Consider the following 57,671-nt stretch of genomic DNA (forward strand, 5'->3'; position numbering starts at 1 on the left):
GGGCGCCGACGGGACGGTGGGCGTAACCGTGACTGCCGATCTCGTGCCCCTGGGCCAGCGTCCGCCGCGCCAGTGCCGGAAAGCGCTCGGCCACCTCGCCCAGAAAGAAGAACGTGGCCCGCGCGCCGTGCGCCGCCAGCAGATCGAGCAGCAAATCCATGTTACGTTCGATGCGGCTCTCGCGTCCGACCGGCCCGCCTTCCGGGTAGTCGTGGTACCAGTCCTCGACGTCGACACTGAGCGCGTGCACCATGTCTGCCTGCCGGGCGATCCATGGCACTCAGCACGAATGGTCCTGGCCATGCAAGCGCCACCCGCTACCCGATACCCGCGGTTGACCCCGTGCGCACGGGCCAATATACACAAGCCGTTGTCGTTGAGGCCGCGGATATGAGCAGGTTCCAGTTGGACGAAGCGGCGGTGCACGCCGTGGTGGAAAGAGCCGCGGAGCAGGCCGGAAGAGAAGCCGGCGAAGATCTCGAAAGGCGCATGGAAACGGGCGTCGGCCTCGGACCGGCCGAGGTCGCCCCGTTGTGGTTCAGTCGTATCGAGACCCGGAGGCTTTATGAAGTCGCCCGGCGCCGGCACCGGGGACGGGCCGGCGTGCTCGAGACCTTCTCGCCGCTTTACATGACCAACACCTGCGATGCTGCCTGCCGCATGTGCGGTATGCGGCGGGACAACGCCGCCTTGCAACGCGAGACCGCCGAACCCGGGGAGATCGAGGCCCAGCTCGAGCTGCTCCTGCGTCGCGGTATGCGCGGCGTGGCTTTGCTCACCGGCGAGTACGCGTCCGCGCGGCGCGAATGGGCTATGGGATACGTGAATCGGGCGCTGCGGACGACGCAGGCGCTCGGATTCGATCACGTGCTGGTCAACATCGGTGCGGTCGACGACCAAGAGTTCGAGGTCCTGCTCGATGGACTGCCCAGGCTCGTCGACGGGAGCCTCGTCCAGCGGCTGACGATGTCGACTTTCCAGGAGACGTACGATCCCGCCGTATACGCGAAGTTCATGGGCAACGATTGCAGCAACCCGCGAGCGAACTTCGTCCGCCGGCTGGAAAACCTCGATCGCGCCGCCGAGGCCGGCCTGCGCGGCGCCAATCCCGGCGTGCTGCTCGGACTCAACCCGGACGTCGCGTACGAAGCGACGGCGCTCGCTTATCACGTCACGCACCTCGTCGGGCGTGGGATGGACGTGTACGTTTCCGTGCCCAGGCTACGTCGCGTTGCAGGCAGTGGCGGTCCACGCGCCATCGGCGACGCCGACTTCGTCCGCCTGGTTGCCATCCTGTCTCTTACCCTCTCGGCGGCAAAGATCGTCATCACCACGCGCGAGGACTCGAGCATGCAACAAACGCTGGCGCCGATCGTGTCGGTGATCTCCGCCGGATCGGCGGCGGTGGCTCCCTATACCGATACGGGAGCGCGCTTCCCGCTGGAGACGAGCCAGTTCGAAGTCATCGACCAGCGTCCGTTCGAAGCGGTGCTCGACGACCACCGGCGCCGGGGCTGGCGGATCCTCAACTTCGACCCGCCGCCGGCGGCGGCGTGACAACGGAGACGTGGCGCGCGGGAAGTCGAGGAAGTGGGCGTGTTCGATCCTTCGATCGCTCGGCTCCTCAACCCATCGATTCGTCAATTCTTCGCGTCGTCCTCCCGCCGATCCTCGCGCAACCAGCGGCGCCGGCGCAGCGCGTTGCGCACCTGGCGCCGCAGGATGTGAGCCAGCGTCGACAGATCGAAACGCGGCCATTCCAGCAGCGCTTCCATGATGGTGATCGTCTTACGGCCCTCGGCGCGCCAGTCGCCGATCTGGCCCGGCTTGTAGATCTTCGGGACCCGGAACAAGGCGCTGCGGTCCAGGACCTCGTTCTCCCCAAGATACTCGATCCATAACGGGACGCCGAGGCGCGCCCGGCAACGCTGTTCCGCCGCGCCGCCGCGCGCTCGCTCGGGATTCTCCACCTCGATCAGGACCCGGATGCCCCGGCGGAGCGCGAGCACGAAGAACGCTCGAGTGTCGAGCGCCTCCGCCAGTTCGTAACAGGCATCCAGTATTTCGTGATGGCTCAGCGATCGGCCGCGGAAGTCGAAGACGTCCTGATAACGGCCGAGAACGTCGGCCGTCTGTCCGGGACGACCGCAGGGACACGGTTCGGCGGAGACGCGAACCAGATCGTCCGTACAGTAACGCACCAGCGGCATGACCGTGTGTACGAGGCTGGTTACCGCGAGCAGGCCGGGCTCATTCGACGGCGCCGGCTGCCGTGAGTCCGGGTCCAGAACCTCGAACTCGAGCAGCTCGTGCGCGAGATGCAGGCGGCCCTGAAGGCAACCGACGCCCATGAGCAGCGTTTCGTTCGAACCGTATATTTCGACGATCCGGGCGCCCCAGTCGCTTTCGATGACACGGCGCATCGCCGGCGGCAGGACGGCCCCCCCGAGAAAGATGACTTGCAACGATCCCAGATCGCGCTGCGGGTCCAATCCCTCGACGCGCGCCAGCTCGCGCAGGAGAATCGGCTCGAACGGCAGACTGCTCAGGGCGGTGACCCGGAGGCGCTTGATGAAGTCGAGCGCGCGCGAGAACGGAACGTCCCAGCTCAGATTGCCGGCCGGTATGTGACAGGCGCCGGCATGGCGGATCGCTTCTTCGAAGACGAACGATACCGGGGCGAAGAGCGGAAAGCGGTTCAGCAGCACCGTCGGTGCCGCCAGCTCCGGGACCATCCCGGACACGAGCGCGCCCATGGCCTGCAACTCCGGCAGACCGCACCACGTTGCGATTGGCTCTCCCGTCGTGCCGCTGGTCTCGTGATAGTGCCACGCCTTGTGCGGCGGGACAATGAGCATACCGTACGGGCTGGCATCGCGCAGATGATCCTTGAAGGTAAGAGGCAGGCGGGCGAGGTCGGTGCGCCCGGTGCACTCGTAACCGTGGAGATGCTGCCGGTAGAACGCACTCTGCCGGGCCCGCGCCACGGCGGCCCGGATCCGTTCGTCGCGCTCGGTAAAGTCAGCTCGCTGTTCCATCGACGGTGTCCTCGTTCGCGGCGCCGACCGCCAGCGTGGCCGGCAGCAATGTGACCGCGGCCACAAGACAGCCCAGCAGGCTTGCGGCTGTCAATTCCCCCATCGCGGCGAGGGCGGGATACTCGGAGAGCGCGAGAAAGCCAAAGCCGGCGATCGTCGTCAGTGCGCTGACGGCGAGTGCCCGTCCCACGTGCCGCACGGCCCGTGCGGGCGAGTCCCCGCGCTGCACGCGCTCCGCGACGTACACGCAATGATCCACGCCGATTCCGAGAACGAGCGGTACGACGATGACGTTAACGGGGCCGATACCGATGTCCGCGGCTCGCATCAGCGCCAGCAGCGCCAGACTGACCAGCGCTTCGGGCAGGAGAATCGCCGCCGCGGCGGTCAGGCGCGGGAAGCGGACCAGAACGAGCAGGAAGTTGACTCCGAACGCGGCGACGAAGAACCAGAGCAACTCCCAACGCAGCAGCTTACCCAGTTCGGCTTCGAGCAGCGCTCTGGAGGCGACGACAAAAGGGGTGGCCGGCAGAACGGCGCGCAGCCGCCCCTCGATGACGGTCATGTCCACCCCCGGCGCGGGCTGGAGGTAAGTCGCCACGATCGCCTCCTCGGGCCGCAGGCGAACGTAGCGCTGCAGCAGCGGCTCGAACGCAGCCAGCGCCGGATCCCCCGGGCGGACAATCGCGTCGTGTGGGCCGACCAGGTCGGCGAGGAACGGGTCGAAGAGAGCGGGCCGGAAGCCGTGGCGGGGCAGCGCAGCGCGAAGCGCCGCCGCCGCTTCGTGGCGCGGCAGCGCCGCGAAGGCCTGCAGGCGCTCTCGCTGCGTGCGCTCCGACGGGAGCAGTGCGGTCACGCTGAGCGGCGCGCCGACCAGACCCTCCTCGCGCAGGCGCTCGCTGGCGGCGGCAACCGCTTCGCTGTGCTCCAGCGCCGAATCGACGTCGGGCCCCCGCACGAGCACCGCCGCGGTGTCGGGACGGGTTCCAAACCGCCGGGCGATCTCCTGCTCGATCCGCAAACCTGGGCTGTCCCGCGGCCGTAGGTGCATGAGATCGACGTCGAAACTCACGCCCGCGGCCAGCCACAACAATACTGGTACCGCCATGATGCCGGTGGCGAGAAGTGGCCGGCGGTGCCGCACGGATGCCAGGGCCACCCGGCCCAGCAGCGGTGCGTCGAGCGGGCGCGGCGCAGTCATTGCCGCCGGCCACCGGAAACTGAGGGCGGGGTAGAGGACGAAGAACTCGACCGCGTTCACCAGCATGCCGAACGCCGTCAAGGTCCCGAGCTGGCTTACGCCGCCAAGGTTCGAGAAGCCGATAACCGCAAATGCCGCGGCCGTGGTGGACGTTGCCAGCAGGGTCGCGCTGCCGAGCGCGCCCAGAGACCGGGTTACCGCGGTGCGTAGATCGAAGTGTTGTCGCTCCTGCATCAGACGGGTGTAGTAGTGGATCGCCGAGTCGATCGAGAGACCATAGAGCAACGCCGCAAAGCTCAGCGAGACGGCGTTCAACGTGCCGTACGCAATCAGCGCCGCAAGAAAAGTGAGCAGCGTAGCGAGAACGAGGCCGTACGCGACGCAGGGCAGGATGCGCAACTGCCTGTAACCCGCCGCGAACACCGCCAGCACGCCGGCGAGGGCCAGAACCGTGTATTGCGCGATGTCCCAGCGGATCGTGGCTTCGTCTTCGAGGGCGAACGCGTAGCCGCCCGTGTAGCCGACGCGCAGCGCCGCCGGAAAGTCGAGTGCGGCGCGCGCCTTCGCCTCCGCGGCGCGCACCTCCGCCATGAATGCTTTGGTGAAGGCGATGTCGAAGGGGCTCTGCACGGGCCGGACGACGAGCAGCAGCGCCAGGCCGTCCGCCGAACGCAGGTAACCCCCGGCGACGTCGATGCGGTTGTCTCCCAGTGCGGTCGCCAGCGACCGACCCGCCAGCGCGGCGATGCCCAGAGGATCGCGCTGCACCCACGCCGCCGCTTGCAGATCGAACGGGGCTTGCAAGATCGCCCGATTGGCGGCGACCGCGGCGTCCACTCCGGCCGGGCTCAGGCGGCGCCGCAACTCGTCGTGGACCGCGAGCGGTAGGTAGTTGTACACGTACCGACCGAGAATGCCCGTCGAGACCTCGTTGGCGTCGACCCTGCCCTGGACGGTCCGCACCGACCGCAGGCGGCGCAACTCCGGCACGAAGACGTCGGCGAAAGCGCTGGCTGTGTTTTCGTAGTTGGCGGTGACGAGCACGACGAGTTCGTCCAGTTGCCCGAACTCGCCAACGAACTGCTTGAAGTTGTCGAACGCCGGCGCTCCGGTCGGCAGCATGTCGAGTACATCGAGATCGAGCCGCAGGGCGCGCAGCGATAGCGCCGAAACGAGCGCCAGCACGAGCGATCCGGCGAGGATCGCACGATGATGCCGTTCGACGAACGCCACCCACCGCGCGTACCCGTGGCTCAAGCGCCACCTCCGGACGGGTCGAAGAGTGCGTCGTCGAGCTCCGGGTTCAGCTCGTAAGCGCGGACCCGGATATCCGTGCTCGCCCCCGAACGCGGATAGGCGAGGCGGAGCCGAAAGGGCAGGGGGACATTGTCGACGACGCCGTAGTCGCTCAACTCCATGACCACGGCGACGTCGCGGTCTGCGTAAGCCACCTCGCGAGTCACCGTGGCGGTGGTGGGATCGATGGTGGCGCTGCGGAGGAGGGAGCCGTCGCTGCCGACGCAGTCGACGACGATCGCTTCGCCGTCGTGTCGCGGGGTGCATCGCGCCGCGGGATCGTCGCCGAGACGCAACAGCAGCCGGCCGAAGTCGGCGGGCGCAGCGAGTCCGTCGCTCGCCCCGGCGCTGCCGTCGATAGTGCGCCCCTCCAGGGGCAGAAGAAGGCGCGAGCGGTCGCCGACCCGGGTGTAATCCAGGACGGTCAACCCGAACGGCGAGACAAGACGAAGGCGCACCCGGTCGGGCCGCTTCACCAGCATGACGCCGTCGGCTCGGCGGGTTTCCTCCTCGACCACCGCGGCGACGACGAACCGTGCCCGGATTGTTTGCACGGAGCGCTCGCGGGCCCGCACGGCGGCAAACACGCGGGCGGGGTCGTCGGACCGGACCACACGATCTGCGACCGGCCCCGGTGCCGGTCGGGCGCAACCTCCCGGGACGAGGGCGAGCAGAGCCAGGAGGAGCGCTGGCGGTCGGCCGGCGCGAATCGCACTCATGCCGGCTCCGAGACGGCAGCCGGCGACGTCGGGTTTCCGAGGCGAACCGCGATTTCCGCCGCCGCGCACCGGCGGCCGCCGACGGTGACGACGCCGCGTGCCAGGGCGGTGGGGCCGAACGTGCGAACGATGCGGACGGAAATCGTCAGCCGGTCGCCGGCGGTCAGGCGGCCGCGCGTGCGAAACCGATCGATGCGGGCGAGCACGCCGGGTTGCGGCTGCCCTTGCCCGCCGGCCGCCGCGAGCGCGAGGCCGGCAGCCTGCGTCAACGCCTCGACCAGGAAGATCGCCGGCAACACGCCGTTCGGTTGCAGCAGCGGGTCGGTCGAGGTCAGGTTCTTCGTGGCCACGATGGATCGTCCGGGCTCGAGGTCGACCACCCGATCGAGCATCAGGAACGGGTAGGCATGCGGCAGATCGGGAAGGTTCATGGCGGCGAATCCGTAAGGTCGAAGAGATGCGCGGGTACGGCGTCGTTGCGGCGCACGTCGAAGAACCGCACCTCCAGCCGATCGCCCAGCGGGTCTTCGAGTCGGAATGTCCCGATGGTGTAGTCGGGCGGCGTGAAGGCCAGATCGATGACCGTGGCGACCCGCTTCCACTCGGGTCGCCGGGGCACCAGACGAACGCGCAGTAGATCGCCGTCCGCGCGCGCCTCCACCGAGAAATCCTTCTGAACCTCCGCGAGCGAGCCGGAGAACAGGCCACCGATGCCGCGGAACAGGCCGCCTACGGGTGCAATGGCGTCGACGTCGGCCTTGCTGACGGCAGCGTTGAGCACTTGCAGTCCGGCTCGGTCGATGCGGACCGTCGTGCGCGGCTCGTCGACCTGCCAGACGACCGTATCGGGCCGCTTGAAGGCGAACTGCCCGCGGGTGTGCAGCGGTTGGGTCATGAGACTGATGTACTTGGTCTGTTCGAAGCGCGCCGCCAGGGCGTGGGTGTCGGCCTGCCGCGACTCGATCAAGCCCAGACAGGCCGCGGTATCGCCGCACATTACTGCCGCTGCGGACTGTGCAGCCAGTCCTACCAGAAGCGCGCCGAGGGCCAGTGTGCGAGTAGTCATTGGGATGGCCGCCTGAGGCGCAAGGCGCCGGCTCCGCCACCGCGGGCGAACGACAACATTACCACGTCGCGCAGGTCGCGGCGCAGCGCCGTGTTCGGGAAGTGCAGGGGAGCGCCGGCAGGCGCCCGCCGGAAGTGGCAGAGGGGCGGGATGGTGCTGGAATGGATCGCGAGACATGCCGCCGCGGCGGAAAGTGCTCCAGCCGCACCGAACTCTCCGCACGCGCCCTTGATCGACGTCAGCGGCAGGCCGGCCGCCGCATCGCCCAACGCGTCCACGAGGACTCCGATTTCGCAGGCGTCTAACCGGCGCGACGAGTTGCCGGCGCCGAACACGCAGTCCACGCCGGGACGGCCGCCGTCCGCGGCACGTTCGAGGAGTCCGCGCAACGGTTGGGCTGCCGCCGGCGCCATGGCGGGCCAGTCATACGCCGGTGCCGGCACGGCGAAGCGCACGTAACCGTCGATTTCCGCGTACACCCGGGCACCACGCGCGCGAGCACGGGTGGCAGGTTCGAGCACGAGCATCGCGGTGCCCTCGCCGAGCACCACCCCGTTTCGGTCGGCGTCGTAGGGGCTGCACCACTCCGGTCCGCCGCGCTGGGACGACAGGGCTCGAAAACGGCGATAGCCCAACACGACGGCACTGCCGGCTTCGTCCGCGCCGCCGGCCACGACGACGTCGGCGCGGCCGCTTTGCAGCAGTTCGCAGGCGGTTGTGATGGCTTGTTCCCCCGACAGCTCGCCGTGGCTGACGGTGAGATTGGGGCCGGTACAGCCCACCAGCATGGCGGCGTAGCTCGCGGCTGCGTTGAGTACGAGGTTGGGGAACGCGAGGGGACTGGCGAGCGACGGCCCCCTGGCGAAGAGGCGGGCCAGGTACGCCAGAGAGTCGGTAATGTTCCCTAGCGCGGAGCCGACCACCACGCCGACCCGTTCCGGCGCAGCCAACGGCAAGCCGAGGCCGGCATCGTCCAGCGCGCGACGGGCGCAGGTGGCGACGCCGAGCGACAGCCGGTCGGCGCGGCGGAGTTGCGGCCCGGGCCGGGCATCGTCCAGAGCCCCGGCCGGCAGACGGGCGCCGATGCGCGGCGGTTCGTTGCCCGCTTCCGGCAGCGGCGCAATGCCCGAACGGCCCGCGCAGAGCGCCTCCCAGAATGTTGCCGCACTGGCGCCGATCGGGCTCAGCACCGCGATGCCGGTCACGGCGATCGCGCCCCCGGCGTCACCCATCCGGCGCCCCCAGGATCAAGCTGCTGTTGTTGCCGCCGAAGCCGTACGAATTCGAGATGGCGATGCGCACCGGATGCGCGCGGCTGCGACGTGGAACGTAGTCGAGGTCGCACTGCGGATCGGCGACTTCCAGCGTCGCCGTTGCGGGCACGAAGCCGTGGCCGATCGCCAGCACCGTGGCAAGCGCTTCGATCGCCCCGGCGGCGGCCAGACAATGGCCGATCATCGACTTGGTCGAGCTTACCGGCACCATGTCGGCGCGGGCGTCGAGGACGGCCCGCAGAGCACGCGTCTCGAGAACGTCGTTGCTGGGCGTGCCGGTGCCGTGGGCGTTGACGTAGTCGACGGCGCCGGCGTCGATGCGTGCATCCGCCAGGGCCTGCCGCATCGCCTGCAGCATGCCGGCACTGTCCGGCCGACCGTGCGTGATGTGGTAAGCGTCGGCGCTGTTACCGTAACCGAGCACTTCGGCCTGGACGGTAGCGCCGCGCGCACGGGCGTGCTCGAGATCCTCGAGCACGAACATCGCAGCGCCTTCGCCGAGCGTAAGCCCGGCCCGATTGCGGTCGAAAGGACGGCACGGAACCGCGTCGAGGGCCTGCAGGGCGTTGAAGCCCGAGTAGGTCATGCGGCACAGGGAGTCGGCCCCGCCGCAGAGGACGGAGTGCGCCTGGCCCCGGCGGATCCAATCGGCCGCCACACCGATGGCGTTCGCTCCGGAAGAGCAGGCGGTCGATACCGTGAGGCGCGGGCCGGTACACCGAAATACGTGCGCCAGTTTGTCGGCGCCCACGGACACCGGCACCGCGAGAATCGCGCTGTGACGGCGCAGCGGCTCGCCGGCCAGCAGGCGGCGATAGTACTCCTCGCCGTCAAACATGCCCCCCGTCGTGGTTCCCAGTACGACCCCGATCCCGGGGTTATCCCGTTCGGTTGTCGGCAGCCCGGCGCCGGCAAGGGCCTCGTGCGCGGCAGTCAGCGCCAGCAAGTCGGTCCGTGACGCATGGCGTGCGGTGCCCGGAGCCATCCACGCCGGTGGCCCCGGGTCGTGCACCTCGGCGGCGATGGTGCTGCGATAGCCCGCGGTGCTGAAACAGGTCAGCGGACCGATCGCGCAACGTGCCGAGCGCAAGCCGGCAAGGAATGCCGGGACGCCGGCGCCGAGAGCGTTTATGCTGCCGGCGCCCGTGACCACCACCCGTCGCATGCTGTTCCTGCCTTCGAGAGCGGGATTGGACGGGTCTCCCCTCCGCATCCGACCCGCGGTCTATGGCGCCGGCGCTGGCTGCCCCGCCGGCGGCTGGTGCGCGAGGATGTAATTGGCGAGCGCGTCGATCGACGCAAACGCTTCCTTGCCGGCCTCTTCGTCCGGGATCACGACTCGGTAATGCTCTTCGACCAGGACCACCAGTTCGAGTGCGTCGATGGAATCCAGGCCGAGCCCCGCCACAAAGATGGGTTCGCGGTCCCCGATCTCATCCGGCCGGACATCTTCAAGCTTGAGCCCCTCTACGAGCAGGCATTTCAGCCGTTGCTTCAACTCGTTACGATTCACGGTTCCGCCCTTCGTGCGTCTCAATCGCAGATAACGACGCGATTTCACATCATCGTGAGGCCGCCATCCACAGTCAAGGTTGCGCCCGTGATGTAGCGGGCCCGGGGTGACGCCAAGAACGCCACCGCCTCGGCCACGTCCTCCGGTGTGCCGAAGGTTCCCAGCGGGATCTGCCCGAGGTGACGTTCGCGCACGGCGGCGGGCAACTCGCCGACCAGTGAGGTCTCGATGACGCCCGGGCACACCGCGTTCACGGTTATCTGGTACCGGGCTACCTCGCGTGCCAGTGACTTGCCGAGGCTGAGCAAGCCGCCTTTCGAGGCGGCGTAGTTGGCGGCGCCCTCGAGGCCGACCAGCCCGGCCGGCGAGACGATATTGACGATGCGGCCCCAGCGGCGCGCCACCATGGTGCGCAATGCCTGGCGGGTGCAGAGGAAGGCACCGCGAAGATTGGTCGCCAGCACCGTGTCCCAGGCGGCTTCGGAGAGGAGCATCAGGTAGCCGTCGCGCGAAACCGCGGCGTTGTTCACCAGGATGTCGACGCCTCCCCACCGTTCCTTGACCTGACTGAACATGTCGGCGACCGCGCCGTTGTCGGCGACGTCGGCCTGGACGACGTGCGCCTCCCCGCCGGCGGCCACGATCGCGGCCGCGGTCGCCTCGGCTTCCGCCGCCGAGCGGGCGTAGTTGACCGCGACCCGGGCCCCGTCGCGCGCCAACGCCAGCGCAACCGCCCGGCCGATACCGCGGCTCGCGCCCGTGACCAGCGCGCACTTGCCGGTCAAACCCTCCTCGGTCATCGCAGCAGTCGCCATAGCTGTCCCTTGACCCTCCGTTCGCGCAGTCGCCTGAGAACCTCGATGTTGGTGCGAATTCCCTTGCCCGGGACGATCCAGTTGCGTCGCGCCCGCGCGTGCGCGTCGATTCGGGCGACCAGGTCGTCGCCGAGTGCCGGCGCCACGTAGAACCGGGGGTAGAGCAGGGTGTCGTCGGGGTCAAGCTGGCCGTCGGCGAGGGCGCGTTCCACCATACCCGTTCCCGGCAGGATACGGATCCCGGTCATGGCGATCACTGCCGTCGGCTGCACTTCGTCCATCAGGCCGAGGGTCTGAGTCACCGTCTCCCACGTTTCGCCGGGGCCGCCGAAGATAAGGCTGTGACAGAACTTCAGTCCGTAACGGCGGCAGAGTTCCGAGGCCCGCCGTAGATCGTCGACGTCGAATTCCTTCTTCAACGTCGCGATCATCTGGGGCGCCCCGGAGTCGGTCCCGAACTCGATTGCCTTGCAACCCGAACGGGCCATCAGGTCGCACAGCTCGGCATCGACGAAGCGGGGAGTGAGGTAGCCGGACCATTCTATCGACAGGCCGCGGGCGACGATTTCCTCGCAGATCTCCTTGGCGTGCCGCAGCGGTGCGTTGAAGACGTTGTCGACGAAGAACCAGTTGCGGGCCCCGTGCTCTTCGAGCACCCCCTGCAACTCGTCGACGACGGCCCGCGCGCTGCGCAACCGTATCCGCGAGCCCTCGATCAGCGGGTAGCTGCAGAAGATGCACTCGAAGACGCACCCGCGTTTGGTCTGAATGTTCAGGGCGCCCCCGCGCTCGTAATACCCGTGTACATCGAATTGCGACCGCCACGGAACGACGCCGGTGTCGAGGTGCCCGAGGCGCACGGCCGGCGCGACGCAGACGCCGTTCCCAACGCGCCGGCAGGTGACCGCGGCGGTCGAAGTCAGCTCGGCGCCGCGCGCGATCCGCTCCAGCACCCAGGGGAAGCTCAGCTCGCCTTCGCCGATTACGCCCACCTCGGCAGCAAGGTGGGCGAGGATCGTTTCCGGCATGACCGTGAAACCGGCGCCGCCCAACACGATCGGCGCCGCCGTCGACTGCCGGATGCCGTCGACGAGAGCCGCGTAGTCGTCGATGTACGAGGTGTTCTCCGGATAGGCGGCCGAATCGAGGTTGCGCAGCGAAATGCCGACAACGTCCGGAACCGCGTCGCGCACGGCCGCGGCCACGGCGGCGAGCGGGTTATCGAGGAAACAAAGGTCGAGAGTATGGACCGCGTGCCCGTGCTGCGAGGCCGCGGCAGCCATGTACGCCGCTCCGAGCGGGAACACCGGGTCGGGTAGCTGTTCCCGGTTGGCGGAGATGAGCAGCACGCGCAACGACTGCCGGTCCATCGCCGATCACCCCGCGCTGTCGAGCACCACTGCCACGCTCGTTCCGGAATAGCACAGGCCGTGGATCATCGCCGATCGCGCGCGGGCGAGCCGATCGGCCACGCGGGTGGCCGGTCGCACCCCGGAGTCGGCCGCGATCTCGACGGCAAGCGCGTCGATCGACCGTGGCCGAGGCGGGTTCGTCATCAGCCCGGCGGCGAGAACGAACGCGAGCGCGCCGCTGGCGGCGAAGCCGTCGCCCAGTGCGCGCTTGGGCGCGAATACGAGTGGGGCCGCTGGTGCGGCGGCATACAGACGGCGCAAAGCGGCCGCTTCCACGGCGTCCAGCGGGGTTCCGTGAGCACTGCTCATGACGATGCCCACGTCGCCCGCCGGTCGCGCCGCCGCGGCCAGCGCCCGACGCAAGACGGCATCGATGCCGGTGGTTTGCCGTTGCCGCTCGGCGAGCGTGGGCTCGAAGCCCGAAGCGTAACCGGCGACCCGCGCCAGCGGACGGGCTTGTCTGGCGGCGGCGTGCTGCGGCGATTCGAGGACGACGACCACCGCCCCCTCCCCGGGAACGAGCCCGGGTGCCGCATCCTCGAAGGGCACCGGCACAGAACGTTTCAGCAAGCCCATGTCGTCGAGGGCCTGCAGCAGAGTGGGACCGAGCGCATCGCCGCCCCCGGCCAGCACCACGTCGGCGCGTCCCAGGTGGATGAGGTCGACGGCACGGCCGATCGCCTGCAAACCGGCGGCGAGTCCGGCGTGCATCGTGGCATTGACGCCGCGAATGCCGAGGGCGATCGAGACCTCGCCGGCGGCGGCGCTCGACACCGTGTAGGCGAACAACTGCGGACTGGCTCCAGCGGGTCCGGACTCGATGACCTTCTCGAAGTAGGCGGCGTTGGTCAGCAGGCAACCGAGGCCGGTTCCGAACACCAGTCCGACGCGTTCGCTGTTCTCGGCTTGCAGGTCCAGTCCGGAATCGACCACCGCCCGACTCGCGGCGGCCAGGAAGAGACGGGTGATTCTGTCCATCCGACCCACCCGCCGCAGGGTGCCGGCCGGGATCGCGTCCTGAGGGATGTCGGCGACCACCGCCGCCAGGGCGCCTTCGCGCCCGGTTCCGGTCACCGGCAGGATGGCGCTTTCGCCGAGTGCGAAGCGTCGGGTCAGTTCGGCGACGGAGTGTCCGAGCGGAGAGACGACGCCGGCGCCGGTCACGACGGCGGACATTCCGGACTTCGGTTCTGAGTGCCGCGGGAATTTCATGAGCAGCATCCGCGCGGGTTAGTCTCGAGCGGAAGACATCGGGTATCCGCCGAAAGACCTGGCCCGGGCGTCAGACGGCGTGGCGTTCATCTGTCGCGTCGTTGCGGTTCCCGATCGAGGCGGGAGTCAGATTGCGAAGCACGACGGCGGCGTTGTTGCCGGCGAAGGCGGAAGAGGTCGACAAGGCGCAGCGCACCGGATGCGGCCTCGGCGCACCCATGACGACGTCCAGGCTGCAGGCCGGATCGAGTTGTTCGCAGTTGAGGGTCGCGGGCACGAGTCCGCTGCGCATTGCCATGACGCACATGATGGCTTCGAAGCTGCCGGCCGCCGCCAGCGTGTGGCCGATGGCGCCCTTGATCGAGTTGACCGGCACGCTGCCCGCGCGATCGCCGAGAACCGCGGCGATCGCGGCGCACTCCATGGCGTCGTTGAAGACGGTGCCGGTGCCGTGGGCGCTGACGAAGTCGACGGCGGCGGAATCGGTCCCGGCGTCGCGCAATGCCATGCGCATGGCGCGGGCGGCGCCGCTGCCGTCTCGGGCCGGGGCGGTCATGTGGGTCGCGTCCCCCGCCATGCCGGTCCCCGCCACTTCGACGGCAACGGTCACCCCACGCTGGCGCGCATGTTCCAGCGCTTCGACGATAACGACGGCAGATCCCTCGCCGAGCAGTAACCCGGAACGGCGCGCATCGAAGGGCCGGACCACGTCCGCGGTCGTTGCGCGCAAGCAGTTGAAACCGTTGACGACGAACGGCGACAGCGCCTCCGCGCCGCCGACAATGAAGAGGTCGCCGCGGTCCAGACGCACGAAGTCGAGGGCTATCCCGATGGCCTCGGTGCCGGAGGCGCAGGCGATGGACGGACTGAGCACCGGGCCGCGCACGCCGAGGGTCCGCGCCAGCCGGTTGGCGACATCGTAATAGGGATGGTGCAGCAGGGCGCGAGCGTCGAAACCGCCGCGCGGCCCGGCGGTTTGCGCCAGATAGCGTTCGCCGATTTCCATGCCGCCAAGGGTGGTACCGAGCAGCACCCCGACGCGGGTCGGGTCGATCGCCGCGAGATCGAGAGCGGCGGCCGCAATCGCCTCGCGGGTTGCTGCCAGCGCGTACTGGTCTACCCGGCCGAGCCGTTCCCTTTCCGCCGCGGACAGCCGGTGTTCGGGAATCGGGTCGGCGATTTCGGCTGCCCACGTAACGCTCATCCCGGTAGTGTCGAAACGGCGAATCGGCGCGCAGCCGCGGCGCCCGTCGAGAAGCGCCTGCCAGAAGGCCGGTAGCGAATTGCCGACGGGTGAAACGACGCCGCAACCGGTAATTCCCGCCCGGCGTTTCCGGCTGGAAAAAAACATGCCCATGGGAACGGTGGAGAACCGTACAGAAACCGCGCCGCGGCAGCAACAACGCGCCGGTTGCCGGTGCGCACGGATCCGTGCGGCGCGAGCCTCGCCGATCAGAAAGATTGCCGTGTGCCGAAGAGCACCTGCAGCCCTCCGGTGCTGCCGGGGCCATGGGCCTCCGTGGCGAACTCGAGATAGGCAACATGGGGGAAGAACCCCATTACCTCGTACATCGCGGCGACGCCGATGCCCACGCCGACAGCGTATCCGGTGGGGTCGTATATCCGACCGGCGGAGTTACTCACCTGACCGGTGTCGACAAACAGCCGCAACTGCGAGCGCCGCAGAACGATCAGGTCGAAGAAGCTGAGATCGATTTCCGGGTAAATCGTCTGCCGTACCTCGGTGCGGAGCAGGAAGATATTGCGTGCGAGTTCCTCCTCCGCGCCGATGCCGCGGATCGATAGGGAACCCCCGAGACTGAAGAGCCCCTGCAACGGTACCGCGGTCGAACCCGTGGGCTCAATAAAGCCGTTCACGACCTCGGCGGCGACCACCGTGCGATGCGTCAGGACGGGATGGGTAAAGCCGGCCGCGGCGCCGAAGCGAACGTAGTCGAAGTTGCTGCCGATTGCGGTGTCGAACCAATCGAGAAACAGGCGGCCGCGCGCAGACTGAGTCGGGTTGTTGAGGGTCTGCACGGTGGTGTAGTCGTAGCGCGCGCCCAGGGTGTTGACGTGGCCGGCGGTGCGGAGCGACGGGTTTTGCCGGTCGCGGAATCCGGGGTCGAGAGACTCGATCCCGTAGAAGGCGTACAGGTTGTGCCTGTAGGTATTGGGATCGTTCTGCGGCCCCCAGTGCAGGCGGGGGCCAAGTGCCGCGCCGATACCGCGGTTCGTGTAGAACCCGGCCAGGGCCAGGTCCTTCGTGTAATCGTAGCGACCGCGCGCGACCACCAACCCGGCGATGGCAAACTCGGTCGAGGAGACGTCGACAGTGGCGGAATCGAGAACAACCTGTGCGATCGGCGGGCGCGCGTTGTCGGCCCGAGACGTCTCCAGCAGGCGCTGCCCGGGATCGATTACCGCCTGCCACGGCCGCGCGACCGATGCGATCCGGAGTCGGCCGGTGTCCCCGACGCCGTCCCAGGTGAGGCGCAGAGGCTCGCCACCGAGAGTCCGCACGGTAACCGGCACCGGCTCCCGGATGGGGCGCGATGACCGCCGCCGCAGCACCAGTTCGCCGGCATAGCCGCCGGCAGGGTCGTGCGCGGTGCGGAAGTCTGCAATCGAGTAGTTCAGCTTCGGATACGGCTGTACCCATTGCTCGTAGAACTCGTCTAGCCGCAATCCGCTCGCTGACGCGGTGCAGTGCCGGAAGGGATGCGGGGAGGCAAGACAACGGTCTATGGTTTGCTCGAAGTCCCGGTCGCCGAGTTCCAGATGCAGCTTCCCGAAGATCACGTGTCCGGGGGGCAGGGCGTTGTTGAACGTCGTGAAGCGGTCGCGCACCTGATCGACTTCCGGCACGCTGTCGAAGAGCGTTTCCGCAAACGGCATCTTCGGTGCGGTCTCGAAACGGTCGACGATGGCGAAGAAGTTGAACAGATCGATCCATTCGCGGGTGGTCCGAGTCGTCGGATAGATCTGCTTGCGGTAGCGTTCCGCGAGGAGGTGTGCCTCGCCCTCCCGCACCCAGACGAAATCCCGGGTGGGCTCGCGGGCCGCCAGCGTGGGCCGCAGGACCTCGGCGTACACGGCGCGCGCGAGTTCGCGGTCGTGAAACGGGTGCAACAGCGGAAACACGTGCAGGGTGCGGTCCGAGATCGCCACCATGCCGTCGCCTTGCGCGGTGAGTTCCCAGCGCAGCGGCACCTCGACGACCGCCAGCGAGCGCGGGAAAGGCGGTGTTCCCGGCGGCGGGTTGGCGACGATATTGCGCAGCGCGTCCAGCGTGACCGTGTGCGGGTCGGGGCCGACGCCGAGTCCGAGGCGATAGGTCAGGCTGGGGGAGCGGGAGAAAAGACTGAGCCGTGTGTTGCCCGCGATGACGTCGTCGCGTCGCAGGTCGGGTGCGGCCACGAGGGTCAACGCGTGAACAGCGGAGACGTGGGTGTGGATTTCGCCGCGCGGGGCAGGGAAGTAACGGCCGTTGACGAGGACGTCGTTATCGTCGGGGACGCGCAACGTAAGGTCGTAATCGGCGACCCGCGGCAGCATCTCCGTTGCCCAGGAGCCGTCGGGTTCGAGCGCGGCGACGGCGGGATACCAGCCGCCGAGGGCGGTGAGCATGCCGTCGGCGACGCCGAAGGTGCCGTAGCGTTGCGGAATGGTGGTGACGAAGTCGGCGGTCAACACGACTCTTCCTCCCGGCGGAACGGGGTGTGCCGGTAGCACCTCGAGGAAGCACCGCGCCGCTAGGTCGGAAGCCGCAAGTGGCCGCGTCTGCGCGGCTTGGCCCTCGATACGCACCGCCTCGACGTGCATGGCGCCGGGGCTGAACGCCTCGCGATACCAGATGTAGGGTCGGTTGACGTCGGTAACGGTCGGGTCGGGAGCCGCGAACCGATTCGGGAACAGGACGAGAACGATGCGATCGAGCGGCTGTGCGGTGGGATTGCTGAACTCCACCGTCGCCTTGCCGCCGATCCGCGGGGGGTCCAGCGAGAGCGTCGCCTCTATTCGGTAGAGCGGGAGAGCGGCGGTGCCGCCCGCGGCCGCGCCGCCCGCGGCGGTGCCGGGGGCCAGCAGGCCAAGCAGGCCGGCGCAAATTCCGAGGAAGCGATGTCCTTGCCCGCGCACGTCTCGTCCCGGTTGCGAATCCGCCGATCGCGCCGTCATGCGCAGCGAAGGAACGTGCAGTCAATGGCCCGGCGTCGTGTGCCGGTAGTCCGGCGTTACCAGTCCGCTCCGGCGAGAGCTGTCGACTCGCGGTGGCCGGGGCTCGTATCGCGGGCGTTGCGGCCGAGAGCGATCAGTCGCAGCCCGCCAGCGAGCGGTTCACTGCGGTCAGCAGTTCGGCGACGTCGACCTGGCCATCGGCGCCGATGTCGAGACTCATGCAGGCGGTCAGCGGTGCGTAGCCGAGAGCGACGTTTACCGCGTAGACGATCTCGTCGATGGTCACGTCGCCGCTGCCGTCGCAGTCGCCGTGGCAGGTGTCGGCCGCGAACGGGTCGCTGAAGCGCGGATCGGTCAGGAAGGTGTTGTCGGTAAGGCTTTCGAGAAACGCGATGAGGTCGGCTTTCTCCTGTGCGGTCAAGCTGAACCCGACCAGCAGATCGCTTTTCAGCGGGCTGGCGCTTCCGACTCCGGCGTAGGGTCCCTCGGCGATCGTGCGGCCGCCGGCGGCGTAGTGGTCGATGACCTCGTCGAGGGTTGCGATACTGCCGTCGTGCATGTACGGCGCGGTGACGGCGATGTTGCGCAGTGTCGGCGCCTTGAAGCGGCCCATGTCATCGGCCTTTCCGGTGACGGCCGCCGCGCCGGTATTGTCGGGTGGGTAGGCGCCGCGGCCGTCGAGATTGTAGAGGCCGGTGTTGTGAAAAGCGGCGCCGACAACGGGTTGGCCGCCGTGTCCGAGGGTGCCGGAAAAGTTGAACCCGCCATGGCAGTGGAAGCACTCCAGCCGTTCGGAGAAGAAGAGCCGGCCGCCGCGCACCGCCGCCGGTGAGAGGGCGTTGGGATCGATGCCGTTGACGAACCGGTCGTAGGGGGCGTTGCCGGAGAGCAGCGTGCGTTGGAAGGCGGCCAGCGCTCTGGTGACGTTGACCGGCGAGATGGGCTCGGCATCGGCGGGGAAGGCGGTCTGAAAGAGTTCCGGGTAGCGGCGGTCCTCGCGCAGGCGCCGCAGCAGTTCGTCCTCGTGCCCGCCCATGCCGAGAACGACGGGGTCGGAGCCGAAAAGAGCGACCGGCGCCTGTGCTTCGAGGCTGCGCAGGTCCGGATTCGCCCACTCGAAGGTCGAGAGGTAGGCGACGTTGGCAATGCTCAAGGAGCCGCGCGGGTGTCGGGTGCCGGTCGATCCGAGGGCGTGGGCGCGGCCGTCGGTGAAGGCGAGCGGCTGAAGGTGGCACGTGCCGCAGGATTGAGTCAGGTTCCACGACAGGCGGCGGTCGTAGAAGAGGCGCCGGCCGAGTTCGACCTTTTCGATGGTCATGGGGTTATCCGCCGGGACCCCGGGGGCGGGGAACCCGGGCGGCAGATTCCACACATAGGGGGTCGCCGCCGGAGCGGTCGGGGCGGCCATTGCGACGAGCAGGGCCGCGAGCGCCGCCACCCGGCTAGCCGTCGGTTTCCTCATGATCGCAGTGTTCCTCTCGCCTCGTAGCGTCGTAGCGCCGGGTCGGCCCTTTGCAAGCTGCCGCAAGACGCGGGTTAACGCCGCAACTCACCAGCCAGCCGGCGGCGGACCGAACCAGAACGCTGTCCGGCTGGTCGCCCGATCCCGTGGCGCCGGTGTGGTGGAGCGTCCTGTTCGGCATTTCCCTGGCAAGCAAGTTCCCCTCGGGGTCGGAATCGGAATCGGAATCGGGATCGTAATCGATCCGTTGCCCGGTGTGCCCGGCCGACGGACTCGATGGCTGCTCGGTAGACCGCAAATCGCTCGTGGCCGAAGCTCATGTCGTCCTCGATTCCGATTCCGATCCAGACCCGGACCCCGATTGGTTCTAGGCGAAAAAGGGCCGGAGATCGTTTGCCTGCGGGAGCCGTGTGGACATAGGTCGTCCGCATCGGTCGCTCGATCGTCGGCGACACTGACGGTGAGGCGACGGGACCTCGTTTACTGCCGGCGGCGGTCGGGCTAGCATGGGGTCTCGTGGCGGAGAGCTACGGCGATAGCGATGGGATGCGGCGGTTTCTGCCGGCGCGCTTGCGGCCGTTGTTCGCGGAGAACCGGCATGTTACCCCCCGCCGGTTCTTTAACTATCTGCTGCTGCATCTCGAGATGCGGCTGGGGCGTTCCCGGCTTCTGTCCAGACCCTACGAGATCTGCATCGACGTCAGCAACAAGTGCAACCTGGCGTGTCCTTTCTGTCCGACCGGCCGGCGGGAGAGCGGCCGTGGCAAGGGGAGCATTTCTTTCGACAACTTCGCTTCGATCGTGGACGAGCTGGCGCCTTACGCGTTTAGCCTCGAGCTTTTCAACTGGGGCGAGGCGTTCTTCAACCGCGAGTTGCCGCGCCTGATTGCGCATGCCCGCCGGCGCCGGCTGGTTACTGTCGTCTCCAGCAATCTGAGCTTCAAGTTGAGCGAGCAAACCGTTAGAGAGATCGTCGCCAGCGGTTTGACCCACCTGACCGCATCGGTGGACGGGGCCGACCAGGGGTCGTACGAGGTCTACCGGCGCGGCGGCCGGTTCGATCTCGTCATGGACAATTTGCGCGCGTTCGTGCGGCTCAAACGCGAAACCAACAGTCCCTTTCCGATTCTCAACTGGGTGTACCTGATATTCGCGCACAACGAGGATCGCGTCGAGGACGCGCGGCGGCTGGCGCAGGAGATCGGAGTGGACCGGTTTGCGGCGCGCGGCGGACTTTACGACGATCCGAGCTGGGCGCCGAGGCAGGCGCAGCCGGTGCCGTATCTGGCGCAGGAGCCCGATCGCTGCGTGCACTTGTGGAAGAAGGCGGTGTTTCACTGGGACGGGGGCGTGGCTTCCTGCTGTAACGGCTTTCACGAGAAGGACGATTTCGGCGCCTGGCGTCCGGGTGCCTTCGGGCGGATCTGGAACAACGAGAAATTCGTGGCGGCGCGCCGAATATGGACGCAACCGGAATCCCCTTTGCCGGAAGGCCATTTCTGCGTCGACTGCGAGTGGGTGCGTATGTATCGCCGCCTGCCGCCGCGCGGGGATCGCCTCGCCGGCGCGCCGAGATCCTCCGGGGGCGGCGAGGCGATTGGCGAATAGCTCCTTATGAACACCGGCTCCGTGTCTTCCCGACGCGGTACCGCCGCTGCTGCCGGGTCAACCGGGCCAGGGGTGACGGTCCGGGAGGAAAGACCGCACTGATTTGCGATTTCCGCGTTCGCGTGGACGGTGCGAAGAAATCGGATGGGGAGGGCGAGGCTCCAGCCGAGCCGTCCTCAGACCGTCACGGCTGGGCTGGAGCCTCGCCCTCCCGAAGGCATGGTTGATCAGGCCATTGGGTGGCGGGCGCCAGCCTGCTCTGAGCCTCGAAGAGTGTCAGAGCTTAGGTCCTCTTCGAGATGGCGGGGGCGGTCAGTCGACCGGGGGGTACTTTTGCAGCTTGCGTTGCAGCGAGCGCCGGTGGATGCCGAGGCGACGTGCGGCCTCGGAGATGTTGCCGCCGCAGTCTGCCAGCACGCGCTGGATGTGTTCCCACTCGGCGCGGGCCAGCGACGGCGTGGTGAACTCGGCCGGTGGGGTGTGCAGCGGAGGCGCGTCGCCGCGGGCGAAAGCGGCGAGCACGTCGTCGGCGTCGGCTGGCTTGCTCAGGTAGTACACCGCCCCGAGGCGCACCGCTTCGATGGCCGTAGCGATACTCCCGTAACCCGTCAGCACGACGATTCTGGTGGCCGGGTCGATACGGTGCAGTTCCCGGGTCAGTTCGAGGCCCGAGCGGCCCGGCATGCGCAGATCGACCACCGCGTACTCGGGGGAATCGGCGCGCGCCAGTTCGACGGCGTCGTCGTAACCGGCGGCGACCCGCACCTCGAAGCCGCGGTCACGCAGCGCGCGCGCCAGACGCTCACGGAAAGCCGCGTCGTCATCGACGACCAGGAAAGAAGGTCCGCCCGCGCCGCTTTCGCTCATGCACCCGCTCCCTGAACGATTGCGACGTCGCCGCAATCCGCCTTTGCCGCGGCGGTTGCAGGCAGGACCATGATTACCGTCGTGCCGGCTTCGGCCGCGGATGTAATGTCGAGGCGGCCGCCGACTTGCGAGATGGTCGTTCGCGCCAGGTAGAGCCCGAGGCCCATTCCATGTCCGGGCGGCTTGGTGGTGAAAAACGGCTCGCCGGCATGACGCAGAACTGCCGGCTCCATGCCCGGGCCGTCGTCCCGGACGACGAATTGCCACTCCGCCCCGCGGCGCGCAACGGTGAGCCGCACCGGGGACGACGGCGGCGAGGCCTGCACGGCATTCTGCAAGACGGCCCGCAGGGCCTGGGCGACCGCATGCACGGGCACGGAAATCGTCGCCCGCGCGGTTTCCGGCGGCAGCGAGACCTCGCAGCGGCTGGCTGGCGGCAAGCCGTCGATCGCCTCCGCCACCAGTCGATCGAGAGTCACCGGCGCGGGCGTCTCGCCGCCGTCCGCCGCCATGCGGGTCAGGATGTCGCGGCAGCGGTCGACCTGCTGGCGAATCAGGCGGACGTCGCCGAGGGTGACCGCATCCGCTCCGTCGCGCGCGAGCTGGCGGTCGAGCTCCTTGGCGACCACGGCGATCGTCGAAAGCGGTGTCGCCAACTCATGGGCCGCACCGGCGGCGAGCGCGGCCAGTGACGCGAATCGCTCGTTGCGGGCCGTCCGGGTCCGCGCCTCGGCTAGCTCGGCGTCACGCCGGGCGAGGGCGCTCGTGATCTGCTGCACGAAATAGACAATGAACCCGGCGGCCACCGCAAAAGCGACCCACATGCCCACCAGGTGAAGGCGCAGGTGGTCGGGTTGGTGGCCGGCATGGCCGTCCTCCGGGGGGTTGCCGGGGACGAGGAACAGCATGCCGTACGCGCCGAGCGCAACGGCCAGCACCAGCCATGAGGCGCGGCTACGCAACACCACCGCCGCAAGGGTTACGTGGACGAGATAGAGGAACGTGAACGGGTTGACGGCGCCGCCCGTGAGATAGAGCAGGGCGGTCAGTGCGGCGGTGTCGGCGACGATGAGGCCGGTGAGCGCCCGCGGCGGAACGTGCGTGCGGGCGCGGGCCCAGCGAGCGCACGCAACGTTCGAGGCGGCCTCCAGGCCGATCAGCGCGAAGATCGGGACCAGAGGCAGAGCCAGGCGCATCGTCGCCTCCACGGCGAGGATGAGGACGACCTGCCCGGCAATGGCTACCCAGCGCAGGCGCAGGAGCCAGCGCAGGTTGATCGTCTCGATATCCGCCGGCGGAGCAAGAGGCGTCGCGCCGGCGACGGGCGGAAGTTCCATCGACACCGAGTATTTTCCGCGCGCGGCCGGAAGGCCAGGGGCGAGGGCGGTCTTCCTGCGGCGTTTTGCCGCATCGTGCGCCCCCGGAGGGCTGGCTAGAACGGCCAGGCTATCCACCCTCTGGAAGAATAAATGAAACGCGGGGCAGGGGATACTGACCGGAGAGAACACGCGGCGGCCTCCATGATCGAGACAGTATTCCGCCTTTTCCGCTTCGCCGTGAGGCGTGTCATCGGTCCGCAGCCGGTCCTGCACTCATATGTCTTCCGCGCCCTCGGAGTCGGACTGCTCGCAGCCGGCATCTTGAACCCGCAGATGGCGCCCGCGTGCGACATGTGCGCCGTCTACACGGCGACCGGGGCACAGGTGACCCGGACCGGGTTGAGGATCGGGGTGGCGGAGCAGTACACCCGCTTCAGCACCCTGCAGGAAGGGGGCGGTGCCGTGCCCAACCCGGACGGGGAATTCATCGACAGCTCGATTACGCAGTTCGTCATCGGCTACGTCCCTTCGCCGCGCTTCGGCTTACAGATCAACGTACCGTACATTTACCGCGGATACCGCCGCGCCACCGACGACGGCGCGGTCAATGGACATGTGACCGGAGCGGGCGACCTGTCACTGGTGGGGCACGCCGTGCTCTACGAACACGTCGACGTTCGATTGCTCGGTCAAGTCCTGATGTACGGCGGCCTGAAGCTGCCCAGCGGCAGCACGGCAATGCTCGGAGAAGAGGTCGAGCCGGCTGTTGACCCGTGCGCCGGCATTCCTCCGGAATTCTGCACCGCGCGCCGGCCGACCCCGCGCCACGGCGGGGGCGGGGTACCGAGCGGCGTACACGGCCACGATCTCACCCTCGGCACCGGATCGGTCGACGTCATTCTCGGGGCCAGCACGTTCTGGGCTTACGATCGTTGGTACGCAACGCTCAACACGCAGTACATCCTGCGTACCGTCGGCGCCTACGACTACCAGTACGCCAACGAGCTGAGCGTCGCCGGCGGTCCGGGCGTGTTCCTGATCACCGATCATCGATTTACGCTTGGCGTTCAGGCCCTGATCGGCTGCGATACCAAGGGTAACGACAGCATGGCCGGTGTGACGCAGGGCGACACTGCCCTGACGGCACTCTACGTCGGACCTGGCCTGCGGGTCACGTCGGGGGTGGCCTTGAGCGGCGAGGTCGCCGTTGACGTGCCGGCGATCGAGAACAACGCCGGCCTGCAGCTCGTTCCGGATTACCGTGTTCGCGGTGCCACGATGCTGCGGTTCTGAGCGTCGGCAGGTCGCGTCGGACCGGGGACTCGGTTCGGCTCACCAGGAGCCTCGCCCTCCCCGTCTAATTTCTGCGCGTTGTGGGCGCAGACTCGGAAATCAATGGCCGCTCGGTACCAGTGCCAGCAGCAGGGCGACAAGCACGATGCCGAGCAGGAAAGGCACCACGCCCAGCAAGGAGCCGCGCCAGCGGGCGTGGTGCAGCTCCGGGATCAGGTCGGACCCGGCGATGTAAATGAACATGCCGCCGGTGGCCGCGAGCAGCCACCCGAGGTGCGCGGTCAACCAGGCCTCGAACAGGAAGCACGACGCGGCGCCGATGACGGCGGCGAGACTCGACAGGAAGTTGAGGGTCAGCGCCATGCTCTTGCTGAACCCGCCGCTCACGAGGACACCGTAGTCGGCGACCTCCTGGGGAATTTCGTGCGCCGCCACGGCCACCGTCGTCGCGACGCCCACGGCGGGGTCGACCGCAAAGCTGGCGGCGATGGCAATTCCGTCAATGAAGTTGTGCAGACCGTCGCCGACCAGAATCAGGTAGCGCGACGCCACGGTGTGCGTCTCCTCGTGCTCATGGAAGCCGTGGAGATAACGCTCGAGGAGGAAGAACGCGACCATGGCGACGAGACAGGCCGAGAACACCGACCCGTCGGGCCCCGCCCGGGCAGCTTCGGGTAGCACCTTCAGGAAGGTCGATGCCAGCAACACCCCGGCGGCAAAGCTGAGGGACAGGATCTCGAGCCGCGGCGTCCAACGCGTGAACGCAAATAGAATTCCGGCGAGGGAGATCGCGCTGACGACCAGCGTGGCGAGTAAGGAGTTGGCGAGCGCCGACATGCGAGGACAACCAGCCGCGTAGCAATACGTGTAAAACCATGTTGCATGCAACGCCGGGTCGGCTCAGGTCGTCCGGCAACCGCCAGTGCCGGTGGCGTAACCCGCCCGTTCCGCCAAATCGCCGTCGGGGACAGCCCGGGCCGCGGCCGAACGGAGACCGAACGCCCGTTCGCGCTGGCGTGGCATTGCACATGCTAATTGCCGTGGGGCTGCCTGTAGCGAATGGGCGAGCGGGTGGTTCCGAGGATGGAGGCATGTCGAGGGCCCTTGCGAAATTGCTGGCTTCCGTCGGGCTGTTTGTCGGGGCGGTGTCGATTTCCGCGACCGCCATGGCCGTGTGTGCCGGCGACATCGACGGCGACGGTCAGGTGTCCGTCGACGAGCTGATCGTGCTTGTCCGCAACGCCACTGAGGGCTGCGTGCCCGGGGTGCCCTGTGCCGGCGACATCGACGGCGACGGGGCGGTTACGGTGGACGAGCTGATGGCAGCGATTCGCAATGCGCTCGAAGGTTGCCCGCGTCATCCGACCGCGACCCCGACCGCGGCGCGATCGGCAACTCCGACGAGCACGCCGGGATGCGAGGACATCAACCTCTGCCACTTCATTCGCAGTCCGGGGTTCTGGAAGAACTACCGCAACCATATGTCGGACGCGCAGTTCCTGGCCATTCTGCAGGCGACTGGGGACTTCGGCGGTCTGAGCGTCGCCCAGGCCATGGCGATTCTCGAAGACACTTCGAACCAGTACATGAGGCACCTGCTGGCGGCGGAACTCAACGCCGCGTGGAATGGCGACGTTCACGACCCCGCTCCCGGTGGCCAACTCGGCGATGGGGTCTACAGCAACCCGGCGTACCCGGCCAGTACCTTGAACGGACTCACGGTTAACGAGATTAACCACATTGCCTTCGTCACACCGTCCGAGGATGCCGGTTCCGACCTCGTTGCTTATGTTCTGTACGTCGGCGCGGGCGGGGAAGGCGCCTCGAGGACCGCGTGTCTCGTCAAGCCGCCGCAGTGCATCACGCCGACCCCGACCCGATCGGCGACGAGGACCGGCACGCGCACGTCCTCGCCGAGCCGGACACCCACGGCCACGAGCACGAGCACCCCGAGTCCGACCGCGAGTCCAACCCTGGCGCCGACCGCTACGCCTTCGCCAGGCGCCACCGCGACGCCGATCTTCACTGCTACGACCAGCCCTACCGTCACCGGGACCCTAACTCCGACGCATACCCCGAGTCTCACCGCGACCCGGACGGCGACCCGGAGCAGAACGCCCACGCGCACCCGCACGCCAACGGCTACGGTCACTGCCACGGCCAGTGTGACCGCGACAACCACGTGGACCATGACGGCGACCGGCACACCTTCCAGAACGGCGACAGGTACGCCGACTTACAGCGCGACAGCGACTGCGACCGGGACCGCCTCGGTGACGCCGACCAGGACCGCGACGACGACACCGACGCGCACGGCGACCAGGACGGCGACGCTTACGGCGACGGCGACGGCGAGCGCGACGGCGACAGCGACGGTCACGGCCACGAGGACGGGGACGCGGACAGCGACGGCGAGCCGGACGGCAACCCGGACCGCAACTGTCACGTTGACCCCGACCGCGACGGCAACGGCGACGCGGACGGCAACCGTCACGGCGACATCGACGCCAACAGCGATCCCGAGCGCGACGCAGAGCGCGACCGCAACGGCGACAAATACGGCAACACCGACCGGAACCGCGACGTTGACGCCGACGCCATCGGCGAGCCGAACGGCGAGTCGGACGGCGACCTTCACCGCGACCCCGAGCGCGACCGCGACACCCAGCCTGACGCCAACTCGTACGGCGACGTCGACGTTAACCGCGACCTCGACCCCGACCTCGACAGGGACGTCGATGCCGACCCGTACGGCAACGCCGACCGAGACGCCGACCACGACCCCGATGCCGACGGCGACGATGACGTCGACCCGAACGGCGACGCATACGCCGACAGCGACCCCCACGGCAATCCCGACCGAGACCGCCACCTCGACACCGACGGAGGTGGCAACGCCGACCGCGACAGCCAGTGCGACGGCGAGCGGGACCGTCACCGCGACGGTCACGCCGACCGCATCGGCGACTCATACGGCGACGTCGACGTTGACCGCGACGCCGACGGTGACCCTCACTGTGACCCCGACTGGGACCGCAACGTTGATGCCGACCGAGACGCCGACCGAGACGGCAACCGCAACGCCGACGGCCACGGCAACGCCGACGCCCACCGCACCGGCGACGCCGTCCGCGACTCAGACAGCGTCGTTCACGGCGACCTCCATCGCAACGTTGACGCCGAGCGCGACGGCGACCCCCAGCGCAACGCAATCCCCGTCGTCCACGCCGAGCGGGACCCCAACCGCACCGCCGACTGCTACGGCGTCGCCCCCGCCCACGGGCACGAGTACTCCGACGTTCAGCCCCACCGCATCCCCGACCGATTCCCCGACGGCAACCCCGACGGCGGTACCCAGCTCCACCCCGACGACAAGCCCGACGGCCGTGCCGACGCCTTCCGTCACGCCGACCGCGAGCGCCACGGAGACCCTCTCCCCGACAGTTACTCCCACCGCCACGGCGACGGCCGCGCCGAGCTTGACCCCGACCGTAAGCGCAACGACGACACCGACGCTCACCGTGACGGCGACGACGGTGCCGAGCGCCACGCCGAGCGCGAGCGCGACCCAGAGTGCGACGGCTTCCCCAACTCCGTTGCCGTCGAGCACGCCGACGGAGAGCACGGCTCCCACGGACACGCCGACCGGAACGCCAACGACGACCCCGACGGCCGTCGATACGCCCACGGGCACGGCGACGCCGACGCCAAGTCAGACGCCCACGCTCAGCCAGACACCACCTCCCAGTCAGACACCGACCCCCAGTCCGAGTGTGCCGCCGACGTCAAGCCCGACCGCGAGTCCCTCTCCGTCGATCACGGCGACCCCGATCCCGAGCTCGACCCCGACCGTGACGGGGACGCCGACCGCAACGCCAACGCCGGGTGCGCCGGTCTTGCAGATCGTCAAGACCTCGGAGTCGGAAGTGTCCCCGGGTGCCGTGCTGGTGTACACGATCGCGTTCGCCAACATCGGCAGTGGAACCGCCACGGGTGTGGTGATTACCGAGACCGTGCCGGACCACACGAAGTTCGAGGCCGGCGCCGGCACGCCGGGATGGAGTTGCCCCGACGGCAGCTTGCCCGGCACCACCTGCACGCACGGCGTCTCGGACCTGCCGCCGGGCGCGGGCGGCTCGCTGCTTTTTGCCGTCCGGGTCAACAATCCCGCGGGCGCCGTGGCGATCCGCAACAACGTCGTCATCAGCGACGAGGAGGGCGGGGAGAGCAGCGGTGGCGACTCCACGATCGTTCGCGGTTCGGCGCCCGTGCCGCTCTTGAGTGCGCGGGGTATCCTGGCGGCAATCGCGGCCCTGGCAGTGGTCGCGATCGTGGGCCTGCGCCGCCAGCGGCGCTCGGCGGGTTGACGCCGGCAGTCCCTGGTGTTTCTCATTGGCGCCGGGCCGGAACGCGGCCACGTTGCGTGCGAGGAGAACCCGGATGCCGTTGCAGCTTGGGGCGGTCTGCGTGAACGGGCGGTGGTGCGACTCCGATCGGCCGGCTGCGGGGGAGCCGGCCGCATGGTGTCGCCGGGTGCCGCTCGGCCGGCGCGGTGCGGTCAATGCGTTCTGCATGGGCCGGGGGTACTGATGGGATCGACGAATCCAGACGGACCGCTGGTGTGGGTCGACCTGGAGATGAGTGGGCTCGACCCCGACCGGCATGCGATTCTGGAGATCGCGACGCTGATCACCGACGCCGAGTTGGCGGTACTTGCCGAGGGGCCGGTGATCGCCATTGCGCACCCGGCGCCGACGCTCGAGGCGATGGACCAGTGGAACCGCGAGCATCACGGCGCCTCGGGCCTGACGGCGCGGGTGCTGGCGTCGACGGTGTCGGTCCAGGCTGCCGAAGAAGAAACGCTGGCGTTCGTACGGCGCCACTGTTCCGAGCGGCAATCGCCCTTATGCGGCAACTCCATTCACCAGGACCGACGGTTTATCGCTCGCTACATGCCGCGCTTCGACAACTACCTCCACTACCGCAACGTCGACGTGAGCACCGTCAAGGAACTGGTCCGTCGCTGGTACCCGCAGGGTCCGGCGCTGCCGGAAAAGAAGCACGCGCACCTTGCCCTGGACGACATCCGCGAGTCGATCGCCGAGTTGCGCTTCTACCGCGAGAACTTCTTTCGGCGCTGAGAGGCCGGCAATGATCGCTTCGTCGGTTCTACCGTTCGTCGAGGAGACGTGGCATCGCAGCATAGTCCCCGCGCTCGAGGACTACATCCGCATCCCCAACGAATCGCCCGCCTTCGACCCCTTGTGGCGGGAGCACGGGCACATGGACCGTGCCGCGGAGCACGTCGCCGGATGGATGCGGACCCACGGGCCGCCGGCAATGCAGCTCGAAGTTGTGCGTTTGCCGGGGCGCACGCCGCTGGTCTTCGCCGAGATTCCCGGGTCCGGCGAGGAGACCGTGTTGTTGTACGGGCATCTCGACAAGCAGCCGCCGATGGCAGGATGGCTCGAAGGTCTGGGGCCGTGGACGCCGGTGATCAGGGAGGGGCGGCTCTACGGTCGCGGCGGCGCCGACGACGGCTACGCGGCGTTCGCGGCGGTCACGGCGATTGCCGCCCTCGAGCAGGCCGGAGTGCCGCACGCCCGCTGCGCGATCGTCATCGAGGCTTGCGAGGAGAGCGGCAGCATCGACCTGCCGTGCTACATCGATCGCTTGCAGGCTCGGATCGGCACGCCGAGCCTGGTTGTCTGTCTCGATTCGGGTTGTGGCAACTACGACCAGCTCTGGATCACCACCTCGCTGCGCGGCCTGCTCGCGGGGACGTTGCGTGTGTCGACGTTGACCGAGGGTGTGCACTCGGGAAAGGCGAGCGGCATCGTACCGTCGTCGTTTCGAATCGCGCGGGGACTGCTCGAGCGTCTCGAGGACGCGCGCACGGGCGAAATTCGGCCGCGGGGTTTGCACGTCGAAATCCCGGCCGAGCGGCGCGCTCAGGCGAGGGACGCCGCGGCGGTTCTGGGTGGCGGCCTCTTTGCGGAGTTCCCTTTTCAGCCCGGCGTGCGACCGGCGGCGAATGACGTCGAGGAGTCGATTCTCAATCAGACCTGGCGGCCGCAACTGGAGATCGTCGGGGCCGAGGGCCTGCCGGGCCTGCAGCGGGCGGGAAACGTGCTGCGACCGTTCACGTCGTTGAAGCTGTCTCTCAGGTTGCCGCCCACGCTGGACGCGCAGACGGCGGCGGCGGTGATGGCGGGTTTACTGACGGAGGAGCCGCCGGCGGGAGCCCGGGTCGAATTCGAACCCGAACAGGAAGCCGACGGCTGGAATGCGCCGCCGGTTGCGGCCTGGCTGGCAGCGGCGGCGCAGACGGCCTCTATCGAGGCGTTCGGTCGTGAGGCGTGTTGGCTCGGCGAAGGGGGCACGATCCCGTTCATGAGTATGCTCGGCAAGCGTTTTCCGATGGCGCAGTTCATGATCACCGGGGTCCTTGGACCCAGGTCGAATGCGCACGGTCCCAACGAGTTTCTGGACCTCAGCGCCGGAGTCAAGCTGACGGCTTGCGTGGCTGCGGCGATCGCGGCGCACGCCGCCGCGCACGGGGTTCCATGCTCGGAGACCGGCTGAGTGCTCTGGTTCATAAATTCGCCAACGTATTCTGAATCATGCGACCCGCTAACCCCTCGACCCGCTCACCCTTCGACCGGCTCACCCTTCGACCCGCTCACCCTTCGACCCGCTAACCCCTCGACCCGCTCACCCTTCGACCCGCTCACCCTGAGCCTGTCGAAGGGTGCGCCTGCCGAAGGGTGAGCTAACCGGCCGACATGGCCATAGCCCCGACGTCGGTGTAGAAGAAGCGCAAGATGTCGTTCTGGGTTTATCTCCTAAGATGTGCCGATGGTTCATTCTACGTTGGGCATACCGATAACCTCGAGCAACGAATGGAACAGCATCGGTCGGGCGAGTTGGGAGGCTACACCAGCACGCGCCGCCCTGTTGATCTCGTCTACTCAGAAGAGTTTTCGACTCGCGACGAAGCATTTGCTGCGGAACGGCAGATCAAAGGTTGGAGTCGCAAGAAGAAGGAGGCTCTCATCCGCGGCGACTGGGAAGAGATCAAGCGGCTTGCACGAGGGCGCTCCAGAGAACGTCACCCTTCGACGAGCTCAGGGTGAGCGGGTGCGGATAGGTCACCCTTCGACGAGCTCAGGGTGAGCGGGTGCGGATAGGTCACCCTTCGACGAGCTCAGGGTGAGCGGGTGCGGATAGGTCACCCTTCGACGAGCTCAGGGTGAGCGGGTGCGGATAGGTCACCCTTCGACGAGCTCAGGGTGAGCGGGCGCGGATACGTCACCCTTCGACGAGCTCAGGGTGAGCGGGCGCGGATACGTCACCCTTCGACGAGCTCAGGGTGAGCGGGCGCGGATACGTTGCCATACCTATGCCGACGAGTACTAAGTAGTTTACCGGAGCATGAGTTCGGCTGCGCCTCGACGCGAAACGGCCGGGCGCCGTTTGCCCGGCGGAGGTCCGGCTTTTCGCGGGTTGTCGCGGAGGGTTGGGCGACCGACTCCCGTGCCGGCGGCGAGGGCTTGCCGGTCGCAGAGACCCGAATACTTCGCCATACTTGTGGCGAACTCGATTCGAGGAGGTAGCAATGCAGCATGCTCCTGGTTTTCTGCGGTTGGTGAACGAGACGCGGGCTCGGGTCCGCGAGTGCGGTGTTGCCGACGTCAAGGCGATGCTCGACCGCGGCGAGAAGTTCCATCTGATCGACGTGCGTGAGGAAAGCGAGTGGGCGAATGGGCATCTGCCCCAGGCTCAGCACCTCGGCAAGGGAATCATCGAACGCGATGTCGAGGCCAGGTTCCCCGACCCCACGGAGTGTCTGGTTCTCTATTGCGGCGGCGGGTACCGTTCCGTGCTTGTTGCCGACGTCCTGCAGAAAATGGGTTACACGGACGTTACTTCGATGGACGGCGGGTGGCGCGACTGGGTTGGTGCCGGTTACCCGGTAGTGCGGGACTGACGCCGGTCCGTCTGCCTCGCCGTCACGCTGCCGGGTCCGGGGCCTCGCCCGAACCGTGCCTGCCGCTTCCGAGCACATCCGCTTACCGGTTGACATACAGCGTCCGCCCGGCCAGTGCTGTCGGGATATGCGATACGAAGGCGCGGCCGTAAGAAGACTGGCGCTGCTGTGTGCCCTGACGGTGCTCGGGGGCTGCGGCGACAACGACGGGGTAACGGTACCGAGCGGGCTCGCCGCGGCGCAGCCGGCCAACTACACCGCTCGCGGTAGTGTGGGGCAGGTGGCAGTCACCGACGCTGAGCCGGGAACCGCGCTGGAACTGCTCGACGCGGCCGAGCGTGTCGTTGCGACGGGGACGACCGACGGGGAGGGGACGCTCCTGTTTCGCGCCCTCCCGCCGGGTGCGGGGTACGTCGTCGTCAGCCGTGACGACACCGGGCTGCGGGCTTCGGACCGGGTCGCGGTAACCACGGCATCGGAGGTTCCCGATCCGAGCTTTTACGCGCAACAACGGCTCGGCGCCGGTTACGGGTACATACAGACGCGCGACGGCACGCTACTGGCCGTGAATGTCATTCTGCCGGGGCCGATCGAGGATGGGCCTTATCCGACCGTGGTCGAGTATTCGGGGTACGATCCCGCCAACCCCGATCAGCCGCAACCCAGCAGCCTCATTGCCAGTGCACTCGGTTTCGCCGCGGTGGGAGTGAACATGCGGGGCACGGGGTGCTCCGGCGGCGCCTTCTCGTACTTCGAGACGCTACAGTCGACCGACGGCTACGACGCCGTCGAGATCGTCGCCGCGCAGCCCTGGGTGAAGGGCGGCAAGGTGGGGATGGTCGGCATTTCGTACCCGGGAATATCGCAGCTCTTCGTGGCGCGTTTGCAGCCCCCGCACCTGGCTGCGATTGCGCCGCTGTCCGTCGTTGCCGATCCGGGACGCGGCACGCTCTATCCGGGCGGCATCCTCAATGACGGCTTCGCCATCGACTGGGCACGCGGGCGGATGAGCGACGCGGCTCCCGGCGGTCAGCCCTGGGCACGCAAGCGCATGAATGCCGGTGACCTGACGTGCATCGCGAATCAGCGGATGCGCGGCCAGAACGAAGACCTGATCGCGATGATCGGGCGTAACGTCCACTACGACCCGACGGTTGCAGATCCGTTGTCGCCGGTGACGTTTGTCGACCGCATTGCCGTTCCCGTCTTTCTTGCCGGCGCCTGGCAAGACGAGCAGACCGGCGGCCACTTTGCGACCATGCTCGATCGTTTCACCGGCACGGACAGGGCCTTTTTCACTCTGGTCAACGGTACGCATGCGGACCCGCTGGGACCGGCGATATTCTCGCGCTGGTTCGAGTTCCTGAGCTTTTACGTTGCCAGGCAGATCCCCCGCCAGCCGGCTGCCGGGAGTCTCGTCCTGCAGGTGTTGGCGCGGGAGGCGTTCGGCGTGAGTCGGCTGCATATAGAACGCGACCGGTTCACGAACGGCCTCACCTTCGAGGAAGCGCGCGCGCGGTTCGAGGCCGAGCCGCGGGTGCGCATTCTGTTCGAGAACGGCGCTCTGGAGCCGCTCGGGGGACCGGCACCTGGATTCGAGGAGGGCTTTGCTACCTGGCCGGTGAACGGGGTGGAGCCGGCGGCCTGGTACTTCGACGCCGCGGGGAAGCTCGCTACCGAGCCGCCGGTGACGAGTGCCGGCGCGGACCGGTACTACTACGATACCGCCGACGCACAGCGCACGACCTTCAACGGTTCGAGCGATGCGGTATGGCGGGCACTGGCGCCGTTGGACTGGCGTCCGCTTCCCGCCGACAAGTCGGTGGCGTACGCGACCGAGCCGCTGGCTGCGGACCTCGTCATGGTGGGCTCCGGCAGCGTCGATCTGTGGATCAAGTCGACGCTCTCCGACGTCGACCTGCAGGTGACCCTGAGCGAGATTCGGCCCGACGGCCGGGAGATGTACGTTCAGAACGGCTGGCTGCGCGCCAGTCACCGGGCGCTCGACGAGGCCGCGTCCTCGTTGCTGCGCCCCGTGCGTACCGACCGGGCCGCCGATGCCCGCCCGTTACCGACCGGCGAGTTTGTGCTCGCGCGCGTCGAGATATTTCCGTTTGCGCATGCCTTCCGGGCCGGTTCGCGGATTCGCGTTTCGGTGGAGGCCCCGGGCGGCAGCCGGCCGTTATGGAAGTTCGCGGCCCTGCCGGGCGACGGCACGGCGACGGTGGCGGTGGCCCGTTCGGCTGCCCACCCGTCGCGCGTGGTGCTCCCCGTGGTACCCGATGCCACGATACCCACCGCCCTGCCGCCGTGTCCGAGTCTGCGCGGGCAGCCGTGCCGGGAGTACGTGGAGGGCGAGAACGCGGAGGGGGAGTGAGGGGGGCCTGAGGGAGTGGGGGCGTGAGGGGGTTATTCGTCTGCGGTCAGGCCGTATTTCTTGGCCCGGTAGCGCAGGGTCTGGCGGGTGGTACCGAGCGCGCGGGCGGCCGCGCTGGCGTTGTAATCGCTACGTTCCAGGGCGCTCTTGACGATGTAACGATCCATGTCCTCCAGCGACATGCTGCCGTCGAGGGGGATGAGCAGGCGATCGGAGGCTGGGGCCGGGGCCGGGGTTGAGGTTGCGTGGGTGCCCGGTAGCTGGAGCCACCTTTCCGGCAAGACGGCGCTGTCGGCCAGAAGCACGCAGCGTTCGATGACGTTGCGGAGCTCGCGAACATTGCCCGGCCAATCGTAGCGGCGCAGTGCAGTCCAGACCTCGGCGGGGATTTCGCGCACCGCCTTTCCGGAGCGGACGTTGTACTCGGCAACGATGGCCGGCACCAACTCGTCGAGATCCTGCAGGCGTTCGCGCAGCGGCGGCAGGGTGAGCGAAAAGACCGACAGGCGGTGGTAGAGGTCGGGGCGAAAGGTACGGTCGCGGACGGCATCGGCCAGATCGCGGTTGCTGGCGGCGACGATCTGAACGTCCACGACCACCTCTCGTTCGGAGCCGAGCGGCCGCAGGCGCTGGTCTTCGATCACTTTGAGCAGCTTGGCCTGGAGTTCGATGTCGAGTTCGCCGATTTCGTCGAGAAAGAGCGTGCCCCCGCTAGCCTGCTCGACGAGTCCGCGCCGGCGTCTTTGCGCGCCGGTGAAGGCGCCGGCCTCGTGGCCGAATAACTCGGATTCGAGCAGTTCTCGTGGCAGGGCTGCGCAGTTGACCTCGACCAGCGGTCCCGCGGTGCGACTGCCGCGGTAGTGCAGGATGCGGGTTACGAGACCCTTGCCGGTACCCGTTTCGCCGCCGATGATCAGGGCGCTGAACGGCACCTGCGACAGTTTGCGCAGGAACGTACGCACGCTCTCCGCCTGCGGGCTGGCGCCGATGAAGCCGTCGATGGGATAGGCCCGGTGCTGCTGTGCGGCCTGGTCCTGAAGCCGGCGTTGTGCGCGGGCGCTGCGGGCGGCGCCGGTGACGACGAGATCGAGCCGTTTCTCGTCGCAGGGTTTCTCGAGGAAATCGAAGGCGCCGAGTCGCAGCGCGCGAACCGAATCGGCGACGCTGCCGAACCCGGTCAGAAAGATCCATTCGCCGCCGTGCCCGTGTTCCCGAGTTTGGGCCAGCAGATCGAGCGAGTTTCCGTCCGGGAGTTGCATGTCGGCGAGCACGACCAGAGGCGCGAGTTCCTTGTCGAGCAGGAGTCGGCGAGCGTCGGCCAGGTTGGCGCACAGCTCGACTTCCCAGCCGTTGCGGCGGAAATGCCGCGCCAGCTCGGTGCCTAACAGCGCCTCGTCTTCGATGAGCAGCAACGTGTCCGTCATGGCTGAGTCAGTATCAACCGTGCCCGCACGCGATGGCGCGCGGCGCGGGCAGGTCGGTCACCGCCACGGGAACGGTGAGGCTCCGAAAATGAGGTGATGGTGTCCGAGGACGGCGCCGAACAGCACCAGCGCCAGGACGAAGCGCCAGAGTTTAATTTCGTCCAGTCGGAGCTGGTTGCGGCCCGATAGAATCGCAGCGAACGGCGCGTTCGAGGTAACCGCGGCAAAGCGTTCCCACTTGGCGCCGAAGCGCCGGGCGCGTTTGGCGTCGATCGAACGCGGGCCGATGTGGGCGAGGACGAGAAACGTAAGGAACAGGACCATCGAGGCGGCGTCGCCGTTGACCAGCAAGTGGGCCGCCGCCCAGAGGGCGACGCCCCAGAGGAAGGGGTGGCGGGTGACGCGCAGGATGCCTTGCGCCGGCTCGGGCTCATCGAGGCGGCCTTCGCCGCCCGCGGCGGTCGGGCTGGGGGTGGCGAGTCCGATCACGACGAACAGGAACGCGAAGAGCATAAGAACAAGCGCCAACCAGCGCAGCATTCCGGGCGGGGACCACAGGACGATCACCGGGGCTCCCCGGTAGGCAAGTATTACCCAGATAAGGCTCAGCAACGAGGCGAGCGAGAAGAGTCCCTGAAAGGATTTCTCTCCGAGGCGCGCGACCAGGGTGTCCCGCAGTTGCGAGCCCGAGACCAGGACGTGCAGCAGAACGAAGACCGTGCCAGCCAGGATCAGGTTGATCATGGCCCGTTCCTAACCCCGAGAGCGCTGCCGGGTCAATGCGCGAGCGCCGTGGCGCGTTCACCGCGGGGTCGGTCGGAGCGTTCGCCAGCCGAGCAGGGCAAGCATTATCACCAGCATGCCGACGCCGAGCCAGGATGCGGTCGGCGCCGCCGCGGGGCATTGCGGAGCGCCCGCGCACTGCGGATCGGCGCAGTCAGTAAGGCCGTCGCGGTCGTTGTCGATGCGATCGTTGCACGGCGACGGCGAGTTGGGGTCTTCGGATTCGTCGATCACTTCCGGTGGCGTTGGGGTCGGCGGAGGCGAGGTCGGAGTCGCCGTCGGCGATGCGGACGGTGGATGCGTTGCGGTGGCGGTCGCCGAAGGAACGGCGGATGGGGTTGTCGTGGTAGTCGCGATGCGTGTGGGCGTGCTGGTTGCGCTCGACGTTGGCGTCGACGTGCTTGCGACGGTTGGGGTCGTCGTCGGCGTCAGCGCAGTTGTGGGCGCGAGCGTCGGTGACCCGGTTGGGGTTGGCGAGGGGATGGCGGATGGTGTGGCAGACGGTTGGGGCAGGGTTGGGGTTGGTGGGACGCTCGGTGTCGGCGTCGGACCTCCGAAGGTCTCCACGAGGTCGATCGCCAGGTCCACGGCCGGGGTGGCTCCGTCGATTCTGATTGTGATGGCGCCGATACTCGCGAGGACCGCGGGGGTGGCGCAACCAGGCGCCGTTACGAATCCAGAGAAGGGCAGATCGTAAGTGTCGATCGTAAATGCCGTGTCGGCCGGGACCAACAGGGAGACCTGCGAGCAGGCACTGGCTCCTGAATAGATGGTTACGGAGATCTGCGCTCCGAGATCGCTGGTGGCGTGGAGTCGGATGCCGGCCTGGGTGCCGCCCGCGGTCAGGTCGACACCTCCGAGTCCCGTGGGATCCAACGCACTGGCACTGTCCGGGCCGTCGTAACTCACCAGGGCGTTACCCGCCGTAAACGAGCCCGAGGCGTACGTGCAGGTATCGGGAATGGCGGTGCCGACATCGAGTTCGACCGGGCCGGCGTTGTTGCTCGTGCGTTCGAGGAGCACGTCGCGGCTACCGCCGAGCAGGCCGCTCGATGGACCGGCAACGCTACCGCCGGTCTGGGCCGGACCCGCAGGCGGCCCAGAGATCTCCAGGTGTTGGCCGGTGCTGCAGGAATCGACGATGAGCGCCGCCGCCGTTCGGGTGCCGGTGAACGCTCCGGAGGCGGCTACCGTCATTGCGACGACCAGCGCATTGATCAAGGTCGCTCGCTTGCGGGACCCGCGGCGCAACGCGGTCGCTTTATGGCGCTTAACAAGGAGACTCCGGCCGGTCATCGCGGCAAACACTCCATGATGAGGTAGTCGCTGTCCTGCTTGGTTACCTTGCGCCCCACCTTGGGGTGTTTCGTGGTGACCGTGATCATCTTCCTGCCCGGGCGAAAGCCGCCGCCTGTGCTCAGCCGGAGCGGGACTTTGAAATCCGCGTACGTGGTACAGCGATCCTGTGCCGTCAGCGGTGGATCGAACTCGACGAAGCGCTGGCCGGGACGCACCCTGAGGACGCCGCCGATACCGAAAAGGGCGTTCTCGAGGGCCGTCCGATTAGCGACGTCGAGAGTCTTTGACGGTTGAACGCGTCGGAGGCGCACGGCAGAGACGCCTTTGGGCGGAAGTCCGAAGCAGGGTAGGCGTTGATCCTGAACGTTGAAGCAGAGCGCCACGTGGAACGTGCACATGTGATCGCCGGGCGGGCCAACGTCACAGGTCGGGTCGTCATCGGTGCACCGGACCATCACGCCGGGGAGGCCGCCGAAGCGGACCATGGGGGCGGCGGGAAAGCCGGTGCAGAACTCGTGATCGCAGTCGTTAATGCGGGTGTTACAGTACCCGGGAATCAGACGGTCCGTGTTCTTAAGGCAGGGGCTCGGTGTGCAATCGTTCTCGCACCCGTCGAGGGACACCGAATTACCGTCGTCACAGGACTCGCCGGAAGTGACGATGGCGTTGCCGCAGCGTGTTGCCGTGCAGTTGGTGTCGCAGCCGTCCCCGTTCACCGTATTGGCGTCTTCGCATTCCTCTGGCGGCTCGACGATGCCGTTGCCACAGACTGCCGCGGGCGTCGGTGTGCGGGTAGGAGTTCCCGTCGGTTGACCGGACGGCGTCAAAGTGGGTGTTGGCTCTGGAACGGTTTGGATCTGTTCGACGGAGAGGTCGGTCGCCCCGACCGCCGTTCCGTCGATGGTGAGCCTTATGGCGCCAACGTTGGTGAAATTGGCCGGTCCGACGCATCCCGGCCCGAGGCCGAACTCGCCGTAGCGGAATTGCAGCCTGCGATTGTCAGCGGGAACCGTACTGGCAGGGGCCGGCAGGGTGCGTTGCGAGCAATGAGTGGCATCGCTCCAGACGGCAAGGGTCACGGCCGCCCCGAGGTCTGCAAACGGTAAACCGACCACGATCGACGAGTGGCTTCCACCCACGGTCAAATCGACGCCATCGAGGCCAGCGGCGTCGAGGGTATGCGGGTCGCCGTCATCGCCGTCGTAGGTTATCTGCGTGATGCCTCGTACCTGGCCTGCCGCGGCGTGACTGAAGGCCCCCGAACGGCTCATTCCGGCATCGGCCCTGAGAGTTCCGCTTCCCGTGGTAATCGAGAGATGGACGTCTCGTTCGCCACCGAGCAGGCCGCCGGCGGGCCCGTCCACGCTATTCCCGGAGGCACCGAGCCCGGCTTGCGAGACGGTCTGTGCGGTGTCGAACGCGTCGATGACGACTCCACCCGCCGGTACGGCGAGGAAGGTCGTCACCGCACCGAGAGCAAAGCGGACAACGCTCCAGAAACCGGCTGCGCGGTGCTTGCACGACATGAAGGCGTCCGAGAAGAACGGTCCTCCACTGTTTCTCCGCACGCCGGTGTTTTGTCAATCGCATAATGCCCCAATCCCCCGGGCCCTCAACTCCCCGAAGCCATCGGTAGCGTAACGGTTACGCAGGCGCCGCGTGCGGGCAGGTTGGCGAGGTCGATGTCGCCGCCGAGGTCGCGGGCAAAGCGTCGCACCATGGCGAGGCCGAGCCCGGTACCGCCTGCCCGGGTAGAGACGAACGGCCTACCGCCGGCGGCGAGCACCGGCTCGGGGAATCCGGGGCCTTCGTCGCTGACGCTCATACGCAAGCGCCCGGCGGTCAGGTTTGCGCCCACGACGATGGTCCCGCCGGACTCGGTGCTGGCGGCGACTGCGTTCAAGACCAGATTGAGAATCGCCTGTTGCAGGCGATCGCGGGGAAGCGTGACGAGGACGTCTGCGGGGACGCGGTTTTCCAACTTGACTGCGGATGGAATCTCGAAGCGCACCACGCCGAAGATGTCATCGACGAGGGCGGCGACCGGCACTTCCCGGGGGGGTTCGTTGTTCGGGCGCGCCGTGTCGAGCAACTGTCCGAGAAGCCGGGTCAGACGTTCCACTTCGGCAAGCACGAGATCCAGGCGCTCCGCGAGATCCGGGTCGGCGATCTCGGTTCGGAGGTTGGCCAACGTCATCTTGATGCCGGCGAGCGGATTGCGTAGCTCGTGCGCCACGAGGGCTGCCAGTTCGCCGGTGGCGGCGAGACGTTCGGCCCTGCCGAGACGTCGCTGTTGTTCGAGCAACTGGCGCGTTGCCGCGCGCACCTCTTCTTGCAGGGTTACGGCGCGAACCTGATGAGCGCGTTCCAGCTCGTCGAGACGGCGCACCAGCTCGTTGAATCGGCGGTGCAGTGGCAGCATCACCGGGTCAATGTCGTCAGCGGGTGCGGGGGAGAAGTCGCCGTCAGCCACCCTGGCGAGTTCGGCGCCGAAAGCCTCGATCGGAGCGATAATGCGGCGGCGGGCAAAGGGTACCAGAAGAATGCCCGTAGCGATGATCGCCAGCGGGGCGGCGAGCTCCAGTTGGAGCTGCCAGTTTGCGCCGGCCTCGAGGCTCCCGAGCAACTCGGCCTCGCCGGCGTCCTGTATGACCGCCAGTCGATGCAGCGCTGTGAGAGACGCAATAAGGGCTGGCGCCGGGGGCGGTGCGTCCTCGCGAATGCGTGCGTCAAGTTCGGCGAGCTGGGCGTGAGTTTCCGGGTCGGTCGCCAGAGCCTTCAGGGCTGCAAGATGTCTGGGCGCGTCCTGTCGCGCCCGCGATGCTGCCGGCTCCGGGCCCTGCATCGTGATCAGGGCTTCGGTCAGGGATACGTGTATCCGTTCGAACGCGTGCAGCCTTCGCAGGTCCGACACCGCGCCGCGCAAGCGCCGTTGCTCGTACAACGTGAGCCCGGCGGAAATGACAAGCGCCAGAACGATCAGAGTCAGGAACGTGAAGGTCGCCAACTGGATGCGCCGGAACAACGGAGGATACATGGTATTCCTCGGTTGCCGTTTCCGGTGGCCTCCTGTCAACCGGGCGCGACGGTAGTCTGGTCGCTCGCTGCTGTCTGTGGTTCCGATCCGGGGCTCGGTCGGGTGGCGTAGAGCGGTACGACGTCGGTGCTGCGCAACCAGCCGACCTCGCCGCCGGCGCGGGTAACCTGCACCCAATCGAGGAAGCGCCGGTCGATGTTCACGATGCCACCGGCGGCAATCGGCTTCTCGACCTGCGCCACCGCCGTCGGTACCGAACGTAGCGACGTCTCCGCAGCGACCATCGCCGCGTTGGGGGCAGACAGGGGGCCGTAGGTATGTAATGCCGTCGCGGCAGCGGCGAGCGATATGATCCCCGGCAACAGCGTTGCCGCGGCGCGGGCGGGTCGTAGCGGCTTTCCGCGATGCCGGCGGTAAAGTGCCAGGGCCGAAGCGCTCATCAGAAGTCCGGCACCAAGTGCCAGCGTGACCTGCCAACCGGCGGGCGCAAGCAGGGTCGCCAACCGGGCAGGGCCGGTGCCGCGCACCAACGATACGAGGCGGGAGTCTGCGGCCGGAGTCCGGTCGATGAAGGTACCCAGGTTCCAGCGTGCGGCGTCGTCACGCGGGTGCAGCAGGAACGCCGCTGTCGTCTCCGCCAGGGCGTGTCCGGAATTCCCGAGTTGCGCCTCGGCGAGGCCGAGGTTGTAGCGTGCGATCCAATCCGTCGGTTCCGCCGCAACGCGTTGTTGCCAGGCGTCTCTTGCGGCGGTGAAGTTACCGGACTGGTAGTCACCCAGCGGTCCCGCCGCGGCGGGACCGCTGCAGGCGAGGACGGCCACGACCACCGCGGGTGCGGCGGTGGCGAACAGATGCCGGGGTACAAAACTGCGCAGAACGTTGAAGCGTGGAAGGCCGGTATATCGTGCCGCGCGCAGCGCCCGGTCGCACCACTCCGGAGGGAGAGTACCATCCGGCGCGTGGATGGCCCGCTCGCTGTGCGTCCACAGTTCCGTCCATTCGTGTCCGGCGCTGGCGGATAAGGGGAGGCAGAGTGCGCGCCATGCCGTGCTCGTCGGGGCCTGGGTCGGCAATCCGAGAGCGCAGACGGTCGTTCGTTGCCAGTCGAGCAAGGCTTGCTCGCGGTCTTTGGGTGTTTGAGCGCGGCGCACGGCGGCAACCACGGAGGCGAGGCGGAGCGCGGCAAGGCGACGGGAACGCAGAGGGTCGCTTTCCCGGGCGCGCAGGGCGCCGAGCCGGAGCGTGAAGGCAGCGAGCAAGAGGAATGGCACGGCCAGCGCGGTGAGCAGGACCGAGGTCGTGAAGGGGGCAATGGCGCCTGCGCTGCCTTCGATCGGCCCCCGCGGCAGCCGGGTGACCGCGGCTTCTGCGACGGCCGGCGGTGCGGCGGGCGCGGCAGCCGGCGCCGCAACGGATTGTGCCTGCGCCGGTACGGGTCCGGGTTGCACGCCGATCGCCGGCACGGCGGCCTGGATGGTGACGTACTCGCCCTGGTCAGGATCGAAATAGACGAATCGAACCGGGTCGAGTTGCAGTTCTCCGGCCTCCGCGGGGATGAGCACGAGTTCTTCGGTTACCGAGCCCGTAAAGCGCTCCGACTCCGCGAATTCGGTCCGCGTCTTCGGCTTCAATGTGCGCGTGCCCGCCGGCGTTGTCCTTCCCGGGAGGTCGATCCCCGTCGGCCAGTTGCCCGTGCCGCGCAGAGTAAGACTCCACGTCACCGGTTCGCCGGCTTTGACGGTGCCGGGTGTCAGTTGCGAGTCGAGCGTGAAATGACCGACCGCACCGCTGAAGCCCGGGGGCGCCGGCTGCGGCAGCGGGCGCACTTCGAGGGCGACTGGCGCACTGGTGGCGGTTACCGTCCTTGTCGTTGCGGCCGCAAAGAACTCGGTGAAGATGTCGTCGGCGAAACCACCGGAGAAGAACCGGTCCTTGAACGCGTCGCCGATGCGGTTGCCTTCCCCGCGTACGCGCACCTCCTGAGCGATCTCGGGGAGAAAGCCGACTCCGGCGGCGGTAGCGGCGGCGCGTGAGCGGGAACGGATGGCGGGATTACCATTCACCGTGGTGCGTTCGGGCGCGCTCCAGGCGGTGGTTGCCGTGGTGTCGCCCTCGGCCTCGCGCCACTGCGGACTGCCTACGACCTGTCCGCCGCGGCTGCGGTCGGCAGTGATCAGGACTTCTACTTCGATGACCTCGCCGGCGTAGGGCGTCCGGGTGGAAGGGATGACCTCGATGCGAATACCGTCGGCACTTTGTCGTTGCGGTGGCTGCGGCAGCGGTAGGGATCCGCCGCTGCCGCGCTGAGCCGCTACTGGCATTGCCGCCAGGGCGACGATCGAGCCGATGGTTGCGGCGAGTGAAAGTTGCCAGCGGATGTGATTGAGACCTCGGGTCATCGCGTTTCCTCTCACCAGTCTTTTTCGCTCGGTGGCTGGACGGCGCGTCCTTCTGCCGCCTTCATGCGGTCGAACAGCACGGCCGGAGCATCGGCCCGGCGCAACGCCGCCAGGGCCTCCGCGGCGCGCGTCGCGGCGCCGGCGGTTGCGGGGTCATGGACCGTGCCGCCGCCGATCGTGGCTGCGGAGTCCGACTCGTCGGTGGCGGGGCGTCGTTCCTGACTGCCGGTCGCGGTAACCGATTGCGGCTTCTGGGCGGCGTCGTCGTGGTGGGCGTCGAGGTTGCGTGTGTCCGGCTCTCCCGCGCCGCCATCGGACTCTGCTTTCTCGGCCGCCGCTGCCAATTCCTCGGGCCTGGTCTCGTGACCTTCAGCCTCGAATTTCTGCGAAGCGGCCGACGTGGAGGGAGCACCGTTCGAAGTCGTGCCGTTGCGTTCCTGCGGCGGCGTTTGGGCGTCCTCGGCATCGCCGGCGGCTTGTGCGTTCCCTTCCTGGGATTCGGCTTCGGCGGAAGGGCGCGCATCGGGTTGCCCGGATTGTGTTCCGGACGCGGTCTCGCCCTGAGCGGGGTCTGCGGGATCGTCGCCCGCGTCGGCCGACGGCGCTGCGCTGGCTGAGGACTGTCCGGTGTCTTCCCGGCTTCCGTCCGAATCGGCCTGCCCGGGGTTTTCTTGCTCTGGCTCCGAAGGTGGAGGCGGCGCCAGCAATTGCTCTAACTGTCGTCGCAGGTCTCTCCAGTCCGCCGCCTGCGGGTCGAGTCGTTCGCCGTGCGCGACGGCGACGAGGGCGTCGGAGATCGTCTGGGTGCGTTCGCTCTCGGTGCGGGCGTTGCGCGGGGCAGCGCTTGCGTATGCGACGGTCGCTCTGGCCAGGTCGGCGTAATCCGGGGCAGCCGGGTTGGGCTTGATGGCGATGCGACCGACGGCGGCTTCCAGCGCTTCGCGTTCGGATTGGTCATTGGGGAGAGGCGGCAGGGTCGAAACGGTAGGAGGGGCCGTTCGACCCTGCCGCTCTGGGGGTGCGGCCCCGGCGGCAGAGGCGGACCGCGGGGACGCCCAGAGAGGGATAATGAGCAGCAATGCAGCGGCGGCTTGTGCCGGTCTTGCCGCGCCCGGACGCCGCAAGGTGCGTGGCAGCGTGAGGGTAATGGGGAACTCGAGCCACAGGCTGAGCAGACCGCAGAGTACGGCTGGCGCGAGGAACCACTGATAACGGTCCGGCTCGCGAGTCGAGCGGGTTTCGACGAACGCCCCGCGGTCGCCGCGCGCCACGGTTTCGGCGATCAGCTCCGGAATGTCGACCCAGGCAGCGGCGGTACGGTAAACGCCGCCGGTCGTCGTCGCGATGGACTCGAGCGAGGCGGGTTCCAGCCGCGAGAGTACGGCGGCCCCGGAAGCGTCTTTGACGGCGCCGCCATCGGCGGCCGGCACGAGGGCTCCGGCGTCGGTTCCGATGCCGAGAGCGATCACCTTGATACCACGCTGTGCCAGCGCGGGTACGGCGGTTTTCCAGGATTCGTCGAGGGCTTCCCCATCGCTGAGAACGATCATGTAGCGGTCGGCGGCGCCCGTGCTGAAGGCCTCGACGGCCGTGTCGATCATCTGCCCGAAGCGGGTGCCGCCCTGGGGAATGTACGACGGGTCGATCTGGGGCAGGAGCGCGCGCAACACCTCGGTATCGGCGCTCAGCGGGACTTGAACGAAGGCGCTGCCCGCGAACAAGAGCAGGCCGACGCGATCGCCGCGGACCTCGTCGACAAGGTTCTCGGTTAGCAGCTTGGCGCGGTCGAGCCGGGTGGGCGTGACGTCGTCGGCTAGCATGCTGCGGGAGAGGTCGAGCGCGACCAGAACCTCGCGGGCGTGCCGATAGCGAACGTCGTCGACCTGTCCCCACTGGGGTCGTGCCAGGGCGATGACGCCGAGGATTGCGGCGCCAGCGAACAGCAGACCTCTCCCGCGACGATGGCTCACGGGGGGGATTGCCGTGAGGCCGCGGCGATCGGCCCACAGGCGTGCGATACGGCCGAGCGAGGTGCCGTGTGCCGCGTGGCGCCGGTGGAAGATCCACCAGGCGTACACCGCGACGGCGGGAAGCAGCGATAGGGCGAGCGGCTGCGCGAAGGTCATGCCGGCACCTCCGTGCGGGCCGGTGCCGCCGACGCGAAGGCGGCGGCAAGCAGCAATAGCGCCGGCCAGACGAAATAGGGGAACATGTCGACGCCGCGGCGATGGGCCGCGGCATCTATGGCGATCGGATTGGCTCGATCGATCGCCGCAAAGGCGGTGTCGATCGTGTCGGCGTCCTCGGCACGGTAATAATGACCGCCGGTGGCCGTCGCGATGTTGACCAGGGTTTCTTCGTCGAGGTCGGACTGCACCGTTTGGTAGCCGACCTTACGACCGTCCTCGGAGAAGACCGGCATCGGCACGAAACCGGATTGGCCGGTGCCGATCGTATAGACCGGCACTCCTTCGCGGGCCGCCAGGGCAGCGGCATCGGCCGGCGATGTTACGCCGGCGTTGGTCGCGCCGTCGGTGAGCAGCACCACGAACCCACCCTGGCGTCGACCGCCGTCCGCGCGGGCGGGTTGATCGAGACGGGCGACGGCGAGGGCGAGAGCGTCGCCCACGGCCGTGCCGTCCTCGACGAGGCCGACGTGGAGGCGATTGACCTGCTGTGCCAGCCAGTCGTGGTCTGTCGTCAGCGGTGCCAGGGTGTACGCGCGCCCGCCGAAGGCGACCACGGCAATGCGATCGTTGGGACGGCGAGCGACGAAGGCGTCGATGACAGGCTTGACGGCCTCGATACGGCTGATGCGCCGGCCGGCGCGCTCGCCGTCTTCGGCGAGCATGCTGCCGGAGATGTCGATTGCCATGACGATGTCGTAGCCGTCCTGGGTGCGCTGCTCCTTTGGATCGATCCGCTGCGGTCGGGCGAGTGCGACGATCATGGCAGCTATGGCGAGGGTTGCCGCGACGGTGGCTAGGGGCGAACGGCGCGCGTCGTCGATGCCGGCCCAGCGGCTCGCGAAGGGAATGACGAACACCGGGCGCGCGCGCCGCGTTCGCAGCCGACTTACGAGCGGCAGGGCGAGAAGCAGCAGCAGCCAGGCCGGGTCGGTCAGAGTCCAACCGAAAAGCTGGGTCATGCGCGCACCGCCTGCATTCGGGCGCGGAATAGTCGCACCAGAGCGCCGAGCGTGTCGTCGGTCGTGGTCACCGTGAACGCGTCGATGGAACGTGGGAACAGGTGCTGAAAGAACGCATCACGCTCGGTCACCCAGTCGCGATGGCGGCGACGGCTCGAGCGCGAACGCGGGTCGATCGGCAGCAGATCGCCCGTGGTCGGGTCGACCGCGGTGAGACGGCCGCAGGCCGGCAGGTTGCGTTCCCACGGATCTTCGACGCGAGCGCCGATGACCTCGTATCGGCGCCGCAGCGCCGTCCAGGCATAGGGCAGTGGGCCCGGGGCGAAATCGCCGATCCAGAGCAACACGCTGTGACGCGGAAAGGCGAAGTAGAGCTGCTTCCAGTCCACCTGGACGTGGCCGCCGTCGACCAACTCCGGTACCGGCTGGCCGAGGAACTCGACGGCGGCACCGACGACGGCGCTGCGGCCGCGGGCCGGAGGTTTGACTGCCTGGCAGCGAGGGGTGGCATGCCAGAAGCCCACCCGATCGCGGTTCATTGCCGACAGCAGGGCGACGTAGCCGGCGAGTTCGAGAGCAACTTCGCGTTTCGTTCGGGACCCGGACCCGAACTGCAACGACGGGGAATCCTGAAACAGGATGGCGACCGTGAGTTCTCGCTCCTCGACGAACTTCTTACGGTAGGGCTCGCCGAGTCGGGCGGTGACGTTCCAGTCGAGGTCGCGAACATCGTCGCCCCAGGTGTAGCGGACCACCTGGTCGAACTCGCGGCCGCGGCCCCGGAATGCCGAACGGTAGCTTCCGCCGAGAGCGGAATCGGCCGACCGGCGCACCCGCCATTCGAGCTTGCGAAGTAGCGTGGTGGGCGACGGTGTCGAAGCGGTTGCGGTCATCGGCGGGGTGCGCGGTTCTTTGAGCCGGCGTTCCGTGCTCGGTGTTCGACGTTCCATTCAGATGCGCGACGATTCGCCGGTGGGTATCGGCGTGCGGGCGAGGAGTTCGCCGAGCACGCTGTCGGCGCTCAGGCGTTCCGCTTCGGCTTCATAGGTCAGTCCGACACGGTGGCGGCAGGTGTCGAGGAAGAGTTCCTGGACGTGCGCCGGGGTGGCGTAGGTGTCGTCGCGGACAAAGGCCAGCGCGCGCGCAGCCTGGACGAGGGCGAGGGTCGCGCGGGGCGAGGCGCCGAAGGCGAGGGGCCGAGGTCCGGTGCTGCGCGGACTTTCTGCGGCTCGCGCGATGTCGCGCGTGGCGCGCACAAGGGCGAGCACATAGCGCCGCAACGGCTCGCTGACGTGGATGCGGTCGACGCCGGCGCGCAGGGCGAGGAGTTCTGCGACGGAGGATACGGGGGAAAGTTGGGGCTGGGTGGTGATCTGACTCCAGCGCTGCAGCATACCCTGTTCGTCGTGTTCCGAGGGATAGTCGACAAGGAGCTTGAAGAGGAAACGGTCGGTCTGGGCTTCCGGCAACGGGTAGGTGCCTTCCTGCTCGACCGGGTTTTGAGTCGCCATGACGAGAAAGGGTCGCGGCAGCGGATGCGACTGGCCGCCGATCGTGACCTGACGTTCCTGCATGGCTTCGAGCAGCGCGCTCTGGACCTTGGCTGGGGCGCGGTTGATCTCGTCGGCGAGCACGAGGTTGGCGAACACCGGGCCCAGGTGGACGCCGAAGGTGCCGTTCTGCGGTTGGAACACCATGGTGCCCACGACGTCGCTGGGCAGGAGGTCCGGGGTGAACTGGATGCGCTCGAAATCGAGGCCCATGGTTGTCGCGAGGCTCTTGACCAACAGCGTCTTGGCGAGACCGGGCATACCTTCGAGCAAGACGTGACCGTCTGCCAGTAAAGCGACAAGCAGGCGCTCGACGATGGCTTCCTGGCCGACCACGGCCTTGCCGACTTCGGACCGTATGCGGTCAGCCCAGTCTTTCCCGCTGCAGAGGAGGAAGGTGTTGCGGACCTCGGCTTGCGCCGCTTCCGGGGTTGAGTGCGGTACCGCCGCCGAACCGTTCCCGTTGCCTACCATTCGTGTCTCCATGAGTTTCCTCCTCGTCCGAACCAGGGTGACCGGGAAGGTTGGCAAGCGGCGTGCCACGTTGCGCGGAAGCCTTGCTCCCGAGCGCAAGCCGGCGCGGAGTGGGTCGAGCAACCGGGGTATGGTTCAATTCGACCGTGGCGGGTGGCGGACATGGACCACCGAGTCCCAGGCGTTGCGTGAGGTTGCGGCTGGCAAGGCGAGTGCGTGCGGTTTGCCGCGATCCGACGTGAGTCGGGCCGCCTGACGGCGATGGGGACGGGGCGAGGCGTTCGGCCCGGTGGAATCGAGTTCGGGGGCGCGGGAGTTGCACCGGTGTGGGCCGGGCAGATATCAGGGTCGTTTGTGGCAAGAGCGGGGCAATTACGGCCGGAGGGCGGCCGCTGGTCCCTGGTGACGATGTTATGGACGGCCATCGTTCTGGGCGCCGTTGGACCAGTCGATCTGGCGGTGGCGAGCCCCGGTGCGGAGCCGGTCCTGCGGGTGCGTGAGTCAGCCGGGGCGGCGCTGCGGGGGTGGCCGGTATGGGCAGGCGTTCCGCTGCCGCGGGGTAGGTTACACGAGGCGGCGGCCGCGCAACTGCACGAGGTTGGGGGCCCCGCCGAGGGCGCGCAGGTGCCCGTGCAGGGACGGGTGCTCGGTCGTTGGCCCGACGGTAGTATCCGCTGGCTGGGTCTGGACTGGCAGACCGATCTCGCGCCGCGGCAGGAGCGGCAGTTTGCGCTGAGCTGGGACAAGCGGGTTGGGGCGGGGCGGGGTTCTGTGGGCGTGCGGCGGGTCCAGGTGCGCGATACGCCGCAGCGCGTCGAGGTCGATACCGGGGCGCTGCAGTTCAACGTGCCGAAGCAGACGGCTGGGTTCCTCGCCGACCTGCGTCTGACCGGACGCCCCGGCGTGGTGCCAACGGTCATTGGCTTCATGGACCTCGGGGGGGTGCGGCATGTGGCCCGGACGGCGGAATCGGTGGTGGTGACGGAGACGGGTCCGCTGCGAGTGCGCGTTGAAGTCCGAGGCGTATATGCCCCCGCGTTTCGTTATGTCGTTCGGATCGACGCGTATGCGGGCCAACCCTTCGCGCGGATTCTGCACACCTTCGAGCAACACGGGCCGGAACGGTACACGCCGCTCGGTCAGCTCGCCCTTGAATTCGGCTCGGTTACTGCGGGGGGGACGCCGTCGTACACGGTGGGTCGAGAGGACGGGGAGGCGTGGACGGGCGCGGTGCCGGATAGCGGGATCGTGATTGCGCAGGACGACAACGAGACGGGACGAGCCGCGGGGACCAGGTACGTCGGGCGTGCGGCGGGGTGGATAGACGTGCACGACGCGTCGGCCGGTGTGACCGTCGTCGGGCGTTACTTCTGGCAGGAGTACCCGCAGAGCTTCGCGGTGCGGGGGCGCGCGCTGACCTACAATCTCTGGGCGCCGGATGCGCCGCCGGGGATGATTGGCATGGGGGCTGCGAAGACACACGAGCTGGTCGTCCTGCTGCACGCGCGCGAGGCCCCGCCGCCGGCTGTGCTGGAGGCCGTCAGATCGCCGCTGGTCGCGCCGGTGGCGGGGAACTGGTTGGCGATAACCGGCGCGTTGCGCAATGCCGTGGTGCCGCAGGTGGCGTCCGAATTCCTGTCCCGGTTTGCCGCCGCGTACACACGCGTGGCGGCGCGTGCCGCAGTGGAACGGTGGGACGACGGCAACGCGGTGATCTGTGCCGACCCGGCACGTGAGCGGCCACGGCGCGGTTTCTATGGGATGTTGAACTGGGGGGACTGGAACTTCCCCGATTACCACGACTCGGTCAAAGGCTGCGACGCTTGGGGCAACCTCGAATACGACACCGCGCAGGTATTCGCCCTCGCCTACGCGGCGACCGGCGAGGCGCAGTACCGTGATGCCATGGTCGCGGCAGCTCGCCATTTCATGGATGTAGACCGCATCTACTTTCAGGACCGTCATCCGAACTGGGTGGGCATGAATCATCCGAAGAACCCTTTGCACTTCGCCTTCGAACTGGGCGGTGTCGATCTCGGTCACACGTGGAACGAGGGACTACTGTCCTACTTCACGCTCACCGGTGACGAGCGGGGACTGGCCGCTGCCCGCGGCATCGCCGATTACCTGACGACACGGGTTCGCCATGGGACAATCAGAGGAAATCCGCGGCAGTGGGGATGGCCGCAGGTGGCGCTCGTTGCGGCGTACGAGGCCACCGGCCACGTTCCGTACCGCGATGCGGCGTTGGCTTACGCACGCGGCGGAATGGCGGCGCACCCGCCGGGACCGATCTCGCACTGGAAGATCGGCATTCTCGCCGATGGGCTGAGTTACACGCACGCGGTGACGGGCGACCCCGACATCCTGGCGTGGTTGGAGAAGTACGCGAATGCCTGGAAGGCGCAACCGACACTGACCGATCCGCGTCTGCTCCCCGGGGCTGCCTATGTGGCCCGGCTCACCGGTGACGGTGCGATGCGTCGACGAATCCTGGAACGAGTTGCGGCGTTGCAGTTGGGGAACTGGGCAAAGCCTCTGACGATTGGCGGCCGCTCGGCCTTCAGGATACTGGCCCTCCTTGGCGCCGAAGCGTCGGCGTCGGGGCCCGCAGCGGATGCCGAGGCAACGGCGACCGTCCCGGCACCGGCACCGACGCCGTGGGCGCCTCCGTCGGGCCACTGGGAGGCCCCGACGCCCCCGGTGTGGGAGGCCACCGCGGCGGCGACCTGGCCGGTTCCGCAGCCGACGGCGACACCTGCCGAGGGGGCGAGCGGCGGCACGCCCAGTGCTCAGTAGCTCATGTGGTCGAGGCGGACCTTGCCGCGGAATACCCAGTAGATTCCCACCGTATATGCGGCAACCAGCGGTCCGCCGATGGCCGCGATGATAGTCATGGTGCGCAGAGTGCCCGGGGACGAGGCGGCGTTGTGCAGGGTTAAGCTCAGAACCGGATCAGTGGCGACGACGAGTCGCGGAAACATGCCGATACCGACGAGTGCCCAGAGGCCGAGGATGGTCAGGCACGAAGCGACGAATGCCGTTCCCGGCCGGCCGTGCCGGACTGCAAGGGGGATCCCGAGGACTGCCCCGAACGTGCCCAACGGCACAACGGCGAGCGGGGGACGCGCGGCAAACGGAGCGATCATGTGGGGCACGAACAACAGCGTCGCGAGTGTGGTGGTCGCGTAGAGCGTGACGAACGTCAGGATCGCCGGGCGAATCCACCGCGCGACAAGGGCCTGGGTGGCACCCTCGGTGCGCAGGGTGAGGTAAATCGTACCGTGCATCGTGAACAGGGCAACCGTCGTTGCGCCGACGATCAGAGAGTACGGGTTCAGCAAGTCGAAGAAGCTGCCGGTGTAGTCGCCGGCGACGTCGAGCGGGATGCCGGCGATGACGTTGCCGAGAGCGACACCCATGAGCAGCGCTGCCGTCGTGCTGGCGACCGAGAAGCTGACGTCCCAGGTCTGCCGCCAGGTCCTTCCGGGTTCCTTGCTGCGGAACTCGATTGCGACGGCGCGGAAGATGAGTGCGAACAGCAGCAGGATGAGCGCCAGGTAGAAACCCGAAAAGACGGTCGCGTAGACCGGCGGAAACGCCGCAAATAGCGCCCCGCCAGCGACGACCAGCCAGACCTCGTTGCCATCCCACACCGGGCCGATGGCGTTGAGAAAGATGCGCCGCTGCTCGTCCGTGCGCCCGAGAAGGTGCAGGGTCCCGACGCCGAGATCGAAGCCGTCGAGCACCGCGTACCCGGCGAAGAGAAGCCCGACCAGCAGGTACCAGAGCAGAGGTAGAGCACTCACGTCCATGCGCGGCGTCCGGTGACGACAAGGTCCTCCGGCAACGGCCCGTGCCGGATCTTCTTGTCGAGCAGATAGATGAACAGGACGAACAGCAGTAGATAGATGATCGTGAAGAGCACGACCGAGATCCATACCTCGGCGGCGGAGACTCGGGGGGAAACGCCGTGCGCGGTGCGCATGACTCCATAGACGATCCACGGTTGGCGGCCGAACTCCGCGACCATCCAGCCGAGCTGGTTGGCGAGTTGCGGCGCGACGACGGCAGGGACGAAGAGCCGCAGCAGCCAGCGGGTCGAGAACAACGTGCCACGCCAGAGAAGGAAAAGGGCGGTGAGCGCCAGCGCGAGCAGGACAAACCCCAGCGCGACCATGAGGTGAAAGGCCTGGAAGACGCGCTGCACCGGCGGCCAGTCCTCCCGTGGAATCGCATCGAGGCCGACGATTGGCGCCGTCGCGTCGAAATGGACCAGCCAGCTAAGCATGCCGGGGATCTCCGGCCCGTGAACCCGCCGCGCTTCCGTGTCGACCCACCCGAACAGATGGAGTCCGGCGGGGGCGCTGGTCGGGAACACGCCTTCCATGGCGGCGAGCTTGGGCGGCTGCGTGGTGGCGAGGGTGCGGGCGCTGGAGTCGCCGGTGAGTGCCGAGGCGATCGTGGCGACGACCGCGACTGCGAGGCCGATTCGGAACGAGGCTTTGGCGAACTCCAGGTGGCGGCCCTTGAGGATGTACCAGGCGCTGATCGAGAGCACGAGGAAGGCGCCGGCTTGCCAGGCACCTGCCAACGTGTGGCTCAACCTGTCCAGCGTCGAGGGGTTGAAGACCACCTGCCAGAAGTCAGTGGTTTCGGCTCTTGCGGCGAGTCCCTCGCCCACGATGCGGAACCCCGCCGGGGTCTGCATCCAGGAGTTGGCGACGATGATCCAGACGGCGCTGAAATGGGCGCCGAGACACACCATCACGGTAGCGAGGAAATGGGTCCGCGGGCGCACGCGCTCCCAGCCGAACAGGAGCAGTGCAAGGAATCCGGACTCGAGGAAGAAGGCGAAGATGCCTTCGGCGGCGAGGGCGCTGCCGAAGACGTCACCCACGAACCGCGAGTAAGCCGCCCAGTTGGTTCCGAACTGGAACTCCATGACGATGCCGGTGGCGACGCCGATCGCGAAGGTCAGGCCGAACACCCGCACCCAGAACCGCGTCACCTGCTGGTAAAGGGCCTCGCCGGAACGCAGGTAAAGGGCCTCCATGATGACCAGGCAGAGACCGAGGCCGATCGAGAACGGCGGGTAAATGTAGTGGAACGCAATGGTGAGTCCGAACTGCAACCGCGAGAGATCGACCGCATCCACGTCAGTTCGCTTCCTGCGCTCCGGAACCCGGCGCGCGCCGAAGTCGATGTCAGGGGCTCCCGTATCTCAGCGGGCGGAATTTGCAACGCCGAAATCTGCCGCCGGCGTGAGCGCGGGCTCCGGGTAGGGGCGGCCGGCCCCCCTCTCGCATGGCTGCCGAAGCCCCGGTAACGTCGGAAATGACAGGGAGGAACGGAGCATGCGGATCGAGAGATGGCGGCGCGCGGTGCCGGATTCGGCCGCGCCGTTGCCGGGACGTTCCGAGCGCATGGCGGTGCCGGCCCGACACTTCGTAAACGGGGCGCCGCTGGAGCCCCCGTTCCCAGTGGGGATGGCGCGGGCGGTTTTCGGTATGGGGTGCTTCTGGGGTGCGGAGCGCAAGTTCTGGCAGATCGAGGGCGTGTACAGTACCGCGGTGGGCTACGCCGGCGGACACACGCCGAACCCGACCTATCGCGATGTGTGCGGCGAGCGCACCGGTCATGCCGAAGTTGTCCTGGTGGTGTACGACCCGGCCGCGGTGAGTTACGAGCGGTTGCTGCAGGTATTCTGGGAGAACCACGATCCGACCCAGGGGATGCGTCAGGGTAACGATGTCGGCACGCAGTACCGCTCGGTGGCGTACTGCTACGACGAAGCGCAACGCCGGGCCGCGGAGACCTCGTGCGAGAACTACCGGGAACGCCTCACGGCGGCCGGTTACGGACCGATCACCACCGAGATTCGCGAGGCGCCGGAGTTCTATTACGCCGAGGATCATCACCAGCAGTATCTCGCTAAGAACCCCGGGGGCTACTGCGGTCTCGGCGGGACCGGGGTCGCCTGCCCGTCAGGCGCGACGCTAGGCGGCGGTTCCGCGGTCACATCACCACGGTAAAGCCTGCGAACAGCGCCAGGGAATTGTACTTGGTGTCCGGGGCGGGAGTGCTGTCGTACTCGTTGAGCAGCGTGAACTTGATGGCGAACGGGTCCCAGAAGGGGATGAGCAGCGAAGCGTCGGTGCGAAGCAGGTAGTTGTCCGCCCACTCGCCGAATGCCGGCAGATAGTCGGTTCTGAACTTGAACCTCGCGTCCCGTGGCAGCTCCTTGTAGGCCTCTACGCCAAAGACGGCGGTGGGGTAGTCGTTGGTGCTGCCCCCGAAGTAGCGTTCGTAGAGATAACCGGCACCGGCTTCGAATTGGAGGTAGGCGGTCTTGGTGTTGTAGACCTTGTACCCCAGGCCGGCACGAGGCGCGGTGCGGATGCTCAACTTCTGAATCGCGTCGTAGAGGGCGTCGGCGGCCGTGAAGCCGAAGAAGTTGTCGGTGAAGGAATAATCGCCGCGGATAATGCCGCGAACATCGTTCTGAGTCGTCGTTTGCGACTTGTCTTGCGGCTTCTGGGTGCCGTAGCGGGTGCTGGCGCCCAGGCCGAGCTTGAAGGGGCCTTTGGTTCGGGTTGCCCCCAGCCCGACGAGGATCTGCGAGGTGTTGATCGTGGCCGCCGTGTAGCTGAAGCCGATGTCGAAGTTGCCGGTCCAGAAGCGCAGTCGCTGGCGCAGGCGCACCATCATCGAGTCGTCGTACCTCTTCTGGGTGACGGACCAGGCGATCGAGTCGACGGGGACCTGGGTGTCGCCCATCAGGAGCTTGCCGTCACTGTACCCCGAGATCGGCGCGACGGTGGTGGCGTCCTCCCCGTGCAGCACGTGCATCGGCGCGTCGGTCTTGAGGTTCTGAATATCGCTGTACTCGATGGTAATGTCTCCCTTGCCGTAGTCGGGGGTGAACGCGACGCCGGTCGACGTGACATCGGAGATGGTACCGCGGAGAAGATCTCCCTTGGCCGTGATCTCGTCAGCCGCGGCCGTTCCGGCAACGAGAGCGCAGATGGCGATCGCCAGGCTCAGCGGCTTCTGCCGCGACATAACTACCCACCGGGGATTCCCTTGCATGACGTCTCCTTCCTGAGTGCGACTCCGGCACCGAGGCGGTCTTGCATGTCCGCCCCGTCCAGTGGTCCGCACGACTGTCACCTCGATATGCGCAAATGGATTGACTGGCAGTCTTCCAGACGCCGCGATCGTGTCAAGACAAACCCGGAGCATCCTGGCTTCGGGCGGCAGCAGAACGCGTGGCTTATCGACCCGGAATAGGATAGTTCCGGCAATGACAGCGGCGAGAAAGTGTTGGGGCCGGAAGTCCGGCGTTGACGGTGGTTGGCCGGTAACCATGGCGGTGGCGGCCTGGGCGCGGCAGAGAGGAAGGAGCAGTCGTGGACCTTCGGAATCGCTTGTTTGGCAACGAGTTATCGCCGTATTCGGTGAAGGTACGGTCCTACTTCCGGTACAAGCGCATCCCGCACGAGTGGGTGGTGCGCAACAGCGAGGTCGAGGAGGAGTTCCTGAAATTCGCGAAGCTGCCGCTCGTGCCGCTGGTGGTGACCCCGGAAGGGCAGGCATTGCAGGACTCGACGCCGATCATCGAGCACTTCGAGCGCCTCTATCCTGAGCCCTCGATTCACCCTGCAACGACCACTGCGGCCTTCATTTCGGCGCTCATCGAGGAGTACGCCGACGAGTGGGCCAACAAGCCGATGTTCCACTACCGTTGGACCTACGAGGCCGACCGGGAATCGGCGGCAGACAGGCTGGCGCGCAGCCTCATGCCGGGTGCCGATCCGGGGCCAATGGCGACCATGATCAAGGGCCGCATGGTGCCGCGACTGGCGTTCGTCGGTTCGTCGGCGCAGACGAAGGATATCATCGAGGCATCGTACCGGCGGCAGTTGAACATACTCGAAGCGCACCTGCACCGCCGTCCGTATTTGTTCGGTCAGCGTCCGGCGTTTGCCGACTTCGGCCTCTACGCCCAACTCTACCAGTGCAGTACCGACCCGACGCCGGCGGCGATCATGCGAGAATCGGCACCGCACGTGGCCCGCTGGATTCAAGAGATGCTCAGTCCGCGGGCCGAGGGCGAGTTCGAGCCGTGGGAACCGCTCGCCCCGACGCTGTTGCCATTGCTCCGCGATGAGATCGGCGGGTTGTTCTTGCCCTGGTCGGCGGCGAACGCCAGCGCGCTCGCCGCCGGGGAGAAGACCTTTTCCGTTACGCTTGCGGGCCAGCCGTTCGGACAGGATACGCAGAAGTACCATGCCCGCTCGCTGGCCGCGTTGCGGGCGCGATATGAGGCCCTTACTGACCGGACCGAGTTGGATCGAGTCCTTGCGGAAACGGGTTGTCTGCCGTGGCTGACGGGGGCGGCGTCGTGATTCGCCGGCAGCCGCCCGGTCAGCGTCGGTGCGGAACGAACCACACCGGGCAACTCGCCCGGTGAAGGATCTCGCGCGCCGTGTGCTGGGTGAACAGGCGGTGGAACACGCCGCCAACGTGCTCGCCCACCACCATGAACGCCGGGCGAGTGGCGTCGACCGTCCCCAGGATGTCATCCAGCGCCTTGCCCTGATGGACGATCCGTTCGACGCGATCGGCGAGGTCCGAGGGGGTCAGGTCCTTCAGCTTGCGCTCCGCGGCGGTGGCAGCGCTGGCGTCGCGTGCCACGTGCAGAAGGGTCACGTGCAGCGGCAGTCGCCGCGCCAGCTCGAAAGCGTAGTGGACGGCCGTCGCTGCGGAATCCGACAGATCGGTAGGCACAAGTACCTTGACCGCCGGCTCGCCCGTCTGCGGCCGCAGCCGGAAGGCGTGTTCGTGTCCTTCCTGAATGGTCAGGACCGGGCACGGGCTCTTTTCGACGATACGTTCCGTGACCGAGGAATG

Annotated in this window: 45 protein-coding genes (2 of these 45 cut by a window edge); 12 read left to right on the forward strand and 33 right to left on the reverse strand. The window is 67.7% G+C overall.

From position 1 onward, the window contains the following. Positions 1-280: the beginning of a polysaccharide deacetylase family protein gene (locus L6Q96_00515; protein MCK6553060.1), read on the reverse strand. 590 nt of this gene lie to the left of the window's left edge; 280 of the gene's 870 nt are visible here — the first part of the coding sequence; its start codon is at positions 278-280; its stop codon lies beyond the left edge, outside the window. A gap of 110 nt (positions 281-390) precedes the next feature. On the opposite strand from L6Q96_00515, the gene L6Q96_00520 reads away from it, so the two are divergent. Further along, positions 391-1,557 (forward strand): hypothetical protein, encoded by a 1,167-nt coding sequence (locus L6Q96_00520; protein ID MCK6553061.1) that lies wholly within the window; start codon positions 391-393, stop codon positions 1,555-1,557. A gap of 83 nt (positions 1,558-1,640) precedes the next feature. Here the strand turns inward: L6Q96_00520 and L6Q96_00525 are convergent, their stop codons facing one another. From L6Q96_00525 to L6Q96_00590, 14 genes are all read right to left on the reverse strand, one after another. Further along, positions 1,641-3,038 (reverse strand): AMP-binding protein, encoded by a 1,398-nt coding sequence (locus L6Q96_00525; GenBank protein MCK6553062.1) that lies wholly within the window; start codon positions 3,036-3,038, stop codon positions 1,641-1,643. After that, positions 3,022-5,496 (reverse strand): MMPL family transporter, encoded by a 2,475-nt coding sequence (locus L6Q96_00530; protein MCK6553063.1) that lies wholly within the window; start codon positions 5,494-5,496, stop codon positions 3,022-3,024. The genes L6Q96_00525 and L6Q96_00530 overlap by 17 nt, the downstream gene beginning before the upstream one ends. After that, positions 5,493-6,254, reverse strand: a complete 762-nt coding sequence (locus L6Q96_00535) for a hypothetical protein (GenBank protein MCK6553064.1) — start codon at positions 6,252-6,254, stop codon at positions 5,493-5,495. The genes L6Q96_00530 and L6Q96_00535 overlap by 4 nt, the downstream gene beginning before the upstream one ends. Next, the gene (locus L6Q96_00540; protein MCK6553065.1) at positions 6,251-6,685 is read right to left on the reverse strand and encodes a hydroxymyristoyl-ACP dehydratase; all 435 of its coding nucleotides are present in this window, start codon (positions 6,683-6,685) and stop codon (positions 6,251-6,253) included. Before L6Q96_00540 ends, L6Q96_00535 begins: the two co-directional genes overlap by 4 nt. Next, positions 6,682-7,320, reverse strand: coding sequence for an outer membrane lipoprotein carrier protein LolA (locus L6Q96_00545; GenBank protein MCK6553066.1), 639 nt, complete (start codon positions 7,318-7,320; stop codon positions 6,682-6,684). Before L6Q96_00545 ends, L6Q96_00540 begins: the two co-directional genes overlap by 4 nt. Next, a complete protein-coding gene (locus L6Q96_00550) occupies positions 7,317-8,552 on the reverse strand; it encodes a hypothetical protein (protein MCK6553067.1) in 1,236 nt (411 codons plus the stop codon). The genes L6Q96_00545 and L6Q96_00550 overlap by 4 nt, the downstream gene beginning before the upstream one ends. After that, positions 8,545-9,759 (reverse strand): beta-ketoacyl-[acyl-carrier-protein] synthase family protein, encoded by a 1,215-nt coding sequence (locus tag L6Q96_00555; protein MCK6553068.1) that lies wholly within the window; start codon positions 9,757-9,759, stop codon positions 8,545-8,547. Before L6Q96_00555 ends, L6Q96_00550 begins: the two co-directional genes overlap by 8 nt. A 60-nt stretch (positions 9,760-9,819) precedes the next feature. Continuing rightward, a complete protein-coding gene (locus L6Q96_00560) occupies positions 9,820-10,107 on the reverse strand; it encodes a phosphopantetheine-binding protein (protein MCK6553069.1) in 288 nt (95 codons plus the stop codon). 44 nt (positions 10,108-10,151) lie between these two features. After that, positions 10,152-10,922 carry a 3-oxoacyl-ACP reductase FabG gene (locus L6Q96_00565; protein ID MCK6553070.1) on the reverse strand — a complete coding sequence of 257 codons (771 nt, stop codon included), beginning with the start codon at positions 10,920-10,922 and terminating at the stop codon, positions 10,152-10,154. Then, a complete protein-coding gene (locus L6Q96_00570) occupies positions 10,904-12,292 on the reverse strand; it encodes a cobalamin-dependent protein (protein ID MCK6553071.1) in 1,389 nt (462 codons plus the stop codon). Before L6Q96_00570 ends, L6Q96_00565 begins: the two co-directional genes overlap by 19 nt. A 6-nt stretch (positions 12,293-12,298) precedes the next feature. Continuing rightward, positions 12,299-13,510, reverse strand: a complete 1,212-nt coding sequence (locus tag L6Q96_00575; GenBank protein ID MCK6553072.1) for a hypothetical protein — start codon at positions 13,508-13,510, stop codon at positions 12,299-12,301. A gap of 106 nt (positions 13,511-13,616) precedes the next feature. Continuing rightward, on the reverse strand, positions 13,617-14,897 hold the full coding sequence (locus tag L6Q96_00580) for a beta-ketoacyl-[acyl-carrier-protein] synthase family protein (GenBank protein ID MCK6553073.1): 1,281 nt from the start codon (positions 14,895-14,897) through the stop codon (positions 13,617-13,619). 101 nt (positions 14,898-14,998) lie between these two features. Next, a complete protein-coding gene (locus tag L6Q96_00585; protein MCK6553074.1) occupies positions 14,999-17,686 on the reverse strand; it encodes a BamA/TamA family outer membrane protein in 2,688 nt (895 codons plus the stop codon). 172 nt (positions 17,687-17,858) lie between these two features. Beyond that, positions 17,859-19,187, reverse strand: coding sequence for a di-heme enzyme (locus L6Q96_00590; protein ID MCK6553075.1), 1,329 nt, complete (start codon positions 19,185-19,187; stop codon positions 17,859-17,861). Between the two features lie 516 nt (positions 19,188-19,703). Here L6Q96_00590 and L6Q96_00595 point away from each other — a divergent pair. Next, complete coding sequence (locus L6Q96_00595; protein MCK6553076.1) at positions 19,704-20,795, forward strand: radical SAM protein; 1,092 nt, start codon at positions 19,704-19,706, stop codon at positions 20,793-20,795. 312 nt (positions 20,796-21,107) lie between these two features. Here L6Q96_00595 and L6Q96_00600 read toward each other — a convergent pair whose 3' ends face one another. Further along, positions 21,108-21,662: a response regulator transcription factor gene (locus tag L6Q96_00600; protein MCK6553077.1), complete on the reverse strand. Its 555-nt coding sequence runs from the start codon at positions 21,660-21,662 to the stop codon at positions 21,108-21,110. Further along, positions 21,659-22,999: an ATP-binding protein gene (locus L6Q96_00605; protein ID MCK6553078.1), complete on the reverse strand. Its 1,341-nt coding sequence runs from the start codon at positions 22,997-22,999 to the stop codon at positions 21,659-21,661. Before L6Q96_00605 ends, L6Q96_00600 begins: the two co-directional genes overlap by 4 nt. Before the next feature lie 183 nt (positions 23,000-23,182). Here L6Q96_00605 and L6Q96_00610 point away from each other — a divergent pair, with 183 nt between their 5' ends. Further along, positions 23,183-24,274: a hypothetical protein gene (locus L6Q96_00610; protein ID MCK6553079.1), complete on the forward strand. Its 1,092-nt coding sequence runs from the start codon at positions 23,183-23,185 to the stop codon at positions 24,272-24,274. Between the two features lie 99 nt (positions 24,275-24,373). Here the strand turns inward: L6Q96_00610 and L6Q96_00615 are convergent, their stop codons facing one another. Together L6Q96_00615 and L6Q96_00620 are read right to left on the reverse strand one after the other, a co-directional pair. Beyond that, positions 24,374-25,111 (reverse strand): ZIP family metal transporter, encoded by a 738-nt coding sequence (locus L6Q96_00615; protein MCK6553080.1) that lies wholly within the window; start codon positions 25,109-25,111, stop codon positions 24,374-24,376. A gap of 194 nt (positions 25,112-25,305) precedes the next feature. After that, positions 25,306-25,635, reverse strand: a complete 330-nt coding sequence (locus L6Q96_00620; protein ID MCK6553081.1) for a hypothetical protein — start codon at positions 25,633-25,635, stop codon at positions 25,306-25,308. A gap of 494 nt (positions 25,636-26,129) precedes the next feature. On the opposite strand from L6Q96_00620, the gene L6Q96_00625 reads away from it, so the two are divergent. From L6Q96_00625 to L6Q96_00650, 6 genes are all read left to right on the forward strand, one after another. Continuing rightward, complete coding sequence (locus L6Q96_00625; protein MCK6553082.1) at positions 26,130-28,745, forward strand: hypothetical protein; 2,616 nt, start codon at positions 26,130-26,132, stop codon at positions 28,743-28,745. Positions 28,746-28,863: 118 nt separating this feature from the next. Continuing rightward, positions 28,864-29,415: an oligoribonuclease gene (gene orn, locus L6Q96_00630; protein ID MCK6553083.1), complete on the forward strand. Its 552-nt coding sequence runs from the start codon at positions 28,864-28,866 to the stop codon at positions 29,413-29,415. Between the two features lie 10 nt (positions 29,416-29,425). After that, the gene (locus L6Q96_00635) at positions 29,426-30,859 is read left to right on the forward strand and encodes a M20/M25/M40 family metallo-hydrolase (GenBank protein MCK6553084.1); all 1,434 of its coding nucleotides are present in this window, start codon (positions 29,426-29,428) and stop codon (positions 30,857-30,859) included. Between the two features lie 239 nt (positions 30,860-31,098). Next, a complete protein-coding gene (locus tag L6Q96_00640; protein MCK6553085.1) occupies positions 31,099-31,410 on the forward strand; it encodes a GIY-YIG nuclease family protein in 312 nt (103 codons plus the stop codon). Between the two features lie 482 nt (positions 31,411-31,892). Further along, on the forward strand, positions 31,893-32,264 hold the full coding sequence (locus L6Q96_00645) for a sulfurtransferase (protein ID MCK6553086.1): 372 nt from the start codon (positions 31,893-31,895) through the stop codon (positions 32,262-32,264). A 127-nt stretch (positions 32,265-32,391) separates the two neighbouring features. After that, complete coding sequence (locus L6Q96_00650; protein MCK6553087.1) at positions 32,392-34,641, forward strand: CocE/NonD family hydrolase; 2,250 nt, start codon at positions 32,392-32,394, stop codon at positions 34,639-34,641. A gap of 32 nt (positions 34,642-34,673) precedes the next feature. Here the strand turns inward: L6Q96_00650 and L6Q96_00655 are convergent, their stop codons facing one another. The 10 genes from L6Q96_00655 to L6Q96_00700 all read right to left on the reverse strand — a co-directional run bounded on the left by L6Q96_00655 (position 34,674) and on the right by L6Q96_00700 (position 48,767). Further along, positions 34,674-36,065, reverse strand: coding sequence for a sigma-54 dependent transcriptional regulator (locus tag L6Q96_00655; GenBank protein ID MCK6553088.1), 1,392 nt, complete (start codon positions 36,063-36,065; stop codon positions 34,674-34,676). 57 nt (positions 36,066-36,122) lie between these two features. Beyond that, the gene (locus tag L6Q96_00660) at positions 36,123-36,809 is read right to left on the reverse strand and encodes an NnrU family protein (protein MCK6553089.1); all 687 of its coding nucleotides are present in this window, start codon (positions 36,807-36,809) and stop codon (positions 36,123-36,125) included. A 57-nt stretch (positions 36,810-36,866) separates the two neighbouring features. Beyond that, entirely contained in the window at positions 36,867-38,144 is a 1,278-nt protein-coding gene (locus L6Q96_00665) for a hypothetical protein (protein MCK6553090.1), read from the reverse strand. Further along, entirely contained in the window at positions 38,141-39,673 is a 1,533-nt protein-coding gene (locus L6Q96_00670; protein MCK6553091.1) for a DUF4215 domain-containing protein, read from the reverse strand. Before L6Q96_00670 ends, L6Q96_00665 begins: the two co-directional genes overlap by 4 nt. 86 nt (positions 39,674-39,759) lie before the next feature. Continuing rightward, positions 39,760-41,184, reverse strand: a complete 1,425-nt coding sequence (locus L6Q96_00675) for an ATP-binding protein (protein MCK6553092.1) — start codon at positions 41,182-41,184, stop codon at positions 39,760-39,762. A gap of 35 nt (positions 41,185-41,219) precedes the next feature. Then, positions 41,220-43,583 (reverse strand): hypothetical protein, encoded by a 2,364-nt coding sequence (locus tag L6Q96_00680; GenBank protein MCK6553093.1) that lies wholly within the window; start codon positions 43,581-43,583, stop codon positions 41,220-41,222. Positions 43,584-43,594: 11 nt separating this feature from the next. Next, on the reverse strand, positions 43,595-45,709 hold the full coding sequence (locus L6Q96_00685) for a VWA domain-containing protein (GenBank protein ID MCK6553094.1): 2,115 nt from the start codon (positions 45,707-45,709) through the stop codon (positions 43,595-43,597). After that, entirely contained in the window at positions 45,706-46,731 is a 1,026-nt protein-coding gene (locus tag L6Q96_00690; protein MCK6553095.1) for a VWA domain-containing protein, read from the reverse strand. Before L6Q96_00690 ends, L6Q96_00685 begins: the two co-directional genes overlap by 4 nt. Further along, positions 46,728-47,624 (reverse strand): DUF58 domain-containing protein, encoded by an 897-nt coding sequence (locus tag L6Q96_00695; GenBank protein MCK6553096.1) that lies wholly within the window; start codon positions 47,622-47,624, stop codon positions 46,728-46,730. The genes L6Q96_00690 and L6Q96_00695 overlap by 4 nt, the downstream gene beginning before the upstream one ends. Positions 47,625-47,681: 57 nt before the next feature. Beyond that, positions 47,682-48,767, reverse strand: a complete 1,086-nt coding sequence (locus L6Q96_00700; protein MCK6553097.1) for a MoxR family ATPase — start codon at positions 48,765-48,767, stop codon at positions 47,682-47,684. Positions 48,768-49,163: 396 nt separating this feature from the next. On the opposite strand from L6Q96_00700, the gene L6Q96_00705 reads away from it, so the two are divergent. Further along, the gene (locus L6Q96_00705) at positions 49,164-51,554 is read left to right on the forward strand and encodes a hypothetical protein (protein MCK6553098.1); all 2,391 of its coding nucleotides are present in this window, start codon (positions 49,164-49,166) and stop codon (positions 51,552-51,554) included. Here L6Q96_00705 and cydB read toward each other — a convergent pair. Further along, complete coding sequence (gene cydB, locus L6Q96_00710; protein ID MCK6553099.1) at positions 51,548-52,570, reverse strand: cytochrome d ubiquinol oxidase subunit II; 1,023 nt, start codon at positions 52,568-52,570, stop codon at positions 51,548-51,550. The genes L6Q96_00705 and cydB overlap by 7 nt on opposite strands. Next, positions 52,561-53,913: a cytochrome ubiquinol oxidase subunit I gene (locus tag L6Q96_00715; GenBank protein MCK6553100.1), complete on the reverse strand. Its 1,353-nt coding sequence runs from the start codon at positions 53,911-53,913 to the stop codon at positions 52,561-52,563. Before L6Q96_00715 ends, cydB begins: the two co-directional genes overlap by 10 nt. A 199-nt stretch (positions 53,914-54,112) precedes the next feature. On the opposite strand from L6Q96_00715, the gene msrA reads away from it, so the two are divergent. Further along, the gene (msrA, locus tag L6Q96_00720; GenBank protein MCK6553101.1) at positions 54,113-54,790 is read left to right on the forward strand and encodes a peptide-methionine (S)-S-oxide reductase MsrA; all 678 of its coding nucleotides are present in this window, start codon (positions 54,113-54,115) and stop codon (positions 54,788-54,790) included. Here the strand turns inward: msrA and L6Q96_00725 are convergent. Then, positions 54,774-55,847: a DUF481 domain-containing protein gene (locus L6Q96_00725; protein ID MCK6553102.1), complete on the reverse strand. Its 1,074-nt coding sequence runs from the start codon at positions 55,845-55,847 to the stop codon at positions 54,774-54,776. The two genes, msrA and L6Q96_00725, sit on opposite strands and share 17 nt — an antisense overlap. 320 nt (positions 55,848-56,167) lie before the next feature. On the opposite strand from L6Q96_00725, the gene L6Q96_00730 reads away from it, so the two are divergent. Further along, the gene (locus tag L6Q96_00730; GenBank protein ID MCK6553103.1) at positions 56,168-57,166 is read left to right on the forward strand and encodes a glutathione S-transferase family protein; all 999 of its coding nucleotides are present in this window, start codon (positions 56,168-56,170) and stop codon (positions 57,164-57,166) included. 19 nt (positions 57,167-57,185) lie between these two features. On the opposite strand, the gene L6Q96_00735 is transcribed toward L6Q96_00730, so the two are convergent. After that, positions 57,186-57,671: the 3' portion of a universal stress protein gene (locus L6Q96_00735; GenBank protein MCK6553104.1), read on the reverse strand. The gene runs 363 nt beyond the window's last position; 486 of the gene's 849 nt are visible here — the last part of the coding sequence; the start codon falls outside the window, past its right edge — the gene reads right to left on this strand; it ends in the stop codon at positions 57,186-57,188.

The sequence above is a fragment of the Candidatus Binatia bacterium genome (genome assembly GCA_023150935.1).
In the GTDB taxonomy this organism is placed as follows: Bacteria; Desulfobacterota; Binatia; order HRBIN30; family HRBIN30; genus JAKLJW01.

Excerpts from the sequence above, each read along its gene's own strand:
- L6Q96_00520 (MCK6553061.1), top strand. The coding sequence starts at position 391 with ATGAGCAGGTTCCAGTTGGACGAAGCGGCGGTGCACGCCGTGGTGGAA.
- L6Q96_00525 (MCK6553062.1), bottom strand. The coding sequence starts at position 3,038 with ATGGAACAGCGAGCTGACTTTACCGAGCGCGACGAACGGATCCGGGCC.
- L6Q96_00535 (MCK6553064.1), bottom strand. The coding sequence starts at position 6,254 with ATGAGTGCGATTCGCGCCGGCCGACCGCCAGCGCTCCTCCTGGCTCTG.
- L6Q96_00540 (MCK6553065.1), bottom strand. The coding sequence starts at position 6,685 with ATGAACCTTCCCGATCTGCCGCATGCCTACCCGTTCCTGATGCTCGAT.
- L6Q96_00545 (MCK6553066.1), bottom strand. The coding sequence starts at position 7,320 with ATGACTACTCGCACACTGGCCCTCGGCGCGCTTCTGGTAGGACTGGCT.
- L6Q96_00550 (MCK6553067.1), bottom strand. The coding sequence starts at position 8,552 with ATGGGTGACGCCGGGGGCGCGATCGCCGTGACCGGCATCGCGGTGCTG.
- L6Q96_00555 (MCK6553068.1), bottom strand. The coding sequence starts at position 9,759 with ATGCGACGGGTGGTGGTCACGGGCGCCGGCAGCATAAACGCTCTCGGC.
- L6Q96_00565 (MCK6553070.1), bottom strand. The coding sequence starts at position 10,922 with ATGGCGACTGCTGCGATGACCGAGGAGGGTTTGACCGGCAAGTGCGCG.
- L6Q96_00570 (MCK6553071.1), bottom strand. The coding sequence starts at position 12,292 with ATGGACCGGCAGTCGTTGCGCGTGCTGCTCATCTCCGCCAACCGGGAA.
- L6Q96_00575 (MCK6553072.1), bottom strand. The coding sequence starts at position 13,510 with ATGTCCGCCGTCGTGACCGGCGCCGGCGTCGTCTCTCCGCTCGGACAC.
- L6Q96_00580 (MCK6553073.1), bottom strand. The coding sequence starts at position 14,897 with ATGTTTTTTTCCAGCCGGAAACGCCGGGCGGGAATTACCGGTTGCGGC.
- L6Q96_00590 (MCK6553075.1), bottom strand. The coding sequence starts at position 19,187 with ATGAGGAAACCGACGGCTAGCCGGGTGGCGGCGCTCGCGGCCCTGCTC.
- L6Q96_00600 (MCK6553077.1), bottom strand. The coding sequence starts at position 21,662 with ATGAGCGAAAGCGGCGCGGGCGGACCTTCTTTCCTGGTCGTCGATGAC.
- L6Q96_00605 (MCK6553078.1), bottom strand. The coding sequence starts at position 22,999 with ATGGAACTTCCGCCCGTCGCCGGCGCGACGCCTCTTGCTCCGCCGGCG.
- L6Q96_00610 (MCK6553079.1), top strand. The coding sequence starts at position 23,183 with ATGATCGAGACAGTATTCCGCCTTTTCCGCTTCGCCGTGAGGCGTGTC.
- L6Q96_00615 (MCK6553080.1), bottom strand. The coding sequence starts at position 25,111 with ATGTCGGCGCTCGCCAACTCCTTACTCGCCACGCTGGTCGTCAGCGCG.
- L6Q96_00620 (MCK6553081.1), bottom strand. The coding sequence starts at position 25,635 with ATGACGCGGGCAACCTTCGAGCGCATTGCGAATCGCTGCCATCAGCTC.
- orn (MCK6553083.1), top strand. The coding sequence starts at position 28,864 with ATGGGATCGACGAATCCAGACGGACCGCTGGTGTGGGTCGACCTGGAG.
- L6Q96_00635 (MCK6553084.1), top strand. The coding sequence starts at position 29,426 with ATGATCGCTTCGTCGGTTCTACCGTTCGTCGAGGAGACGTGGCATCGC.
- L6Q96_00640 (MCK6553085.1), top strand. The coding sequence starts at position 31,099 with ATGTCGTTCTGGGTTTATCTCCTAAGATGTGCCGATGGTTCATTCTAC.
- L6Q96_00645 (MCK6553086.1), top strand. The coding sequence starts at position 31,893 with ATGCAGCATGCTCCTGGTTTTCTGCGGTTGGTGAACGAGACGCGGGCT.
- L6Q96_00650 (MCK6553087.1), top strand. The coding sequence starts at position 32,392 with ATGCGATACGAAGGCGCGGCCGTAAGAAGACTGGCGCTGCTGTGTGCC.
- L6Q96_00655 (MCK6553088.1), bottom strand. The coding sequence starts at position 36,065 with ATGACGGACACGTTGCTGCTCATCGAAGACGAGGCGCTGTTAGGCACC.
- L6Q96_00660 (MCK6553089.1), bottom strand. The coding sequence starts at position 36,809 with ATGATCAACCTGATCCTGGCTGGCACGGTCTTCGTTCTGCTGCACGTC.
- L6Q96_00665 (MCK6553090.1), bottom strand. The coding sequence starts at position 38,144 with ATGACCGGCCGGAGTCTCCTTGTTAAGCGCCATAAAGCGACCGCGTTG.
- L6Q96_00670 (MCK6553091.1), bottom strand. The coding sequence starts at position 39,673 with ATGTCGTGCAAGCACCGCGCAGCCGGTTTCTGGAGCGTTGTCCGCTTT.
- L6Q96_00675 (MCK6553092.1), bottom strand. The coding sequence starts at position 41,184 with ATGTATCCTCCGTTGTTCCGGCGCATCCAGTTGGCGACCTTCACGTTC.
- L6Q96_00680 (MCK6553093.1), bottom strand. The coding sequence starts at position 43,583 with ATGACCCGAGGTCTCAATCACATCCGCTGGCAACTTTCACTCGCCGCA.
- L6Q96_00685 (MCK6553094.1), bottom strand. The coding sequence starts at position 45,709 with ATGACCTTCGCGCAGCCGCTCGCCCTATCGCTGCTTCCCGCCGTCGCG.
- L6Q96_00690 (MCK6553095.1), bottom strand. The coding sequence starts at position 46,731 with ATGACCCAGCTTTTCGGTTGGACTCTGACCGACCCGGCCTGGCTGCTG.
- L6Q96_00695 (MCK6553096.1), bottom strand. The coding sequence starts at position 47,624 with ATGACCGCAACCGCTTCGACACCGTCGCCCACCACGCTACTTCGCAAG.
- L6Q96_00700 (MCK6553097.1), bottom strand. The coding sequence starts at position 48,767 with ATGGAGACACGAATGGTAGGCAACGGGAACGGTTCGGCGGCGGTACCG.
- L6Q96_00705 (MCK6553098.1), top strand. The coding sequence starts at position 49,164 with ATGTTATGGACGGCCATCGTTCTGGGCGCCGTTGGACCAGTCGATCTG.
- cydB (MCK6553099.1), bottom strand. The coding sequence starts at position 52,570 with ATGGACGTGAGTGCTCTACCTCTGCTCTGGTACCTGCTGGTCGGGCTT.
- msrA (MCK6553101.1), top strand. The coding sequence starts at position 54,113 with ATGCGGATCGAGAGATGGCGGCGCGCGGTGCCGGATTCGGCCGCGCCG.
- L6Q96_00725 (MCK6553102.1), bottom strand. The coding sequence starts at position 55,847 with ATGCAAGGGAATCCCCGGTGGGTAGTTATGTCGCGGCAGAAGCCGCTG.